The sequence below is a fragment of the Pantoea sp. M_10 genome (assembly GCF_008631515.1).
In the GTDB taxonomy this organism is placed as follows: Bacteria; Pseudomonadota; Gammaproteobacteria; order Enterobacterales; family Enterobacteriaceae; genus Pantoea; species Pantoea anthophila.
The window spans coordinates 1-56681 of the sequence record NZ_VWUL01000007.1 but is presented as its reverse complement, the minus strand read 5'-3'; the positions used below and the strand labels follow the sequence as shown (position 1 = coordinate 56681).

The following is a 56681-nucleotide window of genomic DNA, read 5'->3' as shown; positions in this document are numbered from 1 at the left end:
ACCGCCGGATGGCGAGCCAGTGCCGCATCGAGATCGAACTCCGCATGACGCGAGCGACCGGTCGCACGACGCGGCAACAGGGGTAATCCCGTCAGCAGCTGCGCGGTTTCCGGCCGTTCATGGGTCTCCACCACGCCGATCAGCACATCCAGACCCTGCGCGCGCAGCCGCTGCGCCTCCTGCAGCATGGCGTAGGTTTTGCCCACACCGGCACAGGCACCAAAGTAGATTTTCAGCTGCCCGCGATGGGTTTCGCGGTTAGCCTGCAGCAGCGCGTCGGGATCGGGACGCTGGGGTTCGTGATTCATAGCTTCCTTAATGGCATAACAGAAACACCCTTACAGATCGTTGAGCGCCATATTGAGCTGCAGCACATTGACCGTCGGCGAGCCGAGGAATGGCATCAGCGGACGGTGCGTCTGCTGGTCGATCAGCGCCTCGACCTGCGCCAACGGCAGCTTCCGGCTGGCGGCGATGCGCGGTGCCTGCCACAACGCGGCGTCAGCCGAGATATCCGGGTCCAGCCCGCTGGCTGAGGTGGTGACCAGCTCAACCGGCACCGCGGCGGGTGCCTGCGGATTGGCAGCCCGCAGCGCCGCGACGCGCTCCGCGACGGCTTTGTCCAGCGCCGGGTTACTGGCTGCCAGATTGCTGCCCCCTGAGGCCAGCGGATTGTCGGGTTTGTCGCTGGTGGCTGAAGGGCGGCCCCAAAAATAACCGGGCTGCGTGAAGTTCTGACCAATCAGCGCGGATCCGCGCACCACGCCATCCTCCTCCAGCAGCGATCCATTCGCCTGCGCCGGAAACAGCCACTGCGCCAGGCTGGTCGTGAGGAAAGGATAAACCACGCCGGTGACCAGGGTAAGCAGTAACAACAGTAAAATTGCCGGACGTAACTGACTCATTTTTTGCTCCTCAGGCCATGCCTGATAACACTAACAGCAGATCGATAGCTTTGATGCCGGCAAACGGCACCAGCAGGCCGCCCAGCCCATAAATCAGCAGGTTGCGGCGCAGCAGCGCAGCGGCACTCAGTGGCCGGTAGCTGACGCCTTTCAGGGCCAGCGGGATCAGAAAGACAATCACCAGAGCGTTGAAGATCACCGCTGAGAGGATCGCGCTGGCGGGCGAGTGCAGCTGCATGACGTTGAGCATGTTGAGCTGCGGATAGGTCGCCGCAAACGCCGCCGGGATGATCGCAAAATATTTCGCCACGTCGTTGGCGATACTGAAGGTGGTCAGCGAACCGCGCGTCATCAGCATCTGTTTACCGATGTGCACCACTTCCAGCAGCTTGGTCGGGTTCGAGTCGAGGTCGACCATGTTGCCCGCCTCTTTCGCCGCCTGCGTACCGGAGTTCATCGCCACCGCCACATCGGCCTGTGCCAGCGCAGGCGCATCATTGGTGCCGTCGCCGGTCATCGCGACCAGACGCCCTTCCGCCTGATACTGGCGGATCAGCGCCAGCTTCGCTTCCGGCGTCGCCTCAGAGAGAAAATCATCCACGCCCGCTTCCGCCGCAATCGCTGCCGCCGTCAGCGGGTTATCGCCGGTGATCATCACGGTTTTGATGCCCATCTTGCGCAGCTCGGCAAAGCGCTCTTTGATGCCGCCTTTTACGATATCCTTCAGCGCCACCACGCCCAGCACGTTTGCGCCCTCGGCGACGACCAGCGGGGTGCCCCCGGTGCGCGCCACCTCTTCGACCTGAGCATTCACCTCGGCCGGGAAGCGGCCATGACTGGCTTCGATGTGGCGACGCACCGCATCCACCGCCCCTTTACGGATCAGCCGGTCCTGCACGTTGACGCCGCTCATGCGGGTCTGCGCCGAGAAGGGAATAAAGGTGGCTCCCATGCTGCTGAGATCGCGTTCACGCAGGTTAAACTGCTGTTTAGCCAGCACCACGATGCTGCGGCCCTCCGGCGTCTCATCGGCCAGCGACGCCAGCTGCGCCGCGTCGGCCAGCTGCTCCTCGCTGACGCCCGGCGCGGGCAGGAACTGCGTCGCCTGACGGTTACCCAGGGTGATGGTGCCGGTTTTATCCAGCATCAGCACATCCACATCGCCTGCGGCCTCGACGGCACGGCCGCTGGTGGCGATGACGTTAGCTCCCAGCATCCGGCTCATCCCCGCCACCCCAATCGCTGACAGCAGGCCACCAATCGTGGTCGGGATCAGACAGACCAGCAGCGCCACCAGCACCGTAACGCTGACCGGCGTTCCGCCCCAGGCCGAGAAAGGCCAGAGCGTCACGGTCGCCAGCAGGAAGACGATAGTCAGCGAAACCAGCAGGATGGTCAGGGCAATCTCGTTTGGCGTTTTGCGACGCTTCGCGCCTTCCACCATGGCGATCATCCGGTCGAGGAAGGTTTCACCCGGGTTGGCGCTGCAGGTGATCACCAGCCAGTCAGAGAGAATGCGGGTCCCGCCGGTCACGGAGGCAAAGTCCCCGCCCGACTCGCGGATCACCGGGGCGGACTCGCCGGTAATGGCGCTCTCATCCACCGAGGCCCCGCCCTCCAGCACTTCACCGTCGCAGGGAATGATGTCGCCCGCTTCCACCAGCACCGCGTCGCCTTTGCGCAGCTGATCGGCGGCCACCTGCTGCCACTCTGCGCCATAGCGCGCCGCTGACAGTTTTTTGGCAAAGCTGGTCTTTTTCACCCCTTTCAGGCTGCTCGCCTGGGCCTTACTGCGCCCCTCTGCCAGCGCCTCCGCCAGATTGGCGAACAGCACGGTAAACCAGAGCCAGAGCGCAATCGCTCCGGTAAAACTGGCGCTGCCGTCGATCCGGCCCGCCAGCATCGCCAGCGCCAGCAGCGAGGTCAGGATGCTGCCGAGGTAGACCACAAACATCACCGGGTTACGGAACTGCACCCGGGGATCGAGCTTTTTCACCGCATCCCAGGCTGAGGTGCGCAGCAGCGCTGCGTCAAATAACGCCTGTTGTTGACGACTCATGAGGATTGTCCCTGAACAAGTTGCAGATGCTCAGCCACCGGGCCCAGCGCCAGAGCAGGAATAAAGGTCAGTGCGCCGACCAGCAGCACCGTACCGATCAGCAGTGCGATAAACAGCGGGCCGTGGGTAGGCAGCGTGCCATTGCCCACCGGCTGTACTTTTTTCGCCGCCATCGCACCGGCAATCGCCATCACCGGAATGATGATGCCGAAGCGGCCCAGCAGCATGCAGACGGCCAGTAACAGGTTCCAGAATGGCGTGTTGGCGCTAAGCCCGGCAAAGGCACTGCCGTTGTTGTTGGCCGCGGATGAGACGGCGTAAAGCACTTCGCTGAAGCCGTGAATGCCCGGGTTTGCCATAGCGCTGCGTCCGGCGTCGGTCATCATCGCCAGAGCGGTGCCGATCAGCACCAGCGCCGGGGTGACCAGAATCGCCAGGGCGGTCATTTTCATCTCCCAGACATCGACTTTTTTACCCAGAAACTCCGGCGTGCGGCCAATCATCAGCCCGGCGATAAACACCGCCAGCAGCACAAACAGCAGCATGCCATAGAGGCCGGCTCCGACACCGCCGAACACCACTTCGCCCAGCTGCATCAGCCACATCGGCACCATCCCGCCCAGCGCGGTAAAGGAGTCGTGCATGGCATTGACCGCACCGCACGAGGCTGCCGTCGTGATCACGGCGAACAGGCTGCTGTTAAGAATGCCAAAGCGCGTCTCTTTGCCTTCCATATTGACGGCGCTGTCAGCCCCCAGCTGGAGGAAGTGCGGGTTGCCCTGCAGTTCGGCCCACATCACCACCGCCACCGCCGCCACAAACATCAGCGTCATCGCCCACAGCAGCATGTGGCCCTGGCGACGGTCACGCACGCTTTCGCCAAACGCGAAGCAGAGCGCCGCCGGGATCAGGAAGATGCTCAGCATCTGCACGAAGTTGGTGAGCACATTCGGGTTTTCAAACGGATGGGCGGAGTTGGCGTTAAAGAAGCCGCCACCGTTGGTGCCCAGCATTTTGATCGCCTCCTGCGACGCCACCGGCCCCATCGACAGCGTCTGCTGCGCGCCTTCCAGCGTGGAGAGGCTGTGATAAGGCAGGACGTTCTGAATGCTGCCCTGACTGACAAAGAACAGCGCCATCAGCAGGCTGATGGGCAGTAAGACGTAGAGCGTGATGCGCGTCAGGTCGCGCCAGGCGTTGCCCAGCGTGGCGATGCTGCGATTCGCGAAGCCACGGATCAGGGCAAATGCCACCGCAATGCCGGTCGCGGCAGAGAGGAAGTTCTGCACCGTCAGGCCCACCATCTGACTGAAATAGCTCAGGGTGCTCTCACCGCTGTAGGACTGCCAGTTAGTGTTGGTAACAAAGCTGATGGCGGTGTTGAGCGCCAGATGCCAGCTCAGGCCAGGCAGCTGCTGTGGATTGAGCGGCAGCGCCCCCTGCATCAGCAGAATCGCCAGCAGCACGACAAAACCCAGCGCATTAAACAGCAGAATCGCCAGCAGATAGTGCGGCCAGCGCATGTCAGATTGCTGCGCCCCCAGCAGTCGCCACAGCGGCGCTTCAAGGCGGGCAAACACCGGCTTATCCGCCACTAACGACGCCAGACCCCGGCCGAGCGGCTGCGCCAGCACCATCAGCAGCAGCAGATAAACGGCGATAAGTAAGAAAGCATTGGCCGCCATCAGAAGGCCTCCGCATTTAACAGGGCATAGATCAGATAGCCCAGTAACAACACCACCAGCAGAATGCCGGTTATTACGCCCACGCTCACAGGAACCTCCAGAGGTTTGGATTTAGGGCATAGCTTGCGCGGAGGCGTATAAAGAAGGGGTTAAAATGCAGCGGGCGGGCGTAAAAATAGTGTAAAAATGGCGAAATATCAGGCGACTTCCAGCGCCCAGATACGATTAAGATCGACATTACCCCACAGCGTGCTGTCCTCTGCGCCGACAATGCTGTCAGTGCAGAAACTGTCGCCAAGGTCGAGCTCCTCCGGTTTGACTTCACGCTGGGCGTGCAGCGACCAGAACACATGCACACAGGGACGCATCAGCGATTTCTCACCCGCTCTGACCACCAGTGCCACCCGGCCGGAGGCGAGACGCACCAGCGATCCCACCGGATAGATGCCGATGGTACGCACAAAGGTGTGCAGCAGGCCGGGGTCAAAATGGCCGCGCCAGCTCAGCATCTGATGCATCGCCTCAGCAGGCGTCCAGCCGTTGCGATAGGCACGGGTTGAGGTCACAGCATCATAGACGTCACACACCGCCGCCATGCGGGCATAGAGCGAAATCGCCTCCCCTTTCAGGCCGTGCGGGTAGCCGCTGCCATCATATTTCTCATGATGATGCAGCGCGATATCCAGCAGATCGTCATCGGCGTCAGCTTCTATCAGCATCTGCGTGCCAACCACCGGATGCTCGCGCATCACCCTGAACTCCTCGTCAGTCAGCTTGCCGGCTTTGTTGAGGATCGCCAGTGGCACGGCCGCTTTACCGACATCATGCAGTAAACCGCCCATGCCCACCCGCCGCAGCTGCTGGTCATTCAGCCCGAGTGTTTTACCCAGCGCAATCATCAGCCCGCAGACCGCCATGGAGTGCAGGTAGGTATAGTCATCATGATTCTTCAGCCGCGCCACGCTCAGCATGGCGGAAGGTTCACGCGTGATCGATCCGGCGATTTCATCCACCAGATTCATCATATAGTCGAGCTTCAGGCCGTTACCCAGCCGCGCTTCGTTGAACATCGCCAGGACTTTCGGTTTGCCCTGCTGGAAGATCTGCTGGGCCTGATCGAGTTCCTGAAAAAAGGGGGTACGACCAATGGTTTTTTTCGCGACCACGGTGGCGATCGGGGCCTGCACTGAACGATCGAGATCGATCCAGAGCTGGCGGATCCCTTCACTGCGTAACAGGGCAATTTGTCGTGGATCGGCGATCAGCATCTCATTACGAATGCGCTGGTCTTTGATCCACCAGACTTCCAGCTTGTGGATAAACATCCCCGGGCGCAGTTCATCAATGGTAATCAGCTTTATCACGCTATCACTCCTTAAGCTCAGCGAGGGAGATAAGGTGATATCGGCAGCTGGACAAATTTTCTTCAGGCTGTTTTGTGCGGCGGCGGCGTTCGGGGGAGTGGTCAGAGGAGAGGCGATTGCGCTTACTTACGCAAGCAGCAGGTTTTTTGCCTGGCCCGGCAGAATTATTTATATTTGCTCCGGGACGTTGACTTAACGGTGACATGGAAAGGGTCATAAACATGATGAAAACCGGCATATTACTGGCTGATACAGCGTTATTTTTTGGTGGGCTGGGCTGCTGCCTTCTGGTGCTGTCGCTTGTTCTGTTTTTGATCAAAAGACAGGATTATTATGGTCTTGTTTCCTCTTATCGGGAAAAATATACCTTGCCTGGCCCCTGCGCCTTTTATTACACGACGGGCTTTTTCGGCGTATTTCCGCTTTTACGATTTTTTATAAAATTAAGCCAAAGAAAGAAAATACGATTTATTTCCCTTAACGACCCCGGTTATGCCTTTTTTGATGACAAAAAACATCAGATTCATGCCTGGATGAAACTTTATTCGCTGCTGTGGTTTGCCGCTACGGCATGTTATATCCTGTTCGCTGTTTTTGGCCTGCTTTTGCCTTAAAGCCCGTACTCGCGTCAGCGTGACTCCCTGCGCAGCGCCTGCCGGGGAAGGCACAGCAGACAGAGGCCCCGAAAAGTGGTTAATCATTTTATAATGACAAATAAAATAATAGCGGAAATGGGACTCTTTTTTGCATTATCAGGCAGTGCAATGATATTGCTTTCTTTAATTGTTTATCTCTTAAAAAGAGAAGAATATTATTATCTGATAGCACGGTATAAAGAAAAATATCTTTTTCCTGCTCCGGCCTCGTTTCATCATATGACGGGATTTTTTGGTGCCATTATAGTGATACGCTTTTTTATCAGGCTATCGCATAAAAAAAGAATCTTATTTATGCGCCATGATGATCCTGCCTGCTCTTTCTTCGATGAACCTGATGTATACATCCATGCCTGGATGATCTTTTTCTATTACCTGTGGGTTACCGCGACGGCGTTTTTTGTTGCTGCCGGAATGTTGAGTCTGCTGCTGCCTTAATTCAGACAGGGCGCTGCACAAAAGCGCGAAAACCCTGTCTCTCTGCCGCAGTGCGCGCAGCAATAACGCCACGCTTTTCCGGCAAAGTGTGGCGGCGCCAGCAAGAGTGAAAAGAGGCGGTTGTCAAAGCTGGCTCTCCTTCATAAGCTGCAAATGAGCTTATTTGTCCATTCTCAGAATAAATGAAAAATCCATTCCATCCGGTTAACCTCGGGAGTCCGCAATGAAAAAATGTGCATGGGCAATTCTCTGTCTGCTCGCTCTTTCCACGTCGGCGCTGGCAGAGAAAATTGGCGTGTCGATGGCCTATTTCGACCAGAACTTTCTCACCCTTATCCGCCAGGCAATCGACAAGGAGGCAAAAGCGCAAAAGCTGGATGCGCAGTTTGAAGATGCGCGCGGCGATGTGGGCCGTCAGACCGATCAGGTGCAGAGCTTTATCAGCGCCGGAGTGGATGCGATTATCGTCGATCCGGTCGACTCCGCCAGCACCCCTGCCCTGACCCGCCTGGCGCAGCAGGCTCGCATTCCGCTGGTTTACGTTAACCGCACGCCGGGCGATAAAACCCTGCCTCCGGGCGTGGTGTTTGTCGGCTCGGATGAGCGCGAATCGGGCACGCTGCAGATGGAGGCGCTGGCAAAACAGGCCGGCTATCGCGGCAAAGTCGCCATCATGATCGGTAACCTCAGCGATGCGGGTGCGTTGCAGCGCACCCGGGATGTGGAGCAGGTGGTCGCAAAGTATCCCGGGATGAAAGTGGTGCTGAAACAGACCGCCAACTATGCGCGCAACGAGGGAATGGATTTAATGCTCAGCTGGCTGTCGAACGGCGAAGATATCGATATTGTCGCCGCCAACAACGATGAAATGGCGATTGGTGCCACTATGGCGATCGCGCAGGCGAAGCCGAAGAAAACCATTCTGGTGGGCGGTATTGATGCCACGCCGGATGGCCTGAAAGCGCTGGCGAGCGGCAAACTGGCGGTCACGGTTTTCCAGGATGCCGTGGGTCAGGGCAGAAAATCGGTTGAGGTGGCGCAGCAGATGATTAAAGGCCAGAAGGTAGCGTCCCATCAGTGGATCCCGTTTGAGCTGGTCACGCAGCAGAATATGCAGCAATACAGCACGAAGAACCCGTGACGCAGACTGGCGCGGCCGCGTGACCGCGCCGTTTATTACGCGTCGTTCAGCAGCTTCGCCATCATCACGACATCGCGCAGCTGCCCGTCACGCAGGGCGGCCTGGCGCTTCATCCCTTCCCGTTCAAAGCCCAGCCGCTGGTAGAGCCGCAGCGCCCGTTCGTTGTCGTGAAACACCTCCAGCTCCATCCGGGTGATCCCCAGCCAGTTGCGGGCATAGTTCATCGCGGTGCGGATCAGACGCTCACCGACGCCGCGTCCGGCAAAGTCAGGATGTACCCCCAGCCCAAAGCTGATGCAGTGGCGGGTGCGCGGCTTACTGTCGACGAACAGCGTCAGCTCACCGGCCAGCACGCCGTCGATTTCGGCGACAAACGCAACAAAACCCTCTGCATCCATCCTGGCGAATTTTTTCTCCCAGAGAGCGACGCTGGGAAACGGCAGTTGCAGTGTCCAGGGGTAAACATCGGGGTGGCTGTAAAGCCGCTGATAGGCGGCAGCATCCTGCGGTTCCCGTGCCCGTATGACAATTTCCATATTTTCTCCTGTTAGCCGGATGGGGTTCATGCACTAAGCTGTAGCTCTTTACCGGATGAAAAGAGCCTCGCTATGTTGTATCGCCGTTTTGAGCGTTTTATCAATATTTTTCATGACGCGCCGACCGATTCACCGCCCTCCACGGTCTGGCCCTTTTACCTCTACTATCTGCGCCAGGTCTGGCCCAGTTTTGCGGCGCTGCTGCTGGTAGGCCTGGTCTCCGCGCTGATCGAGGTGTCGCTGTTTGGCTATCTGAGCCGCCTCATTGATATGGTCAATCACGCCACGCCCGCCACGCTGTTCCGGGATAACTGGCCGCTGCTGCTCTGGATGGGGGCGGTGGCGCTGATTCTGCGGCCGATCTTTATCGGCCTGCACGACATGCTGGTGCACCAGAGTATCAGCCCGAGCATGACCAGTATGATCCGCTGGCAGCACCACAACTACGTGCTGCGTCAGAGTCTCAATTTCTTTCAGAATGATTTCGCCGGTCGTATCGCCCAGCGCATCATGCAGACCGGCAATTCACTGCGCGACTCGGCGGTGCAGCTGGTGGATGCCATCTGGCATGTCCTGATCTACGCCGTGACCTCGCTGATCCTGTTTGCCGATGCCGACTGGCGGCTGATGATCCCGCTGATCCTCTGGATGGTGGCCTACAGCGCCTCACTGCGTTTCTTTGTACCGCGCGTCAAGGCGCGTTCGGTGGTCTCCTCAGAAGCACGCTCTAAGCTGATGGGCACCATCGTTGACGGCTATACCAATATCGCCACCATCAAGCTGTTCGCCCACAGCGATCTGGAACGTCAGTATGCGCGCGAGGCCATTCAGGAGCAGACCGATAAAACCCAGCACGCCAGCCGCATGGTCACCAGCATGGATCTGACGCTGTCAGCGCTGAACGGCCTGCTGATTGTCTCCACCTCCGGACTGGCGCTCTGGCTATGGAGCCAGTCGCTGATCAGCGTCGGGGCGATTGCCCTGGCGACCGGACTGGTGATCCGCCTGGTGAACATGTCCGGCTGGATCATGTGGGTCGTCAACGGCATCTTTGAAAATATCGGCATGGTGCAGGATGGCCTGAACACCATCGCCCAGCCGCTGAGCGTGCAGGATGCGCCGCAGGCGAAGCAGCTGAAGGTGACGCGCGGCCAGATTCGCTATGAAGATGTGCGCTTCGACTATGGTGGCGGTCGTCAGGTCATCAACCACCTTAACCTCACCATTCAGCCCGGCGAGAAGATTGGTCTGATTGGTCCCTCGGGTGCCGGCAAGTCGACGCTGGTCAACCTGCTGCTGCGGCTCTATGACCTGAACGGTGGCCGGATTGTGATCGACGATCAGGATATCGCCAGCGTGACGCAGGAGAGCCTGCGCAGCCAGATTGGCATGATCACCCAGGACACCTCGCTGCTGCACCGCTCAATCCGCGAAAACCTGCTTTATGGCCGTCCCGACGCCAGTGAAGAGGCGCTCCAGCTTGCGATCCGCCGCGCCCGCGCCGACGAGTTTATTCCCCTGCTCTCCGACCCGCAGGGCCGCACCGGCCTGGACGCCCACGTGGGCGAACGCGGGGTGAAGCTGTCGGGCGGTCAGCGTCAGCGTGTGGCGATCGCCCGCGTGCTGCTGAAAGATGCCCCGATTCTGATCATGGATGAGGCTACCTCGGCGCTCGACTCAGAAGTGGAAGCCGCGATTCAGGAAAGTCTGGAGTCGCTGATGCAGGGTAAAACCGTCATCGCCATCGCGCACCGCCTGTCGACCATCGCGAAGATGGATCGGCTGGTGGTGCTGGATAAGGGCGGCATCGCCGAGATGGGCAGCCATCAGGAACTGCTGGCGCAAAACGGCCTCTATGCCCGGCTGTGGCAGCATCAGACCGGGGGGTTTGTCGGCGTCGATTAATCGCCACGCCGATAGGGTAAGGCGTCGCGCGCTTCTTCCGCCCAGCCGCGCACGCCTTCCCGCTCCTGCTGCAGAAAATCGGCGACAGCATCGCGCAGGCCGGGATGCAGCAGATAGTGCCAGGAGTGGGTGATCTGCGGCTCAAAGCCGCGCACCAGCTTGTGCTCACCCTGCGCACCCGCATCAAACCGCGCCAGCCCTTCATCCAGAGCCAGATCCATCCCCTGATAGAAACAGGTTTCGAAGTGCAGCCGGTCAAACTCCGCCAGACAGCCCCAGTAGCGGCCATAGAGCGTGTTGCTGTCGCGCAGATAAAAGGCCATCGCCGCCGGTTGCTGCTGTAAGCGGGCGATCACCACCACAATATTCTGCGGCATCCGCTCCGCCAGCAGGCTGAAGAAATCCCGCGTCAGGTAGGGGCGCTGGCCGCGCACCGCATAGGTGTTGGCGTAACAGGTATAGACAAAATCCCACTGATCTTCCCGCAGCTGATGGCCCGGATAGCGGTCAAATTCGAAGCCGCTCTGCGCCACCTGTTCACGCTCTTTGCGCAGCTGTTTGCGCTTGCGCGACATCAGCGTATCGAGGAAATCCTGAAAATCACGGTAGCCCCGGTTGTGCCAGTGATACTGACAGCCGAGCCGCGACAGCCAGTCGGGCTGCTCAGCCAGCAGGGTATTGGCCTGCGCGTCGGTAAAGTTGATGTGCGCGCCGCTTAAGCCCTGCTGCAACAGGTGCTCAGGCAGGGCCGCCAGCAGGTGTGCGGCGGCAGAGGGATCACCCAGCAGACGGGCACCGCTGACGGGGCTGAAGGGAATCGCCCCCAGCCATTTCGGGTAGTAGCGAATCCCGGCGCGCTGGCTGGCATCCGCCCAGGCGTGATCAAAGACATACTCGCCCTGGGAATGGCGTTTGCGGTAGCCCGGCAGCGCGGCGCGGGTCACGCCGTTTTCCTGCCACAGCAGATGATCAGGCTGCCAGCCCGATGCAGGCCGCACGCTGCCGCTCTCTTCTAACGTGAGCAGAAAGGCGTGGCGTAGAAACGGCTGGTCATCCGGCAACAGGGCATCCCACTCAGCGGCGGGAATCGCCGTCAGCGAGTTCAGGTGAATCAGCGACATGAATTACTCCAGACAACGGCGGGCAGAGATGCAGTCAAGCAGGTTTTGCGCGTCAGCGAAAGGGCTAAGGCACGCAAAGTGAAGGCTGCATCCGCTGAGCACAGCCCCTATACTGCGACTTTATCCCACAGGACATCGCCATGGATCGACTCGATTGTGACCGGATGTTTGTCACGGTGCTGGAAACCGGCAGCTTTTCTGCGGCGGCGTTACGTCTCGGCACCAGCAGCAGTCAGGCGTCAAAGCTGGTATCGAAGCTGGAGCAGCAGCTCGGTGTGCAGCTGTTTAAGCGCAGCACCCGCGCCCTGTCGCCGACCGATGTCGGGCGCGCCTATTACGAACGGGTCAAACACCTGCTCGACGCGTTTGAGACGCTGGATGCCAGCGTGCGCGAAAGCGCCATGACGCCGACCGGCCGGCTGAAAATCAGCGCGCCCGGCTCCTTTGGCACGGCGGTGCTCTCTCAGGTGCTGGTCGCCTTTGCCCGCCGCTATCCGCTGATTGAGCTGGACGTCAGCTTTTCAGATCGGGCCGTGAACATCGTCGATGAAGGATTTGATATGGCGATCCGCATCGGCAACCTGAGCGACAGCAGCCTGGTGGCGCGCAGGCTGGGCGAGGTTCACGTGCGCTTCGCCGCCTCACCGGCCTATCTTGAACAGTTCGGCACCCCGCAGCACTGGCAGGAGATCGCTCAGCATCAGTGCATTATCGACACCAATTTTCGCGACCCCCGGCACTGGCCGTTTGCCGGTTCCGACGGTGAGGTCGTGACCGTGCCTGTGCAGGGCCGTCTGCGCTTCGCCAACACCGAAGCCTGTCTGCAGGCGGCTATCGCGGGCCTGGGCATCGCGCGCCTGCCCGGATTTATCGCGGCCCCTGCGCTGCAACGCGGTGATATCGTCCGGCTGCTGGAGAACTTCGAGACGCCGCCACTGGGTCTGTTTGCGGTTTATCCGCCCGCCCGCCATCTGCCCCACCGGGCGCGCCTGCTTATCGACTTCCTGGTCACCCATTTCATTCATTTTCCACCCGTCTGATTTCTTCCAATATGGAAGAAATGATTGTCTTCAGGACCGGATTATCAGCCTTTTAGTCATCAGTTATGCTGCTTCTCATCTCAACAGAGGAGTCGCACAATGTTAGTAGAAGGCAAGTGGAGTAGTGACTGGCATCCGGTGCAGGCTACCGATAAACAGGGCGGTTTCGTCCGCCAGACATCCGGTTTCCGCGACTTCATCAGCAGCGATGGCTCAACGCCATTCCCGGCAGAGCCCGACCGCTACCATCTCTATGTGGCGCTGATCTGCCCATGGGCATCACGTGCGCTGATCGCCCGCAGGCTCAAAGGGCTGGAGTCGCTCGTCGGCGTCACGGTGGTGGAGCCGCAGCTCGGTGCTCAGGGCTGGCGCTTCGGTGATTTTCCTGGCGCGCAGCAGGACCCGCTGAATAACGCGCAGTACCTGCATGAGATCTATACCCGCGTGGCACCCGATTACACGGGCCGGGCCACCGTGCCGGTGCTGTGGGACAAGAAAACCGGCACCATTGTCAGCAACGAGTCGGCAGACATCGTGCGCATGTTCAACAGCGGCTTTGGCGATCTGGCCGATAACCGCATCGACCTCTATCCCGCCGCGCTGCGCGCTGAGATTGATGCGCTCAATGAGAGCCTCTATCCGCGCCTGAATAACGGGGTTTACCGCGCCGGATTTGCCACGACCGCCATCAGCTATCAGCAGGCGTTTAACGACGTCTTCAGCCAGCTGGATGAGCTGGAGGCGCTGCTGAGCGATGGCCGCACGTTTCTGCTGGGGGAACGGCTGACCGAAACCGACATTCGCCTGTTTGTGACCCTGATCCGCTTTGACGTGGCCTATCACGGCCTGTTCAAATGCAACCTGCGCCGCTTACGCGACTATACGCTGCTCAACCGCTATCTTAAGAGCATGCTGTCGGTCTCCGGCGTGCGTGAGACGGTCAACATCGATCACATCAAACAGGGTTACTACTCGATCAAAGCGCTCAACCCGAACGGCATCGTGCCGGCGGGCCCGGATATGAGCGAATACGGTTTTTAAAGGAGCAATGATGGCAAAGGCACTGGTGATTTTTCTGCATGGCGTGGGGAGTAACGGCGATGACCTGGCCCCGCTGGGCCACCACTGGGCGACATTGTTGCCGGATGTGATTTTTGCCGCGCCCAATGCGCCTGAACGTTTTGCCGCAGGGTTTGGCTGGCAGTGGTTCAGCCTGACCGACGTGACGCCAGAAAATCGGCCAGGCCGGGTGCGGGCAGCACGCGCCGCGTTTGACGCAACCCTGAACGCTATCGTTGAGCAGCATGGCTTCGCCGACCGCTGGCAGGATGTGGTGCTGGTCGGCTTTTCACAGGGGTCGATTATGGCGCTGGACGCGCTCGCCTCGGGCCGTTATCCGCTGGCAGGCGTGGTCGCCTTTTCCGGTCGTCTGGCCGTTGAGGGTCAATTAACTCCGCAGGCTCATGTGCCCGCGCTGCTGATCCACGGCCAGTCCGATGAGGTGATCCCGTGGCAGGAGAGCGAATCGGCCGCGACACGACTGAGAGCCGCCGGGGTGCCGGTCGACGCGCGCTTTGAACCGGCCACTGGCCACACCATTTCAGGTCCGGGCGCGATGCACGCCGCCGCCTTTATCGGACAGTGCCTGCAGGATTAACGCCGGTAGCGGTCTAACGCCTGCCAGGCCTGCGCTGCCGCCACCTCAGGCAGCAGGCGTTTCAGTCTGTCGTTGAAGACTTCAATGCCCAGCGGCCCCTGATAGCCTGCGCTTTTGAGCTTATCGACAAAGCGATCCACGTCGATAATGCCGTCGCCAGGCAGCAGACGCTGATGCTTCGCCATCGCCATCAGGCTCTGTTTGTCCTGAGCCGGAACGGCGGCCATATCACACAGCTGCACCTCATAAATGCGGTCGGCCGGAATGCCATCCAGATGGGCGGCGTCGCCCCCGCGCGCGCAGATATGGAACAGGTCAACCACCAGACCGATATTCGGCTGGTCGAGCCGCTGCAACCGCTGCCACGCCAGCGGCAGCGTGTTATCCACACTGCACCAGGCCATCGGCTCATACATAATGCGCATGTTGTAGCGCGCGGCTTCCGAGGCCATCCAGCGCAGGTCATCATCGATCAGTTCGGCACAGCAATCTTCCCGGGTGCTGGCCGGAGCCTGAAGGGTATCGCAGCCCAGCGCCTGGGCGATCTGAATAAACTGACGCAGCTCTTCGCGCTTCTGTGCGCGCAGTGCCATGGGTGCGCCGGTGAAATCGCGCAGCACCTGGAGGTTGGTAAAGCCGGGTCCCTGCCGGGCCGCGATCTCAGCCAGCGCCGCCGCACCGCCCTCGCACGCCTCAACATCCTCGCGCCAGATCTCCACCTGATCGAAACCGGCGTCACGCGCCGCCTGGAGTTTCTGGCCGGGTTCACCGTTTAACAACACCAGGTTAAGGAAGGTGGGGTTGGTTCGCATTGCTCGGCTCCTTAATCGTCCGGAATAATCGGTGATGTTCAGGTCATGCCCCCGGTAAGTGACGGGCGTGACCTGAACCCCTCTGTTTCTCTGGCACACAGGGGCCGGTTAACCGGCTCAGCCCAGCAGCGTCACCAGCGCAAAACCGGCAAACGCCATCAGCAGTGAACCGATCACATGCACCAGCGCGCTGGCCATCGCCCAGAGATACTTACCTGATTGTAGCAACACCATTAATTCTGCCGTGAAGGAGGAGAAGGTGGTCAGCCCGCCGCACAGGCCGGTGACGATCAGCAGTTTCCAGATCGGGTCGATGTCGGGGTGGCGAATAAACCAGGCCATCGCACCGCCAATCACCAGCCCGCCGATCAGATTCACCAGCAGCGTGCCGGGTGGCAGATTGGGAAAGAGCGCATTAAAGCGCATCGCGAACAGCCAGCGCAGCACACAGCCGGCCGAGCCGCCGATCATCACCGCCAGTAACGGTTTCAACATAACTTGCTCCTGATTACAGATTAATGCCGGGCTGAGAGGAGAGGCAGAGATAAACTGCGCCTGACGCCTCAGCTCCCGCGAAAGGATTGAGTGTCAGGCGTCATCAGCCAGTGTTAAGCCCACCGGCGGTTGGGAAAGGTGGCACGCCATCACCTTGAGCCGGTGATAATACGACGCCCGTTTCAGGCTGGCAACCTTGCGCCGGGAAACCGGCCCGGCTGGCGTAAATGCTTGACGCCCACGCCGCGTGCGGGGTAATGCTGAGGGATGAGAGTCGGTGACGGAGAGGCGATGCGAACCCTGATTTTTGATACTGATATCGGCGTGGATGATGCTTTTGCGCTGGCTTATGCGGCGCGCACCCAGCATCTGCTGGGCATTACCACCGTTTTCGGCAACGTGGCGGTGGGTCAGGCGGTGAAAAATGCCCGGCTGTTCTGCCAGAAGATGGCGATCGACGCAGAGGTTTATCGCGGCTGCGCGCGGCCGCTGGCCCAGGCCCCGTCGGCCCCCGCCACCCTGCACGGTCAGGACGGGCTGGGTGATGCGTTTGAAAACAGCTGTAGCGATCAGGCCCCCGGCGCAGTGCAGTTTATTATCGACAGCGTACGGGCACAGCCGCATCAGATTACCCTGGTGGCGATCGGTCCGCTGACCAACATCGCCTCGGCCATTAATCAGGCACCCGACATTATTCCGCTGGTGAAAGAGCTGGTGATCATGGGCGGTACGTTCGGCAGCGGGGGACACAGTGGCAACGTGACGCCCTTCAGCGAATTTAATATCTGGAAAGATCCGCATGCTGCCGATCAGGTGCTCACCTCGGCGCTGAACGTGGTGGTGATCCCGCTGGATGTTACCCACAAGGTCCTGATCACCGGCGAAGAGGTTCAGCGGCTGAATCAGCCGGTGCTGAGCGCCATCTGTAGCCCTTACCTGGTTTACAGTCTGGCGAAAGAGGGATTTAACGGCATGGCGCTGCACGACACCCTGGCGGTGGCATGGCTGAGTCTGCCAGAGGCGTTTACCCTGGCCGAAAGCCCGCTGCGGGTGATCACCGAAGGGATCGCCTGCGGTCAGACGGTGCGCAGGCTGAGCGCACTGGCCTCCCGGCAGGACCCGTTTGCCGGTCTGCCCGCCCAGCGCATCGCGCTCGGCGTGGATGCTGACGCGGTGCGGGCGCACTTCTTTAACACCCTCACCGCGCCCTGACGCGCTGGCTGGCCGCGTTAGCGATCGAAATGAATCACGCCTTTGATCAGTTCGCGATTGTTGATGACCTGCGGTTCAAAGGTTTCATCCAGCGTGGAGAACGCCAGAGAGTGATTCAGCATCATGCTGGCGCGCAGCTGACCGCTGGCCATCAGGGAGCAGACCCGATCAAAATCTTCGCGGGTGGCGTTCCGGCTCCCGAGCAGGGTGGCCTCTTTTTTGTGAAACTCACTGTCCGGGATCACCAGATCGCCTTTGTGCAGGCCGACATAGACGACCGTGCCGCCGTGCCGTATCAGGCTGACCGCGTTGTTCATGGCCGCCGGGTTGCCGGTGGCGTCGATCACTTTCAGCGGCAGCCGCCCGCCCGATTGCTCGCGCAGCGCCGCATCGAATGCCGCGTCTGCCGGGTTCAGCGCCACCAGGCCAAGCTGGTCAGCGACATGCTGACGACGAAATGCGCTGGTGTCCGCCACAATCACCTGCGCACCGCTGGCAGCGGAAATGGCAGCCACACCCAGGCCAATCGGCCCTGCACCCACCACCAGCACCTGCTCATCAGCGGTCACGCCAGCCCGACGCACCGCATGCGCGCTGATGGCAAACGGCTCAATCAGCGCAGCCGCCTCCGGTGTCACTTCATCCACCGCCAGCAGCGTGCTGACCGGCACGCTTAAGTAGTCGCTGAATCCCCCATCCTGATGGACGCCAATCACGGAGATCTGCTCACAGCAGTTGGTTTTACCGCTCTGGCAGGCGTCGCAGTGCAGGCAGGCGATGTAGGGCATAAGCGCCACCCGCTGGCCCGGCTGAACACCTTCAGCGCCACGGCCCAGCGCGACCACCTCCGCACAGATTTCATGGCCCAGCACCCGGGGATAGCTGAAAAAAGGCTGATTGCCGGACCAGGCGTGGATGTCTGTTCCGCAGATCCCGGCGGTGAGAATTTTAATCAGCGCCTCGCCCGCGGCGGGCGCTGGCCTGTCGCGGGTGGCCCAGACCATTCTGCGTGGTTCAGCGATGACCAGTGCTTTCATTGTTGTCATGGTGAGTCTCCGGTTGTCCTGCAGGCAGTTATGCCGAATCCGGCAGCGGACGCGGGTCTCGCTTGCCGTAAGTGTGAAGCACCCCGGTTTTTTTGGGCTCTGAATGGTTTTTAATGCATAAAAAACCGGAGAGTGCGATGAGCCGCAGCCAGAATTTGCGTCAGAACGTGGTTAACCAGATGCTGGAAAGTATTGCTCAGCGCCATATACGCTCACCGCTGCCGCCACAGGCGGCGCTGGCGGAGATGTTCAATATCAGCCGGACCACGGTGCGCCATACCCTGCACTACCTGCATCAGTGCGGCGTACTGGATAAGGTTGAACAGACCTGGGTTATCGTGCGCGAGCCGCGCGAAGAGGACAGTTTCAGCGCCGTCACGCCGCCGATTGAGCAGCAGGCCAGCCACGTAGAGCAGATGTTTTTTAATCTGATTAACCAGCGGCAGCTGGTGCCGGGTGACACGTTCAGCGAACTGCAGCTGGCGCAGCAGGTGAAGGTCAGTCCGGTCGTGGTGCGTGAATTTCTGCTGCGCTTTATGCGCTATGACCTGCTGGAGCCGGTTAAACGCGGCCAGTGGCGGATGAAGAAATTCACCCAGGACTACGCGGAGAAGCTGTTTGAACTGCGCGAGATGCTGGAAACCCACGCCCTGAGCCGCTTCCTGAATCTGCCCGCCAGTGATGAGCGGTGGGTTCAGGCGCGGGATCTACTGGATCGCCATCGATCGATGCGCGACACCATCGCCAGCAACTATCGCCACTTTGCCGCGCTGGATCGGCAGATGCATTCCCTGATCTTATCCGCCGCCAGCAATCCATTCTTCAATCAGTCGCTGGAGATCATCTCGGTGATCTTTCATTCGCACTATCAGTGGGATGAGAGCGATCTTAAGCAGCGCAATATCGTGGCGCTGGAGGAGCATATGGCGATTCTGACCGCGCTGATTGGCCGTCAGGATGTCGACGCGCTCTGCGCCCTGCACAACCATCTGGCCACCGCAAAAACCTCCATGGTGCGATCAATCAGCCAGTACAATTAAAAACCGATTAAAAACCACAAAGCATTAGCTCCCGCACGCTTCAGAAACATCTTTGCAACATCCTTTTCCCTTTGCTCTTAGTCTCGACGGTAACGTCACGGCGGCCTTTTGCCGCTGCGCGCAGACCCTTCTCACCATAACGATAACCAGCCAGTTTCGGGAGAGTGCAATGGAAAAGACCTCAGTATCCGGCCGTGATCGCGCGTCCGGTGAGATGACACCAGACCAGGATTTCGTGCCCATGCGCAGCGACGTGGTGCGTTCACCGCGCATCCGTAAGATTCAGGTCACCGCGATGCTGCTGTTGCTGTTTGCGGCCGTCATCAACTATCTGGATCGCAGCTCGCTGTCGGTGGCCAATATGACTATCCGTGAGGAGATGGGACTGAGCGCCACCGAAATCGGCGTTCTGCTCTCCGCTTTTTCGCTGGCTTATGGTCTGGCGCAGCTGCCGTGTGGTGCGCTGCTGGATCGCAAAGGGCCGCGCATCATGCTCGGCATCGGCATGTTCATCTGGTCACTGTTTCAGGCGGCCTCTGGCCTGGTCCACAACTTCACCCAGTTTGTGCTGGTGCGTATCGGCCTTGGCATTGGCGAAGCGCCGATGAACCCGTGCGGCGTCAAAGTGATCAACGACTGGTTCAATATCAAAGATCGCGGCATGCCGATGGGGATGTTTAACGCCGCCTCGATGATTGGGCTGTCGGTTGCACCGCCGATTCTGGCGGCGATGATGCTGGTGATGGGCTGGCGGGGGATGTTTGTCACCATCGGCATCCTCGGCATCTTCCTCGCCATTGGCTGGTACATGGTCTATCGCGACCGCGATAACCGCACCCTGAGCGCCGAAGAGATCCACTATCTGCAGGCGGGCAGCGTGGCGTCACGCAAAGAGCCGATCAGCTTCAGGGAGTGGCGCGGCCTGTTTAAGCAGCGCACCATGTGGGGCATGATGATTGGCTTCAGCGGCATCAACTACACCGCCTGGCTCTATATCGCCTGGCTGCCGGGCTATCTGCAGTCGACTTATCACCTCGATCTCAAAAGCACGGGCCTGCTGGCGGCGATTCCGTTCCTGTTCGGCGCGGCGGGCATGCTGCTGAATGGCTATGTGGTCGATACGCTGGTGCGCCGCGGGTTTAACGCGGTGAAAACCCGCAAAGTCTGCATCGTCAGCGGCATGCTGCTGTCAGCCGGGTTTACCGCCGTCGTCACCCGCGCGACTGACACCACCAGCGCCGTGACGCTGATCGGCATGGCGCTGTTCTGTATCCACTTTGCCGGTACGTCGTGCTGGGGGCTGATCCACGCCAACGTTACCGCGCGCATGACCGCCTCGGTCGGCAGCATTCAGAACTTCGCCAGCTTTATCTTTGCCTCGTTTGCGCCGGTCATTACCGGCTGGGTGCTCGACACCACCCAATCGTTCAGCCTGGCGCTGATGATTTGCGCCTGTGTCACGCTCATCGGCGCCCTCGCCTATCTGCTGCTGGTGCGTAAGCCGATCACCGACGGCGAATAACCCCCGCTGACGGCGCGGCGGTCAGCTCAGCGTCGTCAGCGTAACCCCATGTTTCGCCCCGTAACGCTGAATACCGGCGATCACCTTCTCCGTGCTGAGCGGCGGTGGCGGTGGCAGCAGCGGTGCTCTTTCACGCAGCGCCGAGTCGAAGCGGGCAAAGGTAGCAAAATCGCGCGGGAACCGCTCTTCATCCACGCCGATGAAGACCCCCTCATCACGGGCATGGTCCAGCAGCGCCCGCCAGCGATCAATCTCCGCCAGTCCGATGCTGTCGGTGCCGTGAGAAAAGAGCATCATGTCGATATTGCGGAACGGCGGCTGTTTTTCCAGGAAGCGTTGCAGGGCCGCCGCTGACGGCTCGGTGCAGAACACCAGCCAGAACGGGATAGCCTGCTGCCGGATGCTGCTCCACGGGTCCATCAGCAGGAAACTGTCCACCGTCAGACGGGTCGGTAAAATACCGGCAGCCAGATACCAGTCACGATAGATCTCTGCCACCACATAACTCATCGCTTCCGGATCTTCATAGCGAATCTCCATCAGCTTCCAGTTCTGGGCTTCCGCCAGCTTTTTCAGCGGCGAGATGAGATAGCCATCCAGCCCCCACTCCGCTTCCGGCACCCGATCGGTGATGGCGGGCGGTGTCCAGCGCTCGCGGTCAACGCCATAACGTGCCAGATACTCCGCAACCCGCGGACCACCCTGTAAATACTCCTGCTCGGTTGCCCCGCCGAGCGCGCCAAACTGAAAGAAGGAGCGATCGCTGGTGCGCGTGACCGGCCACTGGCGGGTACAGTGATTAATGAACAGGGTGGATCCGGCAGGCAGGCTGCCCATCAGGAACTCGTTAAAGGCCAGCGGCAGATCGCGCAGTTTCAGCCGGAAATAGCGCATCTGGTCCAGCATCAGCCGATCCTGATTGGGGTCCTGCATATGGTGAACCGCCAGCCGCGGCCAGGCGGAGAGCAGCGCAGCGGCAATCTCTTTACCCTCCTCAAAACCTGCCTGCGCATCATCGGGATCGCTGCTGGTTGCCCGCACCGGGCAGAGAAAGGTTTGTGGCAGCCAGGGCACGCCCATCGCCGCCGCCAGATGCATCAGCGCACCGTTCGACGAGCCGATAAAGGCGGCGGGATAATCCTGCTGGGGATACTCACTGACCATCCATTCGGCGATGCCCTCCACATCCAGCTCCCCCGCCTGGCGCAGGCTGATGCCCTCTGCCATCCCGCCCAGCGCGTAGCCCCACTCCCGCAGTCCAGTGGGCAGCCGGTTCAGCGACGGCAGCAGCCGATCCAGCGTCGGAGACTGGCTGGGACTGGCAAAGGGTCGATCGTGCAGCGCATTCGCCAGCGCCAGCAGCATCGCTGCGGCGGAGTCAAAACGGGCAATACCTTTCGGGGGTTTACTCATGCTGATTCTCCTGCTGAATGCGCGCCAGGAACGGGCGAATGGCGTGACAGAAACTCCACGGATAGACGTAATGCAGGGTGTGCGTGCCGTCGCGCAGTGTAATCCGTTCGCTGTGCGGCATCAGCGCGGCAAGCTCATCCAGCCAGCGCGCCGGACAGACCGGATCGCGCGAGCCGCGCAGCAGCAGCGTGGGCGCATTGATGTAGGTGAGGCGATGCTCGATGTGGTCGCGCATCATCTCACGCATCGTGCCAAAGGCGCGGCGCAGACCCGCTTTAGCGTAATCGATGCGGGCCAGTGGCCCCGGCGGTCGCCGGGTTTCCAGCCGGCCATTGCGCCAGTCGCGCCACAGCTGACGCGGCAGGCTGCGGGCATGGCGGTCCACCGTCGGCCCCTGCAGCACCAGCCCCGCCACCGCCTGCGGATGCTTCACCGCCAGCGCGGCCAGAATCTGACAGCCAAACGAGTTACCGACCCAGATTGCGCGCTGAAAGCCGTTGTGCTGCAGCCATAACCAGAGCGCCTCCGCCTGCTGGTCGACTGACATCACCGGCGCAGAAGCGGGCAGCGTACTGGCTCCGAAGCCAGGCAGGTCGGGCACCAGCACGTGATAATCGCGGCTCAGCGCCAGCGCCAGCGGCTCCATCGCCCGGCCTGACATCACCAGTCCGTGGATCAGCACCACCGGCAGTCCCTTATCCTCATTGGGCGTGACCCGGGTGAACATCCGCCAGTCGCCCACCTGCTGAAAGTAACCGGCCATGCCGGCATGGTGGCTGCGCGGTGACACCGGCGGTGTCTGTTTCAGCTGCTGCCAGCGTTTCATGCCCCACAGGGTGGCCGCCACACCTAATCCCACGCCTGCCACCATCGCTGCCTGTTTTCGTCGCTGCTTCTGGCTCATCCACTGCTCCTGTTTCGGGGAGAATAATTCAGTGTAGGCCGGGATCGGATGGGAGGCGGTTTATCGGTGTCATGGCAAGGAAAAGTTCAGCGTGTCTCTTGCGGGGAGGCGGGACGCCGGAAAGCGTGTCTTCAGCCCCTGGATTCGCGGAGAGGGGAAAAGGCGCCAGCGCGCCTTTTCCCACTTTTTACTGTGCTTTGCGATAGGGATCTTTGATTAATGCCACGGAGAACGCCCCAATCAGCAGCACGGCAGAGACCGCCAGCAGTGCCCAGGTAAATCCCCCGCTGCTCTGGCGGATATAGCCAATCAGGGAGGGGCCGACAAAGCCACCCAGATTCCCGACAGAGACGATCATGGCTAATCCGCCTGCGGCTGCGCTGCCGGTAAGAAAGCCCGAAGGGAGAGCCCAGAATGAGGCCTGAAAAGCGAGAATGCCGCTAACGGTAAAGCAGAGTGCCAGCATCTTCAGAACGGGCTCATTCACGACGGCGCTGCAGGCCAGCGCAAAGGCGGCGATAACGAGTGCACCACTGATCCAGCGTATGCGATGTCCGGAGGCATTGGCCCGCCGGGCCCAGAACAGCATGCTGAACGCGGCACAAATGTAGGGTAATGCGGTCAGGAAACCGGTGGTGGTGTGGCTGACGCCAAGCTGGCGGATGATCTGCGGCATCCACAGGCCCACCCCGATCGAACCGACAATCCCGCAGAAGTTAATAAACGCCAGCAGATAAAGCAGCGGATTCCGCAGCGCATCGCGCAGGCTGGAGCCGTGTGCTTTTTCAATCTGCTGTTGCTCGTTCTTCAGTCGTCTGCTCAGCAGGGACTTTTCCGTGTCGCTCAGCCAGTTTGCCTTCTCCGGGCGGTCGTTAAGGAAGAAGAGGCACAGCACGCCGAGGATCACCGCCGGGAACCCTTCCAGCAGCAGCAGCCACTGCCAGTTACGGATATGTTCATGCCCGGTGATTTGCATCAGCATCCCCGACAGGGGAGCGCCGATGATATTGGCCACGGGGATCCCGACTAAAAAGGCGGCCGTAATTTTTGCGCGCCAGCTTCCGGGGAACCAGTATGTGAAGAACAGGTAAATACCGGGCGTGAATCCGGCTTCGGCCACCCCCAGACAAAAACGGGCAAAGGCAAAGCTCAGGGGGCCGGATACGAAGGCGGTCGCCATGGAGATGAGTCCCCATGAGATCATGATGCGGGCAATCCAGATACGGGCACCCACTTTTTGCATGATCAGGTTGCTGGGCACTTCAAACAGAAAATAGCCGATAAAAAACATCCCGGCGCCGAATCCGAACTGCTCAGCCGTGATGCCCAGATCGGCATTCATGCCCAGCGCCGCGAAGCTGACGTTGGTGCGATCCAGATAACTGACGACATAACAGATGAAAATAAAAGGCAGGATGCGGCGAAACGCTTTACCGGCTGCCTGTTCACTTTGTTCAAAATCCTTTTGATTCATCTCTTCACGATCGCCGGACACGGTTTCCGGCTCCGCAGGTGAGCCGGTGCTTACAGTATGCAGATTCATGAGTGCCTCCGCTGCGTTCAGAGAACGCAGAGTTGTTCTTAGAGAAATGCAGTGGACATAAAGGACAGTGGATGGCCGGGCGTCTTCATTGAACAGGTAAGAATGCTGCCGCTGACCGATTCGGTAATAAACAGTTGCTGTAAATTTTCGCCACCAAAGCAGAGGTTAGTGGTGGAGCGCCCGGCGGGACTGGTGAGGATTTCGGCAGGCTCAGCCAGATCGTTTAGCAGCCAGACGCGACCCAGCCCCGGATTGGCAATCAGTAGCTCACCCTGCGCGTTGATGGCCAGTCCATCGGGACCGCTGGGCCCGTGCGAGGTAAAATATTGACTCACTTTGCTGACCGACCCATCACGCTGAAGCGGCACGCGCCAGATGGCATTGCCGCGCGTCATCGCGACATAAAGCACTTTTTCATCTGGCGACAGAACCAGCCCGTTTGGGCTTGGACAGTTATCCAGCAGGATATCCAGTCGTCCGTCCTGGCTGAGACGATAAACACGGCCAGTCGGATCGTGAAGTCCCGTCTGACCCTGATCGGTGAAATAGAGGTTGCCCCGGCTGTCGGGCGTTAAATCGTTCACACCGCGAAAGCTCTCACTGTGGCGGCGAGGCAGCCACGGCGTCACGTCCTGCGTTTTAAGCGAGAGCTTCATTAACCCGTGATGATAATCCGTAATCAAAAGGGTATCCGGATCGACGAGTTTCATGCCGTTCGGTTCGCCATCATATTGCACGACGAGATCCCAGTTGCCTGCCATATCGACCCGGAATATCCGGCCATACGGGATATCGGTCAGGTACAGACAACCGGAAGGGTGCCAGACCGGCCCTTCCAGGAAGGAGTCGGTAAGCTGTCCTCCACGATTGGCGGCAGCCCAGGCATTGTTGCGGTCAGGGGAACGAAAGTGGTCGGGCAGCCGGGTAAAAATTGATGTCTCCCTGACATCCGCCTGCGTCAGATAAGTCATAGAATGGTGTCCTTTTCAGTGAATTCCTTAACCCGGCTGATACAATCCGTGCGCATGTGTGCGTCTCTGCGGTGAATCAGCGGTGTCTCATCAGCGAACATAGCCTGCCTCACAGTCTGTTTTACTAAGTAAAACTCAGGTGTACATGATGAAATCACTATATCGACGACACTGGCGCTGATGCCAGTGTTATGAGCTTGTTTATTATGTAAACAAGATATCACTCACAATTCACGCAAACGCGTCCGGGCAGGATCAGTAACCGCAGACCGGGAAGCGGAGGCATCAGTCGGAGAGAGAAAGGCGGGTATGCCTGGAGGGTTTAAAGCCGGGTGAGGATAATTGCCTGCTGGCGGTGCTGGCTGCATATGTGGGTAAGCGCAAAACGGGTTTTTGTGGCCTGACAGATGTGTTGGAACTTAGGGCCGGTTGAGTGCGAAAGGATGATTTGTCCCTTAGTTATATAACTGACGTATACAGATATAAAGTCGCCGATGAGCTGTGCATTTCTGGTCATCATCATTCACAGTAAAGGTATATGGTTAAATAACGCCCTACTAGAATCACCCTCACTGAGGAGGATCGCACATGTTTGAAGGGTTTATGCATACGCAAATCAGCCTTTCAGAAGCAGTGCTTAATGTACGCTATGGGGGGAATGGGCCACCGGTTCTCTTATTGCATGGTCACCCAAGGACCCATGTAACATGGTCAAAAGTGGCTCCGGAGCTAGCCAGATTCTTTACGGTCGTATGTCCTGATTTGCGGGGATTCGGCAAATCATCAAAACCCGCTGATCAGCCCAACCATGCAGGTTCTTCTAAAAGAGCTAAAGCAAAAGATTGTATCGAGTTGATGAGTCAGCTTGGTTTTGAACAATTTGCAATTGTCGGACATGACAGAGGAAGTTATACAGCTTACAGAGCTGCTCTTGACTATCCAGAGCGAATTACACGGCTTGCCGTACTTGATTGCATTCCGATACTTGAAGCGCTCAACCGATGTAATGAAAAGTTTGCCCGACAGTGGTATCACTGGTTTTTCTTTGCTCAGCCTGAAAAACCGGAGCGGGCAATACTGGCCGATCCTGACAAATGGTATGGAGGCCAGCCCGCAACAATGGGTGATGATGAATATCTTGAGTTCAGACAAGCTATTCATGATCCGGAAGTTATACATGGGATGCTCGAAGACTATCGTGCGGGCCTTAGCATTGATAAAGAACATGAGCTTCAGGATCGCCAGAGAGGAAGGCTGATCAAATGTCCGACGCTCTGTTTATGGTCTCAGTATGATGATCTTGAAGATTTGTATGGTGACGTCGTAGGTATATGGAAAACGTGGGCGCAAGACGTTCATGGCAAATCGATAGCCTGTGGTCACCACATGGCAGAGGAAGCACCAGAAGAAGTCACAGCTGAACTGCAGCGTTTTCTGCTACAACCTGAAAACACCTCAGGCGCAGAGAAAGGGAATTAAATCAGCGGAAGCAAAACAGAGAGGTGATAATCACTGGTCGATCCCTGACCGCGATTATCGAGGGTTTCCTGCGGGGTCCTCAGGACATGGCACCCGGCGGTACGTGTTTGAACGTCTCAACGTAAGCACGGAACACGTATTTGAAAATGCGTTTCATGGAGCACCTGATTCAAATTTAGTTGAAGATATACTGGAAAAGTATAACTTCTGTGCGTTTTAACAGCAAATAAATTTGAACCGGATCACAAAACTACGGCTTCCCGCGCCATAGAACCTATGCGGTGTAGCCGAGATGCTGCAGCAGAATGGTGGAACCAACGGCAATTAAGACGAGGCCACCGAGCACTTCCGCCCACTTACCGAGCACCGGACCAATAAAGCGCCCGACCAGAACACCGGTCGTCGCCATCACCGTGGTCGCGGCACCAATCGTCAGCGCGGTGGTGATGATATTCACCTGTAAAAAGGCCAGGCCAACGCCGACCGCCAGCGCATCAAGGCTGGTGGCTACCGCAGTGGTCGCCAGTACTACAAAGCCGTGGCTTTTTGGCGCTTCACAGGGTTCGGCGACCGCGGTCTGACGGAAGCCTTCCATCATCATACGGCCACCCAAGAACGCCAGCAGTGTAAACGCGACCCAGTGGTCCCACGCCATGATGTAACGGCTGGCTGCCAGGCCGAGTGCCCAGCCAATCAGCGGGGTCAGTGCTTCAATAGAGCCGAAAATCAGACCGGTGCGCAGCGCTTCTTTAAAACCAGGACGATGCAGCGTCGCACCTTTGCCCAGCGCAGCAGCAAATGCGTCCATCGACATACCCAGCGCAAGAATTAACGTAGCAATAAAGGTCATGATTTATTCACCTGGGGCGAAAAAGCGGCTAATCACGCTGAATTCACCACACAAAGTGTTCAGTTATGAAAAAGTGCGCGCAGTCTACCATGCAAACCCGCAGATAAAAAGACAGCAAAATCAGGGATTTAAGTATAGCAAAGGCTATAACTCTTATCTTCCGCTATGAATGGACCTAAGTCGATGGTGGCAAAGCGTTTTCTGGCCACTCTGAGTGCCTGAATCCCCGCTCCCTTCGCCTTTGCGCCCGACACCGCCATTGAACCGCGCAGCCAATTACCGGAAAATGCCGGGCTGATAATGATGGGATACCGGTAATGAATAACCCTTTTGAAACGTTGATCGTGCCTGGTGGCATTCTGCTGCTGGGTTTTCTCTCGGCGCTGCTGCTGCCCGCCCCTGCCTTCAGCCTGACCGTGGCGCAGCATCTGCTGCAGCTATTCCATCTGCAGGATCTCAATCAGCTTTACACGGTCGTGTTCTGCATCTGGTTTTTACTGCTGGGCGCGCTGGAGTTTTTTGTTATCCGCTTTGTCTGGCGCCGCTGGTTCAGGGCCTGACGGCACAATGTGCGTCCACCAGCGCTTTTAGTTGTCCGGCGCTGCGGGCATAGCCTTCGCGCGGCAGATGTGCCGCGTCCAGCAACAGGCCTGCGCGGCGCTGATCCGCATCCTGATACCAGACTGACAGCGGCGAGGGTGCCATCCCCCACTCTGCCGCCTGCTGAGCAATAAGCAGGTCCGGGGAACCGGCGGGCAGGCGAACGATCACCGCCAGCCCGGCGCGCTGCAGGTCCGGAAAATGGGGGTGCAGCGCGGCAACCATCTGCTCCAGCCGCTCGTGATACACACGCTTCATCCGCCGCAGATGCCGCATGAAGTGACCTTCCCGCAGAAACTCCGCGACCGCATTGTGCAGCAATCCTGCCGATGCCGGTGCCAGTAACGCACACACCTCACCGAACCGGGCAGCCAGTGCGGGCGGCACCACCATAAAACCGAGCCGCAGCTGTGGCGTCAGCGTCTTGCTGAACGTGCCGATATGCAGGACCCGTCCCTCGCTGTCGAGGGCAGCCAGCGCTGGCGCGGCGCGATGACCAGGCTGGAGCTCACCCAGATAGTCATCTTCAATAATCCAGCGCTGTTCGCGGCTGGCCCACTCAAGCAGGGCATGGCGGCGCGCCAGGCTCATCGTCATGCCAAGCGGTGCCTGCTGGCCCGGCGTCACCAGCGCGAAAGCGGCGTCCGGCGCACGCGTCCCCCCGGCAGCGACCTGCATCCCCTCCTCGTCGACCGGCACCGCAACCGGCCTGACCCGCAACGCTTCCACCGCGCCGCGCGCCAGCCAGAATCCGGGATCTTCCAGCCAGGCGGTTTTGCCCTGAAAATCCATCGCCAGGCCAATCAGACCCATCGCGCCTGCATAGCCACTGGTAATGATGATCTGCTCCGCCTGACAGCGCAGACCGCGCGCCACCGCCAGATAGGCCACCAGCGCCTGACGCAGTGCCAGGCTGCCACGCGGATCGGGATAGCTGGCTGGCCGGCTGACCTGCATTCGCGCCTGCCGCTGCAGGATGCGCAGCCAGACTTTGGCCGGGAACGCATCGCTGGCGGGCGTCCCCATCTGGAAGGTCAGCGGCGGCGCGTCAAACGCCTCGATCCCTGCAGAGTGCGGCGGAAGGCACCCGGCATCGGAGCGGGCCGGTTTTAATGGCGGCAGGGTGCTGACGAAGGTGCCCGCCGCGCCCCGGGTCTCCAGAAACTGACCATCGGCTAGCATGTCATAACTGGCACGGACGGTGCCGCGGGCAACACCGAGCTGCGCGGCCAGATCGCGACAGGAAGGCAGACGCGCCCCCGGCTGTAAACGGCCTTCACCAATCGCCTGCTCAATCAGCTGGCGCAGCTGTTCGCTCAGCCCACGCGGCGTACCGCGCTGCAGCGTCAGCGAGAAAAGGGGGGATGGACCAGTCAGACTCTCATTTTTTGGCACTTTATCTGCTCCATTCAAAGGCCGAAAATCGCCTCATCAATCCCAGGAGGCAATAAGATGAGCGAACGTATCGATTTTCACCAGGCAGCACCGGCAGGCATGAAAGCACTGAGCGGCGTATACGGTTATCTGTCACAAACCGATCTGCCGCTCACTTTACTGGAACTGCTGTTCCTGCGCATATCGCAGATTAACGGCTGCGCTTACTGCATTGATATGCATACAAAAGCGCTGAACAAGGCGGGGATCGGCTGGGATAAAATTGTACTGACGTCGGTCTGGCACGAATCCGGCACTCTGTTCAGTGAAAAAGAGAAAGCGGCCCTGCAGTGGGCGGAGTGCCTGACGCTGATTGCACAGCATGGCGCGCCGGAAACAAGTTATACCGCGCTGAGGGAGCACTTCAGTGACAAAGCGATTGTCGATCTGAACATCGCCATTGGCCTGATGAACACCTACAACCGCATGGCGATAAGTCTGAAAAAGTTGCCTGCCAGTGCGAATGCGTCATAAGTGAAACCGATGCGTGCGCCGCTGCGCGCGCATTTTCAGACTCACAAAAATGTAACATTATTTTTACACAAGAGCCTGTCCGGCTGCTTTATCAACAATTCAAACTATTCCGCATTGCATAATAAATCGCTAAAATTCAGATAATTAAATAATTCCGCACCGTTCATATCGATTCTGCCGTTGCACCATCATGGCGCTTTTCCGCAACATCCTTTCCGGGTTAACCCTCTGACTTAACAATAAAAAATCCCTAATCGCGCAGCCGTGCTGATGATTAATTCTTATGCTGAATCATTTCTGCATTTAAAAAATAAACAAATGTTTAATTCAGGGGTGAGAATGTTATATTCGGATGACAAAGCATAACGTGCAGTTAACCCGTTATCACCGCTTTAACCTATACCTGAGACTTAACCTTTGAGAAATAGCGCAACGCGCTCGCAAGAAGCGTGACTATTTCGCCTGCAAAACTGTTGGGCTTCAGGTCAACAGAAGAGGAGATGTCGCCTCATGTGCAATTCAGCTGTAAACCTTGCGCTCGCGATGAGTGCCATGGCAAAGGACACCACTACCGCGCAGGAGCGCAAAGACGTTGACGTGCTGCTGATTGGCGCAGGTGTGATGAGCGCTACCCTCGGTGCATGGCTGCAGGATTTAGCGCCGGACTGGTCCATCGAAATGGTGGAGCGGCTGGACAGCGTGGCCGAGGAGTCGTCCAACGGCTGGAATAACGCCGGCACCGGTCATGCCGCCCTGGCCGAGCTGAACTATACGCCGCAGCAGGCGGATGGCAGCATCGACATCTCTAAAGCGGTGACGATCAACGAATCGTTCCAAATTTCCCGCCAGTTCTGGGCCTATCAGGTCCAGAAAGGCAACCTGCGTAATCCCAAAAGCTTTATTCACAGCACGCCACACATGAGTTTTGTCTGGGGAGACGACAACGTCGAGTTCCTGCGCAAACGCTATCAGGCGTTGCAGAAAAGCACCCTGTTCCGGGGCATGGCCTACTCCGAAGATCCGCAGCAGATTGCGCGCTGGATCCCGCTGGTCATGAATGGCCGCGATCGCCGTCAGAAAGTGGCCGCGACCTGGACGGAGATGGGCACCGATGTGAACTTCGGTGAAGTAACGCGTCAGCTTATCGCCTCCTTAGAGAAGAAGGCGAACTTCCGCCTGCGTCTGCGTCAGGAAGTGCGTGACCTGAAACAGCTCGCCGACGGGCGCTGGCAGGTGACGCTGCAGTGTCTGAACAGCGGCAACCGCCGCACGCTGACAGCGGGCAAAATCTTTATCGGCGCTGGCGGCGCGGCATTGCCGCTGCTGCAGAAGGCCGGTATCCCGGAAGCGAACGGCTACGCCGGATTCCCGGTAGGGGGGTCGTTCCTGGTGACGGAAAATCCGCAGGTGGTGGCGCAGCATATGGCCAAGGTCTACGGCAAAGCCAGCGTCGGCGCACCGCCGATGTCCGTGCCGCACGTTGACACCCGCGTACTGGATGGCAAGCAGGTGCTGCTGTTTGGCCCGTTCGCCACCTTCTCCACCAAGTTCCTGAAGCAGGGTTCGCTGATGGATATGTTCACCTCTCTGAACAGCAGCAACATGCTGCCGATGGTGAAAGTGGGGCTGAAAAGTTTCGATCTGGTGAAATACCTGATGGATCAGGTGCTGCAAAGCGATCGCGACCGTATGGACGCCCTGCGCGCCTATGTGCCGCAGGCGAAGCAGGAGGACTGGCGGTTAGTGACGGCCGGTCAGCGTGTGCAGATCATCAAGAAGGATGAGAAAGAGGGTGCTGTATTGCGCCTCGGCACCGAAGTGGTCGCCTCACAGGATGGGACGATTTCAGCACTGCTGGGCGCCTCGCCAGGCGCCTCGACAGCGGCACCGATCATGCTGGAACTGCTGCATAAGGTCTGTCCTGAGCAGATGGCCACGCCGGAATGGCAGAATAAAATCCGCGCCGTCATCCCTTCCTGGGGTCGTAAGCTGAACGGTGACGTGGCCCTGACAGAGAAAGTGTTGGCCGAAACCAGCCGTATTCTGCAGCTCGACTACTCGCCGGTGACACCGATGGCGGCAAACGATGAAGGACGTGAAACCGCGTTCGTTGTCGGCAAGTAATTCCGCACCGCTGATAAAAAGGCTCCGCACAGCGGGGCCTTTTTTATTGGCCGGTTGCCTGGTCGTCCTGGGGTTTCTCTATTAGGGTTAAGAGATCTTTTAGCTGAACACTCAGGAGGAAAAGGCATGTCTTACTCCCCTGCTTCACCGGAATTCACGCTGCTTGACCGCTACTGGCGGGCGGCGAACTACCTCTCCGTCGGGCAGATCTACCTGATGGATAACCCGCTGTTGCGCGAGCCACTCAGGCCGGAACATATCAAACCGCGCCTGCTGGGCCACTGGGGCACCACGCCAGGGCTGAATTTTATCTATGCCCACCTCAACCGGATTATCCGGCAGCAAAATCTGAACATGATCTACATCTGCGGACCCGGGCACGGCGGCCCCGGCATGGTGGCTAACACCTGGCTGGAGGGCAGCTACAGCGAAATTTATCCGCACATCAGCCAGGATGCGGCGGGCATGCAGCGCCTGTTTAAACAGTTCTCCTTCCCGGGCGGCATTCCCAGCCACGCGGCCCCGGAGACGCCTGGCTCAATTCATGAAGGAGGGGAGCTGGGTTATTCGCTCTCTCATGCATTTGGCGCGGCTTTCGATAATCCCGACCTGGTGGTGCCCTGCGTCATTGGCGACGGCGAAGCGGAAACCGGACCGCTGGCGTCCAGCTGGCACGGCATCAAATTTCTCAATCCGCAACGTGATGGCGCGGTGTTACCTATTCTGCATCTCAACGGCTACAAGATTGCTAACCCGACGCTGCTGGGTCGCAGCAGCGATGAAGATCTGCGTCAGCTGTTCAGCGGTTACGGCTATGAACCGCTGTTTGTCAGCGGGCATGAGCCGGAGAAAATGCATCCGCTGATGGCGGAAGCGCTGGACAATGCTCTGGCAAAAATCACCGCCTTCCAGCGTGAGGCGCGCCAGGCCAGCGCCACGACCGATGTGCCGCGCTGGCCGATGATTATCCTGCGCAGCCCCAAAGGCTGGACCGGCCCCAAAACGGTCGACGGCAAAAAAGTAGAGGATTTCTGGCGGGCGCATCAGGTGCCGGTCGCCGCCTGTCGTGAAGATGAAGGTCATCGTCAGATTCTGGAAACGTGGATGCGAAGCTACCAGCCGGATGATCTGTTCGATGAACAGGGTCGCCTGAAGCCGGAGCTGCAGGCGCTGGCGCCGGAGGGCGACAAGCGCATGGGGGCTTCGCCTTACGCTAATGGCGGCCTGCTGCGCCGTGAGCTGGAGACGCCGGAGCTCGCCGCGTTTGCCTGCGAGGTCGGCGAACCGGGTTCACAGATGGCGCAGGCCACCGAGCATCTGGGACGCTACCTCAGCGTGCTGTTTCAGCGAAACCGCGACAACTTCCGGCTGTTTGGCCCGGATGAAACCGCCTCAAACCGCCTGACGCCGGTCTTCGACGTGACCAGCCGCACCTGGCTGGAAAGAACAGAGCCCTACGACGAGCAGCTGGCGCGCGATGGCCGCGTCATGGAAATTCTCAGTGAGCATCAGTGTCAGGGCTGGCTGGAGGGCTATCTCCTGACCGGCCGTCACGGGCTGTTCAACTGCTATGAAGCCTTTATCCACATTATCGATTCCATGTTTAACCAGCATGCTAAGTGGCTGAAAGTCACGCGTAAGCTGGGCTGGCGTAAGCCCATCTCCTCACTCAACTATCTGCTCTCTTCGCACGTCTGGCGCCAGGACCACAATGGCTACAGCCATCAGGACCCCGGCTTTATCGATCACGTTGCCAATAAGAAAGCGGACATCGTGCGTATCTATCTGCCGCCCGATGCCAATACGCTGCTCTGGGTGGGCGACCACTGTCTGCGCACCTGGGACCGCATTAATGTCATTGTGGCGGGCAAACAGCCTGCGCCGCAGTGGCTCGACATGGCCAGTGCCATAACCCACTGCGAAGCGGGCATGGGCGAATGGCGCTGGGCAGGCACCACGCCCGATAATGCGCAGCCGGATGTGGTGATGGCCTGTGCCGGTGATGTGCCCACCATGGAAACCCTAGCGGCCGTCGATCTGCTGCGCGAGATGCTGCCTGAACTGCGGATCCGGGTGGTAAACGTGGTCGATTTAATGGCGCTGCAGACGCAGGATCAGCACCCGCATGGCAAATCCGACGCGGAATTTGATGCGCTGTTTACGCAGGATAAACCGGTGATTTTTGCCTTCCACGGCTATCCGACGCTGGTGCATCGCCTGACCTATCAGCGCACCAATCATCGCAACTTCCACGTGCGTGGCTTCAATGAAGAGGGCACCACCACCACGCCATTTGATATGACGGTGCTCAACGAGCTGGACCGCTATCATCTGGCGCAGGAGGCGATTCTGCGCGTGCCCGGGCTGGCGGATGCTCATCTCGCGCTGCTGGAGGATTTGCAGCAGCGTCTGGCCGCGCATCACCAGTATGTCCGCGAACATGGCGAGGATCTGCCGGAGGTGCAGAACTGGAAATGGCCATCCGCCACTGCACCAGGCGCGCCTGACTAAGCGGCCTGCAGCGCGTCGGTCACCATCCAGACGGTGGTCGCCACCAGCGACAGCGCCATCAGGCTGTTAAACAGCTGGCGCTTCCAGGCAATCTGCAGATGGCTGCGCAGGCGGTCGCCCAGCGCAGCCCAGATCAGGATGCAGGGCAGATTAAGCAGCATGAAGCAGATCATCACCGTGACGACGCCGCTGCTGGCGCTGTAGAGCAGTGCCACGTTGCTGGCCATCAGCCAGGCTTTGGGGTTAATCGCCTGGAAACAGGCGCCACCCAGCAGCGTCATCGGCTGCGGCCGGGTGCGCGTTTCGGGAGCGGCAGCACGAAAGATCTTCCAGGAGAGCCACAACAGATAGGTGCAGCCTGCCAGCGTCAGCGGCAGGCGAATCGCCGACATCCAGTGCAGCAGCACCTCCAGCGCCATTCCGGCAATCACCGTTTGCACCGCACAGCCCAGTAAAATGCCGAACATCATCGGCAGGGTGCGACGCATGCCAAAATTGACCCCGGAGGTCGCCAGCAACAGATTGTTCGGGCCTGGCGTAATCGACATGACGGTGACATAACTGAAGAAAGAGGGATCAAGCATAGTGGCGCTCCTGAAAGTGGACAGAGCTCTATGCTACGGCGCGGAAAAGAATGGTAACAGTGACACAAAATCACTATTGTGATGGTTACAGTTTACATTTGCAGCAATTGTACCCATCCAATCCGGAGGCTACTGTGTCCCTTGCTCCCTCTTCCGATCAGCGTCTTTATCAGCAGTTGGCGGACAGCTTCGCTGAGGCTATCCACCAGGGCACGCTGAAACCTGGCAAACGCCTGCCAGCGATCCGGCGTGTCGCTCAGTCCCATCAGGTCAGTGTGAATACGGTGCTGAATGCCTGGCAGCTGCTGGAAGATCGCGGTCTGATTGAGGCTCGGCCGCAGTCGGGCTACTACGTGCGCGGCGTGCTGCCCGCCGTGACCCGTCACGGTGAGCATAAGACCCGGGTACGTGACCCCGGCAGCGGTAAACTCGACCTGATTGATAAGGTGTTTGCCGCACAGAACCATCCCGACTACGTCAATATCTCGCTGGCCTGCCCGCAGGACAGTGAACTTTTCCCTGCGACCCGCGTCGCCCGGATCACGGCTTCACTGCTGCGCCGTCATCCCAATCTGATCGGGCGCTATGCGCTTCCGCCCGGTAGTGAGCGCTTACGGGAGGAGATTGCGCGCCGGGCGCTGCACGCCGGACAGCGGCTGACTGCCGATGAGATCACCCTGACCCACGGCTGCATGGAAGCCCTGCAACTGGCATTACGTGCGGTCACGCAGCCTGGCGACTGTGTCGGGCTGGAGTCGCCGACCTACTTCTTCCTGTTTCCACTGCTGGCGTCGCTGGGCCTTAAAGCGCTGGAAATCCCCACCGATCCGCAGCATGGCCTGTCGCTGGATGCGCTGGAGATGCTGCTGCAGGAGCAGCGCATCAAGGCACTGATTGCCATGCCCGGTGTGCAGAACCCGCTGGGCTGCGGCATGTCACTGGCAAACAAGAAGCGGCTGGCAAAGTTAGTGAATACTTACCACGTTCCGCTGATCGAAGATGGACTGTATGACGAGTTGCAGTTCGACTGGCCCCTCTCGCCCGCCGTGAAAGCGTTTGATCGCGATGGCTGGGTGATCTACTGCACCAGCTTCACCAAAACCGTGGCACCCGACTTCCGGATTGGCTGGACCGCTGCCGGCCGTTTTCACGACGCGATTGCCCGGCTCAAAGCGGTTTCGTCGATGGCTGAATCGGCCCTGCTGTCAGAAACACTGGCGGAGTTTCTTGCGTCCGGCGGTTACGATCACCACCTGCGCACCCTGCGCCGTCGCTACGCAGCCAATCTGGATGAGGCGCGGGGACTGATCGCCCGCTACTTCCCGCAGGGCACCCGCGCCACACTGCCGCGCGGAGGATTCGTCTTCTGGGTCGAGTTACCCGGCAACGTGAAGACCACGGAGATGTTTGACCGGCTGCTGCAGGAGCAGATCTGCGTCACGCCTGGCGCGCTCTATTCCCTGAGCGAGCGTTACAACCATGCGCTGCGTCTCTCCTGCTGTTATCCGTTTGATGCGCGCTATAGCCGGGCGATTCAGCGCGCCGGAGAGATTGCCTGTGAACTGTCAGGACTCCCGGCAGGCGAGGCTCAGGGCGTCCCGTTGCGGCCCCAGACGGTGTAACCACGCCGTTCGGTCAGGCGCTCGTAATAGGTGCGAACCGCCGGATAATCGGGATGCTCAAGCGGCGTCTCAAACCAGCGGTTTACCGCCAGACCAATCGGAATATCGGCCAGGGTGAAATTGCGTCCGGCAACGTAGCGACCGGTTTTTTCCAGCTGCTGATTAAGGATGCTCATGGTGTGCGCCCAGCCTTTGCAGGCCGCTGCCAGCAGGCGCGGATCCTGATGAGCCGGAGAGTTTCTTACCAGCGACATGAAAGCGTAGCGCCAGGAGGTATTCAGTTCTGTGGCCTGCCAGTCCATCCACTGATCGACCGGTGCACGCGCCTGCGGATTAGGCGGATAAAGCCACTCGCCGCCATAGGCATTCGCCAGATAGCGCAGGATAGCGTTAGATTCCCAGATGACCAGGTCATCATCTTTCAGCACCGGCACCATCGCATTCGGATTGAGTGCCATGAATTCCGGCAGATGCGTGGAGCGGAAACCGTCGCCCCACTCTTCGCGCTGGTAATCCAGATCCAGCTCGTCACACAGCCATAATACTTTGCGCACGTTGATTGAGGAGGCGCGTCCCAGGATCGTTAGCATGCAGAGTCTCCGGTAGAATCTTTAACTTATTGATAACGCTGTTAGCTGTTATAAGCAATCATCTGGCAGAGAAAAGGCCACCCTGAACACCCTCAGCAAGGAGTCACCATGCAGGTCGCGTTTAAGCAAGTCGATGTGTTTACCTCATCAGCCTTTAACGGCAATCCGCTGGCGGTCATTATGGATGCGCAGGGGTTAAGCGACAGCCAGCTGGCCGCCATTGCCCGCTGGACTAACCTGTCGGAGACCACCTTTGTGCTGCCGCCTGAGCATGCGGAAGCCGACTATCGGGTGCGCATTTTTACCGTTGAAGGCGAGCTGCCGTTTGCCGGTCATCCCACGCTGGGTACGGCGCACGCCCTGCTGGAGGCCGGCTGGCCAACCCGCACACCCGGCGAGATTGTGCAGGAGTGCGGCGTCGGTAACGTCACGGTGAAGATTAATGAGACGGGTGAATTAGCGTTTGCCGCCCCGGCTGCCACGCTGACACCCTGGCAGGATGCACTGATGGCGAAAGCGTTAAACAGCGAGGCTTTCGATCTGACGCAAAGCCCGACGGTGGTTGATATGGGTATCCGCTGGCTGCTGGTACCGATGACCAGCGCCGACGCGGTGCTGGCGCTGCAGCCCAGCGTCAGCGAACTCGATCGTCTGCTTAAACAGGCGGACGTATCGGGGATAATGGTGTTTGGCCGCCTGCCGCAGGGAGAAGAGGAGCAGTATGAAGTACGCGCCCTGCTGGTCGAGAATGGCAGCCTGACCGAAGATCCGGTGACGGGCAGTGCCAACGCCTGCCTGGCGCGTTACTTTGCCATGGCGGGACAGACCACAGGCTATCGTGTGCGTCAGGGCACGGCGCTGCAGCGTGCCGGTCGGGTAAACGTGACCTTCGATAGTGGTACGATCTGGATTGGCGGCCATACCGTCACCGTCATCGACGGCACAATCGCGCTGTAAGGCTGGCGGCATCGGCGGGCCACGATGCCGCCGGAGGTTAAATGCCCTGCCCGCCTGAGGCTTCGATGCGCTGCGCGGTGATCCAGCCGGTTTCATCACTGAGAATCGCGCTGATGGCATCGCCGATGTCGTCCGGTAATCCCACCCGGCCCAGCGCCGTCAGTGCAGCAATCTGATCGTTAATCTCCCGGGTGTCGCGCACCCGGCCTCCGCCGAAGTCCGTTTCTATCGCCCCGGGTGCCAGAATATTGACGCGAATCCGTCTCGCCCCCAGCTCCTTCGCCTGATAGCGGGTCAGCACCTCCATCGCCCCTTTCATTGATGCATAGGTCGCAGAGCCCGGATAGACCAGCCGGGTCAGACCGCTGGAGATGTTCAGGATGCGGCCTCCGTCGTTGATCAGCGGCAGCAGCTTCTGGGTCAGAAAGTAGGGACCTTTGAAATGGACATTCACCAGGGCGTCAAATTCCGCCTCCGTGGTATCGGTAAACGGCTTATAGTGACCGTGCCCGGCGTTGTTCACTAAATAGTCAAAGCGATCCCGCTGCCACTGCTGCTGCAGGGCCTCTTTCACCTGCCCGACAAAGCGATCGAACTGACCGGTTTCGCCGACATCCAGCGCCAGCGCCACTGCACGCCGTCCCATCGCCTCAATCTCTTTGACAACCGCCTGCGCCTCATCGGCATGAGTGCGGTAGGTCAGGATGATATCGATGCCTCTGGCAGCCAGTTTTAACGCGCCGTTACGGCCTAAACCGCGATTTGCACCGGTAATTAACGCAACTTTCTGATTCATCTCTCACACCTGTTGAAAAGTTGAACACGTGTTAAGGATATTCGCGAATTATTGATCTATAAACAGTGTAAAAAGCGCATCACTGTTTCAATAAAAACAACAATCGGTGAACAACATGGACAAAATTCACGCAATGCAGGTTTTTGTGCGGGTGGCCGAAATGGGCAGTTTTACCCGCGCGGCAGAGAGTTTAGGCGTGCCTAAAGGCAGCGTATCGCGGCAGATACAGGCGCTGGAGAATCAAATGGCAACCCGTTTGCTGCATCGCACCACGCGCCGGGTGCAACTGACTCAGGATGGACTGGTCTATTACGATCGCTGTCTGGACCTGCTGTCGATGATCGACGATATGGACAGTCTGTTCCAGCACGATCCCGCCACGCTCAGCGGCAAGCTGCGGGTCGATATGTCCGTCGCGATGGCGACCGGTTTTATCCTTCCCCGCCTGCCGGAATTTTTGCAGCACTACCCTGGCGTAGAGATTGAACTGAGCAGCAGTGACCGTCAGGTGGATGTGATCCGGGAAGGCTTTGACTGTGTTATCCGGGTCGGCGAGCTGAAGGATTCGGGACTGATCGCGCGAAAAATTGGCACCCACACCTTGATCAACTGCGCCAGCCCTGGCTACCTTTCGCGTTTCGGGATGCCGGTCCGGCTGGAGGAGCTGTCGCAGCATGCGATGGTCCACTACAGCCAGCAGCTGGGCCAGGCCGCACCGGGTTTTGAATATTTTGATGGCAGGCAGTGCCACTATGTTCACACCGGCGGCGCGGTAACCGTGAACAGCACCGAAACCTACCGCGCCGCCTGTCTGGCTGGATTAGGCATTATTCAGGTGCCGGCGGCCGGCATTCAGCCCCTGCTGGAAAACGGCGAGCTGGTCGAGGTGCTGCATCGCTTCCCCGCCAGGCCCATGCCGATCCACCTGCTCTATCCGCACCGGCGCAATGTGGCGCGTCGCGTGCGGGTTTTTATGGAGTGGCTGAGTCAGGTGCTGCAGGAGTACGTCACCTGAGCGACTATACTCTGATTTTAATGACAAACAGGACAGTGAAGGTCTATGACAGACAAGCAGGAACATTCGCAGGATACACAGCCAGAGAAACCGCTTATCGACATTAAAACCGGCAATCAGACCGTGGACCAGTCGATTGTCCGCGTGTCGCGTTTTGCCGCCTGGTTTCAGGCCATTCCGGCGGTGGCGCATTTTATCCGTGCCCTTGAGCGCTTTAACGACCGGCTCGGCAGCCAGTTTGGTGCGGCCATTACCTATTTCTCATTTTTATCGCTGATCCCGATTCTGATGGTGTCGTTTGCCGCTGTGGGTTTTGTACTCGCCTCCAATCCGGATCTGCTGACCGATATCATCAATAAGATCGTCAGCAGCATCAGCGACCCGACGCTGGCGACCACGCTGAAGAATACGGTGAATACCGCCATTCAGCAGCGCGCCACGGTGGGGATCTCCGGTTTACTGCTGGCGCTCTATTCCGGTCTGAACTGGATGGGGAATCTGCGGGAAGCCATTCGCGCCCAGTCGCGCGACGTCTGGGAACGCAATCCTGATGACCAGGAGAAGATCTGGAAACGCTACATCCGTGATTTCCTGTCGCTGACCGGCCTGATGCTGGCCCTGATCATTACGCTTTCGCTGACCTCAGTGGCGGGGTCTGCCCAGGCGACCATCGTGAGCGCCCTGGGGCTGGATGGCATCGACTGGTTGCGGCCTGCGATGACTATTATCGCCACCTCGATTTCTGTGCTGGCTAACTACCTGCTGTTTCTCTGGATTTTCTGGATCCTGCCACGACATAAGCCACGCAAGAAGGCGCTGTTCCGCGGGACGCTGCTGGCGGCCATCGGTTTTGAGGTGATCAAGTTTGTCATGACACTGACCCTGCCAAAGCTGGCAACCTCCCCTTCAGGAGCGGCCTTTGGTTCCGTGCTCGGCCTGATGGCGTTCTTCTACTTCTTCGCCCGTCTGACGCTGTTCTGTGCGGCCTGGATCGCCACAGCTAAATATAAAGACGATCCGCAGATGCCTGAAGCGGGCAGCGCAGCACGACGCAAAACGTCCTGATCTGTTAACAACAGCGGAAAACACCTCCCCTCGGCTATTTTTTATTCAGATAACAGGATGAATAGCTGAGGGGTCACTTTTATTTAGCCCTTTCACAGAGTATCCCGCCAGATATCGTCCGGTTTACCCCGGTATCACCCGGCATTCGCCGCACCACAGAAATTATCCTCTTTTTGCCCGCTGAAGCCAGGCGCGGCGCGGGTTTTCGCCATTGAATGCGGTCAGTCAGGTGCGTAAGATTCTTTGTCTGTATTTACAAATAAGAAACAGTTATGCAAGCCTCCCTCTCAGACACACTCGACAAACAGCAGGACCCCGCACCGGTTAACTCACGCAGTAAAGTGGTGATAGCCTCACTGGTCGGCACGGCCATCGAATTCTTCGACTTTTATATTTATGCCACGGCTGCGGTGATTGTTTTTCCCCATATTTTCTTCCCGCAGGGTGATGCCACCGTCGCCACGCTACAGTCGCTCGCCACCTTCGCTATCGCCTTTATTGCGCGTCCGATTGGCTCTGCCCTGTTTGGTCACTTTGGCGACCGCGTAGGACGTAAGGCCACCCTGGTTGCCTCGCTGCTGACCATGGGGATCTCCACCGTGGTGATTGGCCTGCTGCCGGGCTATGAAACCATTGGTGTGATGGCGCCGCTGCTGCTGGCGCTGGCGCGTTTTGGTCAGGGGCTGGGCCTGGGCGGCGAATGGGGTGGCGCAGCGCTGCTGGCAACAGAAAATGCTCCGGCGAAGAAGCGTGCGCTCTATGGCTCCTTCCCGCAGCTGGGCGCGCCGATCGGCTTTTTCTTTGCTAACGGCACCTTTCTGCTGCTCTCGTGGCTGCTGACTGACGAGCAGTTTATGCAGTGGGGCTGGCGCGTTCCCTTCATTCTCTCTGCCGTACTGGTGCTGATTGGCCTCTATGTGCGCGTTTCGCTGCATGAAAGTCCGGTGTTTGCCAAAGTGCAGAAAGAGCAGAAGCAGGTTCGGGTACCGATTGCGGCGCTGCTGAGCAGGCACCTGACTGCCACCATTCTCGGCACCTTTATCATGCTGGCGACCTATACGCTGTTCTATATCATGACGGTTTATTCAATGAGTTACGGCACCACGCCAGCGCCAGCGGGTCTGGGCATTCCGCGTAACAGTATGCTGTGGATGCTGATGCTGGCGGTCATTGGCTTTGGCGTGATGGTGCCGATTGCGGGCGTGCTGGCGGATCGCTTTGGTCGTCGCAAGACCATGATTACCATCACGCTGATGATTATCGCGTTTTCGTTCCTGTTCCCGGCGATGCTCGGTTCGGGTTCACAGGCGCTGGTGATGGCGTTCCTGCTGCTGGGTCTGAGCATTATGGGGCTGACGTTTGGCCCGATGGGCGCACTGCTGCCGGAGCTGTTTCCGACCGAAGTGCGTTATACCGGTGCCTCGTTCTCCTACAATCTCTCCTCGATTCTGGGTGCCTCGGTTGCGCCTTATATCGCGACCTGGCTGAATGCCAGTTATGGCTTACAGGCGGTAGGGTTCTATCTGGCGTCGATGGCGGTGCTGACACTGATTGCGTTGCTCGCCTGTAAAGAGACGCGTCACCAGACGCTGTATGACGTATAGTCCGGTGGGATGAAGGTCAGTAAAACCCGGCAGATGCCGGGTTTTTTTATGGGTTGGGTTTAGTCAATCTAAGGCAGCTTAGGGAGCATACTTTGACCCTAAGGAGTTTAAAAACATCGCCTTATGGTCAGGCTACAGGCTCAGGGAGCATACGCCCTCCGCAAAGACGCAAAAGACGCCATCCGTGGCGGGCTCAGCGCGGGCCATCCCTGGCCCGCTATGCTTTGGCTACAGGCGTATGCTCCCATCGCTTTAAGTTGGCTGTCTGTTTGAAGATCCTTCATCGTGCTAATGGGCAGGGTTATTCTGGCAGCAATGCAGAAGCTTAAGGGCACAGGGAACACGGGCAGAAGAGGAAAGCGTCCCGCCGCCCGGATAAAAACGCCGGGAGCGTTTTTGAACAACGCAACGCGTTGGCCCGTTTACGGGCGCACCTCAGGGATGAGGTGCGTAATCGCGCGGGCCGAGCGGCCAGGGATTGGCTTAAGCGCTTTCCGATCTGACCGTGTTGCCTGTGCAGGCTCGGTCTCACAGCGAAGCAGGCAGTGCAGGCACCGTTCCACCAGCGAACTTCTCAGGCAGTGTTCACAAACAAAAAACCCCGGCAAGCCGGGGTTTGTTTTGATGAAAACGGGGGTGCCGCTTATCAGCCTGCGACAGCGATACGCTTCATGTCGGTCATGTAGCCACGCAGTTTGCGGCCCACGATTTCAATCGGATGCTGGCGAACCGCTTCGTTGACGTCACGCAGCTGCGCGTTGTCTACCTGCGTTCCCTCAGTGGCTTTACCCAGGTCGCCTGGCTGCAGCGTGGTCATGAACTCTTTCAGCAGCGGTACAGCGGCGAAGGAGAACAGGTAGTTACCATATTCGGCGGTATCAGAGATAACCACGTTCATTTCGTACAGACGCTTACGGGCAATGGTGTTAGCAATCAGCGGCAGCTCGTGCAGGGATTCATAGTAAGCAGACTCTTCGATGATGCCCGCATCAACCATGGTTTCAAACGCCAGCTCCACGCCCGCTTTGACCATGGCGACCATGACGACACCTTTGTCGTAGTACTCCTGCTCGTCGATCTTACCTTCAAACTGCGGCGCATTTTCGAACGCAGTTTTACCGGTCTCTTCACGCCAGGTGAGCAGGTTTTTGTCGTCGTTCGCCCAGTCGGCCATCATACCGGAAGAGAATTCACCCGAGATGATGTCATCCATGTGCTTCTGGAACAGCGGAGCCATGATGGTTTTCAGCTGCTCAGACAGCGCGTATGCACGGATTTTTGCCGGATTAGAGAGGCGATCCATCATCAGGGTGATGCCGCCGAACTTCAGCGATTCGGTGATGGTTTCCCAGCCGAACTGAATCAGTTTTTCGGTGTAAGCCGCGTCATGACCTTCCGCCACCAGCTTGTCGAAGCAGAGCAGTGAACCCGCCTGCAGCATGCCACACAGAATGGTCTGCTCACCCATCAGGTCAGATTTGACTTCTGCCACGAAAGAGGATTCCAGCACGCCAGCACGATCGCCACCGGTTGCGGCTGCCCAGGCTTTAGCAATCGCCATGCCTTCGCCTTTTGGATCATTTTCCGGGTGAACGGCGATCAGGGTCGGAACACCGAAGCCACGCTTATACTCTTCACGCACTTCTGTACCCGGACACTTCGGTGCCACCATGACGACGGTGATATCTTTACGAATGCTCTCGCCCACTTCAACGATGTTGAAGCCGTGTGAGTAGCCCAGCGCAGCGCCATCTTTCATCAGCGGCTGAACAGCCTGAACCACCGCAGAGTGCTGTTTGTCTGGCGTCAGGTTTACCACCAGGTCCGCCTGCGGGATCAGCTCTTCGTAGGTTCCCACTTTGAAACCGTTATCGGTCGCTTTGCGCCATGAAGGGCGTTTCTCAGCAATCGCTTCAGCACGCAGTGCATAGGCGACATCCAGACCGGAATCACGCATGTTCAGACCCTGGTTCAGGCCCTGTGCGCCACAGCCAACGATAACGACTTTTTTGCCCTTCAGGAAACTCGCACCATCTGCGAACTCATTGCGCGCCATGAAACGACATTTGCCTAATTGCGCCAGCTGATTGCGCAGATTCAGTGTGTTGAAATAGTTAGCCATGGGTACTCCGGTAAGTTGTGTTTGCTTTTTTTGTTCAGGAACGGCGTGTCATGCAGCGCCGCGAATGACCCCATCATATGACAGGAATTCTGTTGCTTAAATTGATATATTAACAACGTCACATTGCAATAAATGCAACACCACCCAGAGGCGACGCGCACATGGATTTACGGGATCTGAAACTGTTTCTTCATCTGGCAGAAAGCTGCCACTTCGGGCGCAGCGCGCGTGCTATGCACGTCAGCCCTTCCACGCTGTCACGCCAGATCCAGCGGCTTGAAGAGGATGTCGGCCATGCGCTGTTTCTGCGTGATAACCGTACCGTCACGCTGACGGAGGCGGGCGAACGCCTGCGTCAGTTTGCCCAGCAGACGCTGCTGCAGTATCAGCAACTGCGTCATGTCATGGATCTCAATGGTCCGTCACTCAGCGGCGAGCTGCGGCTGTTCTGCTCGGTAACGGCGGCCTACAGCCATCTGCCGCCCATCCTCGACCGCTTTCGCGCCGAACATCCACAGGTGGAAATTAAACTGAATACCGGCGATGCCGCAGATGCGCTGGAAAAAGTTCACTCCGGTGATGCCGATCTGGCGATTGCCGGACGCCCTGAAACGCTGCCAGCCAGCATTGATTTTATGCCACTGGGGCTGATCCCGCTGGTCCTGATTGCGCCCGCCTTACCCTGTGCCGTTCGCACTCAGGCTACACAGCCACAGCCAGACTGGGCACAGATTCCGTTTATTCTGCCGGACCAGGGCCCGGCACGGCGGCGTATCGATCTCTGGTTCCGCCGCCATCGCATTCCTAACCCGCTGATTTACGCCACGGTGTCGGGGCATGAAGCGATTGTCTCGATGGTGGCGCTGGGATGTGGCATTGCGTTGCTGCCGCATGTGGTGCTGGAAAACAGCCCGGAACCGGTGCGTAACCGCGTGATGATGCTGGAAAATGTTGAATCGGTCGCGCCGTTTGAACTCGGCATCTGCGTACAAAAAAAGCGGCTCGGTGAGCCGCTGATCAGTGCCTTCTGGAGCCAGCTGTAATCAGTTGCCTGACAGGAAGAAGCGGAACGCCGGGTTCTGGCTTTCATCATGAAAGTCATAGCCCAGATCGGTGAGATGCTCTTCGAAACGCGGCTCATCGCTGCCCAGTTCAAAGGCCGCCAGCACGCGGCCATAATCAGTGCCGTGGCTGCGGTAGTGAAACAGCGAGATATTCCAGTGCGTGCCAAGCGTCTGCAGAAACTTCAGCAACGCGCCGGGTGCCTCCGGAAATTCAAAGCTGAAAAGCCGTTCACGCAGCGGTTTGGAAGGTCGTCCGCCCACCATGTAACGCACGTGCAGCTTTGCCATCTCATCATCAGAGAGATCGACCACCTGATAGCCGCCGTGGGTCAGTTCGCTGATAATCTCGCTGCGCTCCTCGACGCCACGGGTCAGCCTGACACCAACAAAGATGCAGGCTTTATCCGCGTCAGCGTAGCGGTAATTGAACTCCGTGATGGCACGCCCGCCCAGCGTCTGGCAGAAGCGTAAAAAGCTCCCCTGCTGTTCCGGGATGGTCACAGCCAGCAGCGCCTCACGCTGTTCGCCCAGCTCGCAGCGCTCAGAGACGTATCGCAGGCCGTGAAAATTGACGTTGGCCCCGGATAAGACATGCGCCAGCCGTTCGCCTTTGATCTCATGCTGCTGGATATACTTCTTCATGCCCGCCAGCGCCAGCGCCCCGGAAGGCTCCGCCACGGCACGGACATCTTCGAACAGGTCCTTCATTGCTGCGCAGATGGCATCGCTGTCGACGGTGATGATGTCATCGATGTAGGCCTGACAGAGCCGGAAGGTTTCGCTGCCGATACGCTTCACAGCCACGCCTTCGGCAAACAGCCCGACGCGGGGCAGATCGACCGGCTGACCCGCCTCCAGCGCCGCCTTCAGACAGGCTGAATCTTCTGACTCCACCGCAATCACTTTGATTTGCGGCATCAGCTGTTTAATCAGCACCGCCACACCGGCTGCCAGACCGCCCCCGCCAACCGGGACAAAGACCCGATCCAGATGCGCATCCTGTTGCAGCAACTCCATCGCCAGCGTGCCCTGTCCGGCAATCACTGCCGGATGGTCAAACGGTGGCACGAAGGTGTAGCCGCGCTGTTCCGACAGTTCGATCGCTTTAGCTTTCGCCTCATCAAAGTTGGCACCAAACAGGTAAGCCTCACCGCCAAACGCGCGCACCGCATCTACCTTGATATCGGCTGTCGCCAGCGGCATCACGATCAGTGACTTAATGCCCAGCTTGCTGGCGGAGAGTGCCACGCCCTGTGCATGGTTACCGGCGGAGGCCGTTACCACGCCGCGCGCTTTCTGCTCTTCGTTCAGGCCGGCAATCATCGCGTAAGCACCGCGCAGCTTGAAGCTGTGCACCGGCTGGCGATCCTCCCGCTTCACCAGAATGGTGTTGCCAAGACGCGATGAGATTTTTTCCATCTTCTGCAGCGGCGTTACCTGTGCGACTTCGTACACCGGTGAACGCAACACCGCGCGCAAATACTCGGCGCCGCAGGGTGCGTCGGGTAGCGGTTGAGACTCGGCCATGGTCAGCCTCCCAGCTTGCTCTTGTCGCGGACAGCGCCTTTATCAGCACTGGTCGCAAGTGAGGCGTAAGCACGCAGCGCGAACGAGACTTCACGCTGACGATTGATCGGCGTATAGGCCGCATCGCCACGTGCCTGCTGCTCTTCGCGGCGGGCGTGCAGTTCGTTATCCGGCACGGCAAGTCTGATGCCGCGGTTCGGGATGTCGATCTCAATGGTGTCGCCATCTTTCACCAGCGCAATGGTGCCGCCGTTTGCCGCTTCAGGTGAGGCGTGACCGATAGAGAGACCGGAGGTGCCGCCAGAGAAACGACCGTCGGTGATCAGGGCGCAGCTTTTGCCCAGTCCCATCGATTTCAGATAGGTGGTCGGATAGAGCATCTCCTGCATACCCGGCCCGCCTTTTGGCCCTTCGTAGCGGATAACGACCACGTCGCCCGCCACCACTTTGCCGCCCAGGATCGCTTCAACAGCATCATCCTGACTTTCGTAGACTTTAGCCGGGCCGGTGAAGGTCAGGATCTCTTTGTCTACGCCTGCGGTTTTAACGATACAGCCATCTTCTGCGATGTTGCCGTAAAGTACGGCCAGACCACCATCCTGCGAATAGGCGTTTTCGCGGGTACGGATACAGCCTTCAGCACGGTCATCATCCAGCGTGTCCCAGCGGCAGCTCTGCGAGAATGCCTGGGTGGTACGGATGCCCGCCGGACCGGCACGGAACATCTCTTTTACCGCCTGATCGCTGGTCAGCATGATGTCGTACTGATCCAGCGTTTCACGCATCGTCTGCTGCAGGATATTTCGGGCGCTGCTGTCGAACAGACCTGCGCGATCCAGCTCGCCGAGAATCGCGTAGACACCACCCGCGCGATGCACATCTTCCATGTGGTATTTCGGGGTACTTGGCGCGACTTTACAGAGCTGAGGGACTTTGCGTGACAGGCGATCGATGTCAGAGATATTGAAGTCGATATCGCCTTCCTGCGCGGCTGCCAGCAGGTGCAGTACGGTATTAGTGGAACCGCCCATGGCGATATCCAGCGTCATGGCGTTTTCGAAAGCGGCCTTGTTGGCGATGCTCCGCGGCAGCACGTTGACGTCATCCTGTTCATAGTAACGTTTGGTCAGGCTGACGATGCGCTTACCGGCGTTGATGAACAGCTCTTTACGATCGGCGTGGGTGGCCAGCAGGGAGCCGTTGCCTGGCTGCGACAGGCCGAGTGCTTCGGTCAGGCAGTTCATTGAGTTCGCGGTAAACATGCCTGAGCAGGAGCCGCAGGTCGGACAGGCAGAGCGTTCGATCTGCTCACTGTCGGCGTCGCTGACGTTCGGGTTGGCACCCTGAATCATCGCATCCACCAGATCCAGCTTGATGATCTGGTCAGAAAGCTTGGTTTTACCGGCTTCCATCGGTCCGCCTGAAACGAAGATCACCGGGATATTGAGGCGCAGTGACGCCATCAGCATCCCCGGCGTGATTTTGTCGCAGTTGGAGATACAGACCATGGCGTCGGCGCAGTGTGCGTTCACCATGTACTCGACCGAGTCAGCAATCAGTTCGCGCGAAGGCAGTGAATACAGCATGCCGCCATGACCCATGGCAATACCGTCATCCACCGCGATCGTGTTGAACTCTTTAGCCACACCGCCTGATGCTTCGATCTGCTCGGCGACCAGTTTACCAAGGTCACGCAGGTGAACGTGGCCCGGGACAAATTGGGTGAATGAGTTAACCACAGCGATAATCGGCTTACCGAAATCGTCATCGGTCATTCCTGTCGCGCGCCATAAGGCACGGGCACCCGCCATATTACGGCCGTGGGTGGTGGTGGCGGAACGGTACTTAGGCATGCTCTATTTACTCCAGTAAGAAAAAGCTCGCGGACGTCAGATGACGTCCGCGCTGTATCTGATTATGGATTAACCGGATCTAACCAGCCCCATTTGTCTTCGGTTTCGCCGGTGAACAGACCAAAGAAGGCCTGCTGGATGCGTTTGGTCACCGGACCACATTTGCCTTCGCCCACCTGAATGCGGTCAACGCTGCGCACCGGGGTAATTTCTGCAGCGGTACCAGACATAAACACTTCATCAGCCAGATAGAGGGATTCACGCGACAGGGTCTGCTCGCGCACTTCAATGCCCATATCACGCGCCAGGGTGATGATGGCATCGCGGGTAATGCCCGGCAGAGCTGAAGAGGTGAATGGCGGGGTAAAGAGCACGCCATCTTTCACTTCAAACAGGTTTTCGCCCGCACCTTCTGAGATCAGGCCATTGGTATCCAGCGCGATACCTTCCTGATAGCCGTGACGACGGGCTTCGCTGCCCACCAGCAGTGAGGAGAGATAGTTACCGCCCGCTTTTGCGGCAGTTGGCAGGGTATTCGGCGCCACACGGCTCCAGGAGGAGACCATAGCATCAATGCCGTTTTCCAGAGCTTCCGCACCCAGGTACGCGCCCCACGGGAAGGCTGCAATGATCACGTCGGTGGTAAAGCCATCTGGCGGGTTCACGCCCAGGCCCACATCGCCCACGAAGGCCAGCGGACGGATATAAGCACTTTTCAGTTTGTTCACGCGGATGACTTCGCGGCACGCTTCCATCAGCTCATCAACGCTGCTTTTAATCGGGAAACGGTAGATTTTGGCGGAGTCGTGCAGACGTTGCATGTGTTCACGGTGGCGGAACACAACCGGTCCTTTGTGAGAGTCGTAGCAGCGGACGCCTTCAAACACCGACGTGCCATAGTGCAACGCGTGGGACATGACGCTGACCTTCGCCTCTTCCCACTTAACCATCTCGCCATTGAACCAAATAAAGTCTGCTTTCTTCGTGCTCATTGTTATTCCCTCTCGCGGCTAGGCGCGGATTTGTTGTGTTGTCTGTTGTTGAATCTGAACGCATGCAACGTCAATCAATTTACTTAACTGCGAAGACAGTAAATCGACGGAGCGCTGGCTGGCAACGGTCATTTCAATATTAATGTTTTCCGCGTTGGCGACTGAGGCCATGTTCATAGAACAGACCTGAAAACCGCGGTGGCGCACGACGCGTAAAATGCGCTCCAATATTTCAGGGCGGAAGCGGGCTTCGATAGACAATTGATGCTGGTTCATACGGTTTTCTCCATCATGTTTGCATTGCTGGCACCCGGCGGTACCAGTGGCCAGACGTTTTCATGCTCATCAATTGCAACATGCAGGAAGTAAGGACCTTCGCTGTTCAGCAGAGCATCAAGTGCGGCGTCGACCTGATCTTTACGGGTAATGCGCTGGCCGGGAATATTGAAAGCGCTGGCCAGCGTGAGGAAGTCGGGATTGTCAGAGAGATTGGTTTCGCTGTAGCGACCATCGAAGAAGAGCTGCTGCCACTGACGCACCATGCCCAGACGCTGGTTATCCAGCAGCACGATTTTGACCGGCAGCTTTCCGCGCTTAATGGTGCCCAGCTCCTGAATATTCATCATGATTGAGCCGTCGCCCGAGACGCAGATCACCGTATCTTCCGGGCGGGCGACCTGTGCACCGATGGCGGCAGGCAAACCAAAGCCCATCGTGCCTAAGCCACTGGAGGTGATGAAGTTCTCCGGCGCGCTGAAGGCCATATGCTGGGCCGTCCACATCTGGTGCTGTCCGACATCGGTGGTGACCACCGCACTGTCCGGTTTGCGCTCGGAGAGCTGCTTCAGCAGCAGCGGTGCATAGATTGCCTCGCCTGGATGATCGTAGCGCCAGGCATGACTGGCCTTGAGTGCCTTCACCTCGTCGCGCCAGGCGTCGATGTGCAAAGGCTGACTCAGCGCGGGCAGCAGCGCGTTGAGATCGCCCTGCAGTGAGACGTGCGCGCGACGTAACTTATTTAACTCTGCGGGGTCGATGTCGAGATGAATCACGCTGGCGTGCGGCGCGAAGGTATCCAGCTTGCCGGTCACCCGATCGTCAAAACGGGCACCGACCGCAATCAGCAGGTCACACGCCTGAACAGCATAGTTAGCGGCTTTGGTGCCGTGCATCCCCAGCATGCCCAGATAAACCTCGCTCTGCGCATCGACGCTGCCCAGACCTTTCAGGGTCGCAACGGCAGGGATGCCGGTTTCTGCTGCGAATGCACGCAGTGCCGGAACCGCCTGCGCCATGCCCACGCCTCCGCCAACATAGAGCATCGGTTTTCTGGCCTGGGTCATTATTGCCCGCGCCTCGCGGATAGCATGATGCGGCAGCGACTCTTCCTCCTCAACCGAAACCAGATGCGGTGCGGGTTCACCCTGCGCAATCTGAATATCTTTGGGAATATCAACCAGTACCGGACCCGGACGCCCTGACTGCGCCATGGCAAAAGCCTCAGCCATGATAGCGGGCAGCTCATCCAGCGACTCAACCAGGAAGCTATGTTTGGTGCAGGCCAGGGACAGCCCCAGCACGTCGATCTCCTGGAAAGCGTCAGTACCGATAAACGCAGACGAGACCTGACCGGTTACCGCAACGATCGGCACGGAGTCCATCATGGCATCAGCCAGACCGGTGATCAGGTTGGTAGCGCCAGGGCCGGAGGTGGCAATACAGACACCGGTTTTGCCGGTGGAGCGCGCATAGCCAATCGCGGCCATAACCGCACCCTGCTCATGACGGCACAGTAGGTGTTCCACGCCGCCATCGTATAGCGCGTCGTAAACCGGCATGATGGCGCCGCCAGGGTAACCAAATACGGTATCAACACCCTGCGCACGTAAAGCCTGAACTACCCACTGAGCACCTGTCATCGCTATTCTCCTGTGTCCTGACGGGAACAACAGAATTTTATGCTACTGTTCATTGTTTGTTCCTTGCAGATTTACTGATATTTCCCCGGGTCGAAAAAAAACCCCCGGACCTTTCGGTGCGGGGGTTTTTTCGGATTCGAGGCTTGATTTTTAAGCCTTTCTTTCTCCAAGCGTTGCCCCGCACGGTAGGTTAATAACCACCACCACGCTAATCACGACCAGGCTAATCACTTGTAGAAGGGCTTTCATGTGTTGTTCAATTCTTTTACGTGTTCGAAGTAATGCCTACAGAGTTATCATAGTCAGGGGCCATAACACAACTTTTTTTGCAGGTTTTTTTTAGCGCGGGAGATTAAATCCCGTCCTATCGATTTGTAATACAAGTAATAATTACAAGATGATAAATATTCATCACTTTACTGACGTAATGATGTTCTGCTGAATTTACGTGCAGTTTCGCAGCACGATGAGAGTCAGTGAAAGTGACTTCAATTTCTTGTGCAGTGCGTCGGAATCATCAGAAGGCGTACTCGCTTTCCTTTTGGGTGCTGATCAGACTGATGGCAACAAGGAGTGAGTATGTCATTGTCTAAAGTTCTGACCCGCGCAGCATTAGGCGTGGAAGCGCCGCTGGTGACCATTGAGGCTCACATCAGTAATGGCCTGCCTGCACTGACGCTGGTGGGTCTGCCTGAAACCACGGTCAAAGAGGCGCGTGAACGGGTTCGCAGCGCCATTATCAACAGCGGTTTTACCTTCCCGGCCAGACGGGTCACCATCAATCTGGCACCAGCGGATTTACCCAAAGAGGGCGGGCGCTATGACCTGCCCATGGCAATTGCCATTCTGGTCGCCTCAGAGCAGCTTCCTGCGGATAAGCTGTTGCACTTTGAGTTTCTGGGTGAACTGGCGCTGGATGGCGCGCTATGTGCCGTTCAGGGGGCAATTCCTGCGGCCATGATGGCCCTTCAGGCTGGACGACAGCTGGTTCTCTCTGCGGAAAATCAGCGTGACGCCGGGCTGATTCGTGAGGGAGCGTCACTGGTCGCCGCTCACCTCAGTGAGGTCTGCGCTTTTCTCCGTGATACGCTGACATTATCACCGGCTCCCTACCCTGAGCATCAGCATGCCACGCCTGGGGACGATCTCGCGGATATCATCGGTCAGCAGCAGGGGCGCAGAGCACTGGAGATCACCGCGGCGGGCGGGCATAACCTGTTACTGATTGGGCCGCCTGGCACCGGCAAAACGATGCTCGCAACCCGTCTGCCTGGCATCATGCCCGCCTTAAGCGACCAGGAAGCGCTGGAGTGTGCGGCGATAGCCAGCCTGATAAACAGCACTGCCCTGCACCGACAGTGGCGTAGCCGGCCTTTCAGGTCGCCTCATCACAGCGCGTCTCTCTATGCTCTGGTTGGCGGAGGGTCACTGCCGCGGCCCGGAGAGATCTCCCTGGCGCATAATGGCGTGCTGTTTCTGGATGAATTACCGGAATTTGACCGCAGGGTGCTGGATTCACTGCGTGAGCCACTGGAGTCAGGCCTCATCGCCATTTCGCGAGCCCGGGCAAAGGTCACGTTCCCGGCACGGTTTCAGCTGATTGCTGCCATGAATCCCGGGCCAACCGGGCATTATCAGGGACAGCACAATCGCTGCTCGCCTCAGCAGATCCTGCGTTATCTCAGTAAGTTATCAGGTCCGTTTCTGGATCGCTTTGATCTTTCGCTGGAGGTGCCGCTGTTGCCCGGTGGCATGCTCAGTGGCCAGCGACCGGCCGCTGAAAGTTCTGAGCAGGTTCGTCAGCGGGTCGTTGCGGCGCGAGCGATCCAGCTCGCCCGCGCAGGTAAAATTAACGCGCATCTGAATAATGCGGAAATCCTGCGCTGGTGCCAGCCTGAAAAAGAGGATGCCGAATGGCTGGAGTCTGTGCTGGAAAAACTGGGGTTATCTGTGCGAGCCTGGCAGCGAATTTTAAAAGTGGCGCGCACCGTGGCCGATCTGGCCGGAGAGAAAGAGATTACCCGCCTCCATCTGCAGGAGGCGGTCAGCTATCGCGCGATTGATCGATTAATGATCCATCTGCATAACAGCCTGCAATAAAAAAGGGGCTCTCGCCCCTTTCTGTTAATCGTCGCTGTCGCTGTAGTCTTCAACGGTGTCCATCTGCGGCTTACCGCCAGACAGCGTGTGAAAACGCTTAGGACGCTTGATGCGGGTCATATACTTTGACCATACACGCTCAGCTTCCGTCTGCGGCTCACGCACGCCACGACACACTTCGATAAACAAACGTTCTTCTTCTGTTGCAGGCTCACGCTTCGATAAATCCAGCTCATTAAAGGCGAAACCGTGGCGTTCCAGAAGCTGGGCTTCTTTAATAGTAAAGTCACCGTGGCGTGAGAAACCACGCGGGTAATGTTTGTTATCAAAGAAACGATTCTCTGTTAAGAAGCTTTCCGCCATGTTACACGCTCCTGATTCTCTAATGCCGTGCTGTTAATGGCGCGGAGTATTAGATAGGCTTGACAGAGTGTAAAACAAAACATTTAAATCTATACGACAAACAATTTTTGGGAGCGCGTTGTGGATACGGAATTACTGAAAACTTTCCTTGAAGTGAGCAGAACACGTCATTTCGGGCGTGCTGCTGAAGCCCTTTACCTTACGCAATCTGCTGTCAGTTTTCGCATCCGTCAGCTGGAGAATCAGCTCGGCGTTAACCTTTTTACCCGGCATCGCAACAACATACGTCTGACTGCCGCCGGGGAGCGACTGCTTCCTTATGCGGAAAGCCTGATGAGCACCTGGATAATGGCGAAGAAGGAGGTTTCTCATACTGAGCAGCATCATGAGCTCTCGATAGGTGCCAGCGCATCGCTCTGGGAGGCCTATCTGACGCCCTGGCTTCAGACGCTGTATGAGAATCGTGAGAGCCTGCATTTAGAAGCACGCGTGGCGCAGCGGCATCTGCTGGTTAAGCAGCTTCATGAGCGTCAGCTGGATCTGTTGATTACCACTGAAGCGCCTAAGATGGATGAATTAACCAGCCAGCAGATTGGCCATATTTCGCTGGCACTGTTCTGTGCCCGCCAGAGCGAAAAGCGCGAAAAGTATGACTACATCAAGCTGGAGTGGGGAGCCGATTTCCATCAGCATCAGAGCTACCTCTCTGGCGCTGATGATGTGCCGGTGCTGACCACGACATCGGCACATGTTACCCGTGAACTGCTCTACACTACGGGTGCATGCGCGTTTCTGCCAGACTTCTGGCAAAGCGTATACAGTGAACTGATGGTGATGCCGGACGCACCGGTCGCCGTTCGTCCGCTTTATGCGGTCTGGTTGCAGAACAGCGATCAGCAGGCGCATATCCGTCAGCTGCTTAAATTCCCGATTCTGGTCAGGCAAAACAGCTGAATTAGCAGGCAGGCGTGCAGAAAGAAGAGAGATCAGAGACCAGTTAGATTTAGCTGGTTTTTCTTTTTTGCTTTTTTATAAGCAAAAAAAATCCTTTGCCGAAGCAAAGGATCGTTTTCTGGCAGGGGCGGAGGGACTCGAACCCCCAACACCCGGTTTTGGAGACCGGTGCTCTACCAATTGAACTACGCCCCTAAATAGGGTGGCGGAACGGACGGGGCTCGAACCCGCGACCCCCTGCGTGACAGGCAGGTATTCTAACCAACTGAACTACCGCTCCACCGATTCTGTACTGAGGTCCGCTTGCGCTGACTTCAGGTATTTCGCCCGCTCCGCGTCACCGGAGTGGTCACGACCAGCGTACTGGTCTTAAATTGATGCCTGGCAGTTCCCTACTCTCGCATGGGGAGGCCCCACACTACCATCGGCGCTACGGCGTTTCACTTCTGAGTTCGGCATGGGGTCAGGTGGGACCACCGCGCTAAAGCCACCAGGCAAATTCTTTGTGCTCTGTCCTGTGTCTTCTGTGCTGATGCTGCGTTGGCCGCCCTCCCGCTGCTCAGTCACATACGTCAGTATGCTCCTTCACATCGCTCGGTTGCCGCCTTGCCTCAGCG

The 56681-nt window shown here is 58.3% G+C and carries 52 protein-coding genes, 2 tRNA genes, 1 rRNA gene and 1 riboswitch (1 of these 56 running past the window's edge); of the genes, 23 read left to right on the top strand and 32 right to left on the bottom strand.

What is annotated here, in order from left to right; translation table 11 throughout:
• The 6 genes from kdpD to F3I47_RS17640 all read right to left on the bottom strand — a co-directional run.
• A protein-coding gene (gene kdpD, locus F3I47_RS17665; RefSeq protein WP_111207838.1) for a two-component system sensor histidine kinase KdpD crosses the window boundary here: on the bottom strand, positions 1-308 show its start. Its footprint begins 2368 nt before the window's first position; the window shows 308 of its 2676 coding nt (coding positions 1-308); it begins with the start codon at positions 306-308; the stop codon falls past the left edge of the window.
• A gap of 30 nt (positions 309-338) precedes the next feature.
• Positions 339-905 carry a potassium-transporting ATPase subunit KdpC gene (gene kdpC / locus F3I47_RS17660; RefSeq protein WP_150030133.1) on the bottom strand — a complete coding sequence of 189 codons (567 nt, stop codon included), beginning with the start codon at positions 903-905 and terminating at the stop codon, positions 339-341.
• Between the two features lie 10 nt (positions 906-915).
• Positions 916-2964, bottom strand: a complete 2049-nt coding sequence (gene kdpB / locus F3I47_RS17655; protein ID WP_009087915.1) for a potassium-transporting ATPase subunit KdpB — start codon at positions 2962-2964, stop codon at positions 916-918.
• Entirely contained in the window at positions 2961-4649 is a 1689-nt protein-coding gene (gene kdpA, locus F3I47_RS17650) for a potassium-transporting ATPase subunit KdpA (RefSeq protein WP_046100787.1), read from the bottom strand. Before kdpA ends, kdpB begins: the two co-directional genes overlap by 4 nt.
• Entirely contained in the window at positions 4649-4738 is a 90-nt protein-coding gene (kdpF, locus tag F3I47_RS17645; protein WP_009087918.1) for a K(+)-transporting ATPase subunit F, read from the bottom strand. The genes kdpA and kdpF overlap by 1 nt, the downstream gene beginning before the upstream one ends.
• A gap of 108 nt (positions 4739-4846) precedes the next feature.
• A complete protein-coding gene (locus F3I47_RS17640) occupies positions 4847-6013 on the bottom strand; it encodes an HD-GYP domain-containing protein (protein WP_009087920.1) in 1167 nt (388 codons plus the stop codon).
• A gap of 221 nt (positions 6014-6234) precedes the next feature.
• Here F3I47_RS17640 and F3I47_RS17635 point away from each other — a divergent pair, with 221 nt between their 5' ends.
• From F3I47_RS17635 to F3I47_RS17625, 3 genes are all read left to right on the top strand, one after another.
• On the top strand, positions 6235-6627 hold the full coding sequence (locus tag F3I47_RS17635) for a hypothetical protein (RefSeq protein WP_223812772.1): 393 nt from the start codon (positions 6235-6237) through the stop codon (positions 6625-6627).
• A gap of 93 nt (positions 6628-6720) precedes the next feature.
• On the top strand, positions 6721-7107 hold the full coding sequence (locus F3I47_RS17630) for a hypothetical protein (protein WP_223812773.1): 387 nt from the start codon (positions 6721-6723) through the stop codon (positions 7105-7107).
• A gap of 223 nt (positions 7108-7330) precedes the next feature.
• On the top strand, positions 7331-8248 hold the full coding sequence (locus F3I47_RS17625; RefSeq protein ID WP_150030134.1) for a sugar ABC transporter substrate-binding protein: 918 nt from the start codon (positions 7331-7333) through the stop codon (positions 8246-8248).
• Positions 8249-8283: 35 nt separating this feature from the next.
• Here F3I47_RS17625 and F3I47_RS17620 read toward each other — a convergent pair whose 3' ends face one another.
• On the bottom strand, positions 8284-8784 hold the full coding sequence (locus F3I47_RS17620; RefSeq protein ID WP_009087926.1) for a GNAT family N-acetyltransferase: 501 nt from the start codon (positions 8782-8784) through the stop codon (positions 8284-8286).
• Positions 8785-8856: 72 nt separating this feature from the next.
• Here F3I47_RS17620 and F3I47_RS17615 point away from each other — a divergent pair, with 72 nt between their 5' ends.
• The gene (locus F3I47_RS17615; RefSeq protein WP_009087928.1) at positions 8857-10689 is read left to right on the top strand and encodes an ABC transporter ATP-binding protein; all 1833 of its coding nucleotides are present in this window, start codon (positions 8857-8859) and stop codon (positions 10687-10689) included.
• Here F3I47_RS17615 and F3I47_RS17610 read toward each other — a convergent pair.
• Entirely contained in the window at positions 10686-11810 is a 1125-nt protein-coding gene (locus tag F3I47_RS17610) for a GNAT family N-acetyltransferase (RefSeq protein ID WP_046100792.1), read from the bottom strand. The two genes, F3I47_RS17615 and F3I47_RS17610, sit on opposite strands and share 4 nt — an antisense overlap.
• A 140-nt stretch (positions 11811-11950) precedes the next feature.
• On the opposite strand from F3I47_RS17610, the gene F3I47_RS17605 reads away from it, so the two are divergent.
• The 3 genes from F3I47_RS17605 to F3I47_RS17595 all read left to right on the top strand — a co-directional run bounded on the left by F3I47_RS17605 (position 11951) and on the right by F3I47_RS17595 (position 14507).
• Entirely contained in the window at positions 11951-12850 is a 900-nt protein-coding gene (locus F3I47_RS17605) for a LysR family transcriptional regulator (protein WP_009087932.1), read from the top strand.
• Between the two features lie 99 nt (positions 12851-12949).
• Entirely contained in the window at positions 12950-13891 is a 942-nt protein-coding gene (locus F3I47_RS17600) for a glutathione S-transferase family protein (RefSeq protein WP_046100793.1), read from the top strand.
• A 10-nt stretch (positions 13892-13901) separates the two neighbouring features.
• Positions 13902-14507: an alpha/beta hydrolase gene (locus tag F3I47_RS17595; RefSeq protein ID WP_244319813.1), complete on the top strand. Its 606-nt coding sequence runs from the start codon at positions 13902-13904 to the stop codon at positions 14505-14507.
• Here the strand turns inward: F3I47_RS17595 and F3I47_RS17590 are convergent.
• Together F3I47_RS17590 and crcB are read right to left on the bottom strand one after the other, a co-directional pair.
• On the bottom strand, positions 14504-15319 hold the full coding sequence (locus tag F3I47_RS17590; protein ID WP_150030136.1) for a sugar phosphate isomerase/epimerase: 816 nt from the start codon (positions 15317-15319) through the stop codon (positions 14504-14506). The genes F3I47_RS17595 and F3I47_RS17590 overlap by 4 nt on opposite strands.
• 117 nt (positions 15320-15436) lie before the next feature.
• Positions 15437-15814 carry a fluoride efflux transporter CrcB gene (gene crcB / locus F3I47_RS17585; RefSeq protein ID WP_150030137.1) on the bottom strand — a complete coding sequence of 126 codons (378 nt, stop codon included), beginning with the start codon at positions 15812-15814 and terminating at the stop codon, positions 15437-15439.
• An 87-nt stretch (positions 15815-15901) separates the two neighbouring features.
• A riboswitch (Fluoride riboswitch) is annotated at positions 15902-15977 on the bottom strand.
• Positions 15978-16105: 128 nt separating this feature from the next.
• On the opposite strand from crcB, the gene F3I47_RS17580 reads away from it, so the two are divergent.
• Complete coding sequence (locus F3I47_RS17580) at positions 16106-17026, top strand: nucleoside hydrolase (RefSeq protein WP_150030138.1); 921 nt, start codon at positions 16106-16108, stop codon at positions 17024-17026.
• Between the two features lie 17 nt (positions 17027-17043).
• On the opposite strand, the gene F3I47_RS17575 is transcribed toward F3I47_RS17580, so the two are convergent.
• On the bottom strand, positions 17044-18072 hold the full coding sequence (locus F3I47_RS17575) for a zinc-binding alcohol dehydrogenase family protein (RefSeq protein ID WP_009087943.1): 1029 nt from the start codon (positions 18070-18072) through the stop codon (positions 17044-17046).
• A gap of 137 nt (positions 18073-18209) precedes the next feature.
• Here F3I47_RS17575 and F3I47_RS17570 point away from each other — a divergent pair, with 137 nt between their 5' ends.
• Together F3I47_RS17570 and F3I47_RS17565 are read left to right on the top strand one after the other, a co-directional pair.
• The gene (locus tag F3I47_RS17570) at positions 18210-19112 is read left to right on the top strand and encodes a GntR family transcriptional regulator (protein ID WP_009087945.1); all 903 of its coding nucleotides are present in this window, start codon (positions 18210-18212) and stop codon (positions 19110-19112) included.
• Positions 19113-19281: 169 nt separating this feature from the next.
• Entirely contained in the window at positions 19282-20634 is a 1353-nt protein-coding gene (locus F3I47_RS17565; protein WP_009087947.1) for an MFS transporter, read from the top strand.
• 21 nt (positions 20635-20655) lie between these two features.
• Here the strand turns inward: F3I47_RS17565 and F3I47_RS17560 are convergent, their stop codons facing one another.
• The 4 genes from F3I47_RS17560 to F3I47_RS17545 all read right to left on the bottom strand — a co-directional run bounded on the left by F3I47_RS17560 (position 20656) and on the right by F3I47_RS17545 (position 25465).
• A complete protein-coding gene (locus F3I47_RS17560) occupies positions 20656-22047 on the bottom strand; it encodes a hypothetical protein (protein ID WP_058956915.1) in 1392 nt (463 codons plus the stop codon).
• A complete protein-coding gene (locus F3I47_RS17555; protein WP_150030139.1) occupies positions 22040-22951 on the bottom strand; it encodes an alpha/beta fold hydrolase in 912 nt (303 codons plus the stop codon). The genes F3I47_RS17560 and F3I47_RS17555 overlap by 8 nt, the downstream gene beginning before the upstream one ends.
• Positions 22952-23138: 187 nt before the next feature.
• Positions 23139-24494, bottom strand: a complete 1356-nt coding sequence (locus tag F3I47_RS17550; RefSeq protein ID WP_058956913.1) for an MFS transporter — start codon at positions 24492-24494, stop codon at positions 23139-23141.
• A 38-nt stretch (positions 24495-24532) separates the two neighbouring features.
• Positions 24533-25465 (bottom strand): SMP-30/gluconolactonase/LRE family protein, encoded by a 933-nt coding sequence (locus tag F3I47_RS17545; RefSeq protein WP_140925598.1) that lies wholly within the window; start codon positions 25463-25465, stop codon positions 24533-24535.
• Between the two features lie 588 nt (positions 25466-26053).
• Here F3I47_RS17545 and F3I47_RS17540 point away from each other — a divergent pair.
• Positions 26054-26944 (top strand): alpha/beta fold hydrolase, encoded by an 891-nt coding sequence (locus F3I47_RS17540; RefSeq protein ID WP_150030140.1) that lies wholly within the window; start codon positions 26054-26056, stop codon positions 26942-26944.
• A 79-nt stretch (positions 26945-27023) separates the two neighbouring features.
• Here the strand turns inward: F3I47_RS17540 and azuC are convergent, their stop codons facing one another.
• Complete coding sequence (gene azuC, locus F3I47_RS22765) at positions 27024-27101, bottom strand: stress response protein AzuC (RefSeq protein ID WP_150030152.1); 78 nt, start codon at positions 27099-27101, stop codon at positions 27024-27026.
• Between the two features lie 117 nt (positions 27102-27218).
• Positions 27219-27794: a manganese efflux pump MntP gene (gene mntP, locus F3I47_RS17530; protein ID WP_009087956.1), complete on the bottom strand. Its 576-nt coding sequence runs from the start codon at positions 27792-27794 to the stop codon at positions 27219-27221.
• A 317-nt stretch (positions 27795-28111) separates the two neighbouring features.
• Between mntP and F3I47_RS17525 the strand changes: the two genes are divergently transcribed.
• Entirely contained in the window at positions 28112-28354 is a 243-nt protein-coding gene (locus F3I47_RS17525; RefSeq protein WP_009087958.1) for a DUF1158 domain-containing protein, read from the top strand.
• Here F3I47_RS17525 and F3I47_RS17520 read toward each other — a convergent pair.
• Positions 28344-29789 carry a PLP-dependent aminotransferase family protein gene (locus F3I47_RS17520; RefSeq protein ID WP_150030141.1) on the bottom strand — a complete coding sequence of 482 codons (1446 nt, stop codon included), beginning with the start codon at positions 29787-29789 and terminating at the stop codon, positions 28344-28346. The two genes, F3I47_RS17525 and F3I47_RS17520, sit on opposite strands and share 11 nt — an antisense overlap.
• A gap of 57 nt (positions 29790-29846) precedes the next feature.
• Between F3I47_RS17520 and F3I47_RS17515 the strand changes: the two genes are divergently transcribed.
• The 3 genes from F3I47_RS17515 to F3I47_RS17505 all read left to right on the top strand — a co-directional run bounded on the left by F3I47_RS17515 (position 29847) and on the right by F3I47_RS17505 (position 34937).
• The gene (locus tag F3I47_RS17515) at positions 29847-30302 is read left to right on the top strand and encodes a carboxymuconolactone decarboxylase family protein (RefSeq protein ID WP_150030142.1); all 456 of its coding nucleotides are present in this window, start codon (positions 29847-29849) and stop codon (positions 30300-30302) included.
• A 510-nt stretch (positions 30303-30812) separates the two neighbouring features.
• Positions 30813-32426 (top strand): malate dehydrogenase (quinone), encoded by a 1614-nt coding sequence (gene mqo, locus F3I47_RS17510; protein ID WP_009087963.1) that lies wholly within the window; start codon positions 30813-30815, stop codon positions 32424-32426.
• Between the two features lie 126 nt (positions 32427-32552).
• Positions 32553-34937 carry a phosphoketolase gene (locus F3I47_RS17505; protein WP_150030143.1) on the top strand — a complete coding sequence of 795 codons (2385 nt, stop codon included), beginning with the start codon at positions 32553-32555 and terminating at the stop codon, positions 34935-34937.
• Here F3I47_RS17505 and F3I47_RS17500 read toward each other — a convergent pair.
• A complete protein-coding gene (locus F3I47_RS17500; protein WP_058956905.1) occupies positions 34934-35521 on the bottom strand; it encodes a LysE family translocator in 588 nt (195 codons plus the stop codon). The genes F3I47_RS17505 and F3I47_RS17500 overlap by 4 nt on opposite strands.
• Positions 35522-35655: 134 nt before the next feature.
• Between F3I47_RS17500 and F3I47_RS17495 the strand changes: the two genes are divergently transcribed.
• On the top strand, positions 35656-37143 hold the full coding sequence (locus F3I47_RS17495) for a PLP-dependent aminotransferase family protein (protein ID WP_150030144.1): 1488 nt from the start codon (positions 35656-35658) through the stop codon (positions 37141-37143).
• Here the strand turns inward: F3I47_RS17495 and F3I47_RS17490 are convergent.
• Complete coding sequence (locus F3I47_RS17490) at positions 37110-37733, bottom strand: glutathione S-transferase family protein (RefSeq protein WP_009087970.1); 624 nt, start codon at positions 37731-37733, stop codon at positions 37110-37112. The two genes, F3I47_RS17495 and F3I47_RS17490, sit on opposite strands and share 34 nt — an antisense overlap.
• A 108-nt stretch (positions 37734-37841) precedes the next feature.
• Between F3I47_RS17490 and F3I47_RS17485 the strand changes: the two genes are divergently transcribed.
• Positions 37842-38690: a PhzF family phenazine biosynthesis protein gene (locus F3I47_RS17485; RefSeq protein ID WP_046100810.1), complete on the top strand. Its 849-nt coding sequence runs from the start codon at positions 37842-37844 to the stop codon at positions 38688-38690.
• A 37-nt stretch (positions 38691-38727) separates the two neighbouring features.
• On the opposite strand, the gene F3I47_RS17480 is transcribed toward F3I47_RS17485, so the two are convergent.
• The gene (locus tag F3I47_RS17480; protein WP_150030145.1) at positions 38728-39486 is read right to left on the bottom strand and encodes an SDR family NAD(P)-dependent oxidoreductase; all 759 of its coding nucleotides are present in this window, start codon (positions 39484-39486) and stop codon (positions 38728-38730) included.
• Positions 39487-39601: 115 nt separating this feature from the next.
• Between F3I47_RS17480 and F3I47_RS17475 the strand changes: the two genes are divergently transcribed.
• The 3 genes from F3I47_RS17475 (at position 39602) to F3I47_RS17465 (ending at position 43170) form a co-directional block, all read left to right on the top strand.
• A complete protein-coding gene (locus F3I47_RS17475; protein ID WP_009087975.1) occupies positions 39602-40501 on the top strand; it encodes a LysR family transcriptional regulator in 900 nt (299 codons plus the stop codon).
• A gap of 45 nt (positions 40502-40546) precedes the next feature.
• Positions 40547-41566 (top strand): inner membrane protein YhjD, encoded by a 1020-nt coding sequence (yhjD, locus tag F3I47_RS17470; protein ID WP_009087977.1) that lies wholly within the window; start codon positions 40547-40549, stop codon positions 41564-41566.
• A gap of 272 nt (positions 41567-41838) precedes the next feature.
• A complete protein-coding gene (locus F3I47_RS17465; RefSeq protein ID WP_009087978.1) occupies positions 41839-43170 on the top strand; it encodes an MFS transporter in 1332 nt (443 codons plus the stop codon).
• Positions 43171-43816: 646 nt separating this feature from the next.
• On the opposite strand, the gene ilvC is transcribed toward F3I47_RS17465, so the two are convergent.
• Entirely contained in the window at positions 43817-45292 is a 1476-nt protein-coding gene (gene ilvC, locus F3I47_RS17460) for a ketol-acid reductoisomerase (RefSeq protein WP_150030146.1), read from the bottom strand.
• Between the two features lie 161 nt (positions 45293-45453).
• Between ilvC and ilvY the strand changes: the two genes are divergently transcribed.
• Positions 45454-46335 (top strand): HTH-type transcriptional activator IlvY, encoded by an 882-nt coding sequence (gene ilvY / locus F3I47_RS17455; protein ID WP_009087982.1) that lies wholly within the window; start codon positions 45454-45456, stop codon positions 46333-46335.
• Here the strand turns inward: ilvY and ilvA are convergent, their stop codons facing one another.
• From ilvA to ilvL, 6 genes are all read right to left on the bottom strand, one after another.
• Complete coding sequence (gene ilvA, locus F3I47_RS17450; RefSeq protein WP_150030147.1) at positions 46336-47883, bottom strand: threonine ammonia-lyase, biosynthetic; 1548 nt, start codon at positions 47881-47883, stop codon at positions 46336-46338. It abuts the gene before it with no gap.
• Between the two features lie 2 nt (positions 47884-47885).
• Positions 47886-49736, bottom strand: coding sequence for a dihydroxy-acid dehydratase (gene ilvD / locus F3I47_RS17445; RefSeq protein WP_009087985.1), 1851 nt, complete (start codon positions 49734-49736; stop codon positions 47886-47888).
• Between the two features lie 62 nt (positions 49737-49798).
• Positions 49799-50728: a branched-chain amino acid transaminase gene (locus F3I47_RS17440; protein WP_009087986.1), complete on the bottom strand. Its 930-nt coding sequence runs from the start codon at positions 50726-50728 to the stop codon at positions 49799-49801.
• Between the two features lie 18 nt (positions 50729-50746).
• The gene (ilvM, locus tag F3I47_RS17435; protein ID WP_008926359.1) at positions 50747-51004 is read right to left on the bottom strand and encodes an acetolactate synthase 2 small subunit; all 258 of its coding nucleotides are present in this window, start codon (positions 51002-51004) and stop codon (positions 50747-50749) included.
• Entirely contained in the window at positions 51001-52647 is a 1647-nt protein-coding gene (gene ilvG / locus F3I47_RS17430; RefSeq protein WP_009087987.1) for an acetolactate synthase 2 catalytic subunit, read from the bottom strand. Before ilvG ends, ilvM begins: the two co-directional genes overlap by 4 nt.
• 150 nt (positions 52648-52797) lie before the next feature.
• Positions 52798-52896 carry an ilv operon leader peptide gene (gene ilvL / locus F3I47_RS17425; RefSeq protein WP_072101316.1) on the bottom strand — a complete coding sequence of 33 codons (99 nt, stop codon included), beginning with the start codon at positions 52894-52896 and terminating at the stop codon, positions 52798-52800.
• Positions 52897-53226: 330 nt separating this feature from the next.
• On the opposite strand from ilvL, the gene F3I47_RS17420 reads away from it, so the two are divergent.
• Positions 53227-54747, top strand: coding sequence for a YifB family Mg chelatase-like AAA ATPase (locus F3I47_RS17420; protein ID WP_150030148.1), 1521 nt, complete (start codon positions 53227-53229; stop codon positions 54745-54747).
• 24 nt (positions 54748-54771) lie between these two features.
• Here F3I47_RS17420 and F3I47_RS17415 read toward each other — a convergent pair whose 3' ends face one another.
• The gene (locus F3I47_RS17415) at positions 54772-55110 is read right to left on the bottom strand and encodes a DUF413 domain-containing protein (RefSeq protein ID WP_009087989.1); all 339 of its coding nucleotides are present in this window, start codon (positions 55108-55110) and stop codon (positions 54772-54774) included.
• Positions 55111-55230: 120 nt separating this feature from the next.
• Between F3I47_RS17415 and hdfR the strand changes: the two genes are divergently transcribed.
• Positions 55231-56064, top strand: a complete 834-nt coding sequence (hdfR, locus tag F3I47_RS17410) for an HTH-type transcriptional regulator HdfR (protein WP_140925589.1) — start codon at positions 55231-55233, stop codon at positions 56062-56064.
• Positions 56065-56183: 119 nt separating this feature from the next.
• On the opposite strand, the gene F3I47_RS17405 is transcribed toward hdfR, so the two are convergent.
• The 3 genes from F3I47_RS17405 to rrf form a co-directional block, all read right to left on the bottom strand.
• Positions 56184-56259: transfer RNA gene (locus F3I47_RS17405), tRNA-Trp, on the bottom strand.
• An 8-nt stretch (positions 56260-56267) separates the two neighbouring features.
• Positions 56268-56344, bottom strand: a tRNA-Asp gene (locus F3I47_RS17400).
• Between the two features lie 99 nt (positions 56345-56443).
• Positions 56444-56559: ribosomal RNA gene (gene rrf, locus F3I47_RS17395) — 5S ribosomal RNA — on the bottom strand.
• Positions 56560-56681: the final 122 nt, after the last annotated feature.

Excerpts from the sequence above, each read along its gene's own strand:
- F3I47_RS17515 (WP_150030142.1), top strand. The coding sequence starts at position 29,847 with ATGAGCGAACGTATCGATTTTCACCAGGCAGCACCGGCAGGCATGAAA.
- F3I47_RS17595 (WP_244319813.1), top strand. The coding sequence starts at position 13,902 with ATGGCAAAGGCACTGGTGATTTTTCTGCATGGCGTGGGGAGTAACGGC.
- F3I47_RS17625 (WP_150030134.1), top strand. The coding sequence starts at position 7,331 with ATGAAAAAATGTGCATGGGCAATTCTCTGTCTGCTCGCTCTTTCCACG.
- kdpA (WP_046100787.1), bottom strand. The coding sequence starts at position 4,649 with ATGGCGGCCAATGCTTTCTTACTTATCGCCGTTTATCTGCTGCTGCTG.
- F3I47_RS17620 (WP_009087926.1), bottom strand. The coding sequence starts at position 8,784 with ATGGAAATTGTCATACGGGCACGGGAACCGCAGGATGCTGCCGCCTAT.
- F3I47_RS17490 (WP_009087970.1), bottom strand. The coding sequence starts at position 37,733 with ATGCTAACGATCCTGGGACGCGCCTCCTCAATCAACGTGCGCAAAGTA.
- yhjD (WP_009087977.1), top strand. The coding sequence starts at position 40,547 with ATGACAGACAAGCAGGAACATTCGCAGGATACACAGCCAGAGAAACCG.
- mntP (WP_009087956.1), bottom strand. The coding sequence starts at position 27,794 with ATGACCTTTATTGCTACGTTAATTCTTGCGCTGGGTATGTCGATGGAC.
- kdpB (WP_009087915.1), bottom strand. The coding sequence starts at position 2,964 with ATGAGTCGTCAACAACAGGCGTTATTTGACGCAGCGCTGCTGCGCACC.
- ilvM (WP_008926359.1), bottom strand. The coding sequence starts at position 51,004 with ATGAACCAGCATCAATTGTCTATCGAAGCCCGCTTCCGCCCTGAAATA.
- F3I47_RS17415 (WP_009087989.1), bottom strand. The coding sequence starts at position 55,110 with ATGGCGGAAAGCTTCTTAACAGAGAATCGTTTCTTTGATAACAAACAT.
- F3I47_RS17560 (WP_058956915.1), bottom strand. The coding sequence starts at position 22,047 with ATGAGTAAACCCCCGAAAGGTATTGCCCGTTTTGACTCCGCCGCAGCG.
- F3I47_RS17565 (WP_009087947.1), top strand. The coding sequence starts at position 19,282 with ATGGAAAAGACCTCAGTATCCGGCCGTGATCGCGCGTCCGGTGAGATG.
- F3I47_RS17440 (WP_009087986.1), bottom strand. The coding sequence starts at position 50,728 with ATGAGCACGAAGAAAGCAGACTTTATTTGGTTCAATGGCGAGATGGTT.
- F3I47_RS17590 (WP_150030136.1), bottom strand. The coding sequence starts at position 15,319 with ATGCGAACCAACCCCACCTTCCTTAACCTGGTGTTGTTAAACGGTGAA.
- F3I47_RS17550 (WP_058956913.1), bottom strand. The coding sequence starts at position 24,494 with ATGAATCTGCATACTGTAAGCACCGGCTCACCTGCGGAGCCGGAAACC.
- F3I47_RS17580 (WP_150030138.1), top strand. The coding sequence starts at position 16,106 with ATGCGAACCCTGATTTTTGATACTGATATCGGCGTGGATGATGCTTTT.
- F3I47_RS17615 (WP_009087928.1), top strand. The coding sequence starts at position 8,857 with ATGTTGTATCGCCGTTTTGAGCGTTTTATCAATATTTTTCATGACGCG.
- F3I47_RS17605 (WP_009087932.1), top strand. The coding sequence starts at position 11,951 with ATGGATCGACTCGATTGTGACCGGATGTTTGTCACGGTGCTGGAAACC.
- F3I47_RS17635 (WP_223812772.1), top strand. The coding sequence starts at position 6,235 with ATGATGAAAACCGGCATATTACTGGCTGATACAGCGTTATTTTTTGGT.
- mqo (WP_009087963.1), top strand. The coding sequence starts at position 30,813 with ATGTGCAATTCAGCTGTAAACCTTGCGCTCGCGATGAGTGCCATGGCA.
- azuC (WP_150030152.1), bottom strand. The coding sequence starts at position 27,101 with ATGAAACGCATTTTCAAATACGTGTTCCGTGCTTACGTTGAGACGTTC.
- F3I47_RS17420 (WP_150030148.1), top strand. The coding sequence starts at position 53,227 with ATGTCATTGTCTAAAGTTCTGACCCGCGCAGCATTAGGCGTGGAAGCG.
- F3I47_RS17500 (WP_058956905.1), bottom strand. The coding sequence starts at position 35,521 with ATGCTTGATCCCTCTTTCTTCAGTTATGTCACCGTCATGTCGATTACG.
- F3I47_RS17570 (WP_009087945.1), top strand. The coding sequence starts at position 18,210 with ATGAGCCGCAGCCAGAATTTGCGTCAGAACGTGGTTAACCAGATGCTG.
- ilvC (WP_150030146.1), bottom strand. The coding sequence starts at position 45,292 with ATGGCTAACTATTTCAACACACTGAATCTGCGCAATCAGCTGGCGCAA.
- crcB (WP_150030137.1), bottom strand. The coding sequence starts at position 15,814 with ATGTTGAAACCGTTACTGGCGGTGATGATCGGCGGCTCGGCCGGCTGT.
- F3I47_RS17555 (WP_150030139.1), bottom strand. The coding sequence starts at position 22,951 with ATGAGCCAGAAGCAGCGACGAAAACAGGCAGCGATGGTGGCAGGCGTG.
- F3I47_RS17525 (WP_009087958.1), top strand. The coding sequence starts at position 28,112 with ATGAATAACCCTTTTGAAACGTTGATCGTGCCTGGTGGCATTCTGCTG.
- F3I47_RS17505 (WP_150030143.1), top strand. The coding sequence starts at position 32,553 with ATGTCTTACTCCCCTGCTTCACCGGAATTCACGCTGCTTGACCGCTAC.
- ilvD (WP_009087985.1), bottom strand. The coding sequence starts at position 49,736 with ATGCCTAAGTACCGTTCCGCCACCACCACCCACGGCCGTAATATGGCG.
- F3I47_RS17475 (WP_009087975.1), top strand. The coding sequence starts at position 39,602 with ATGGACAAAATTCACGCAATGCAGGTTTTTGTGCGGGTGGCCGAAATG.
- ilvL (WP_072101316.1), bottom strand. The coding sequence starts at position 52,896 with ATGAAAGCCCTTCTACAAGTGATTAGCCTGGTCGTGATTAGCGTGGTG.
- F3I47_RS17465 (WP_009087978.1), top strand. The coding sequence starts at position 41,839 with ATGCAAGCCTCCCTCTCAGACACACTCGACAAACAGCAGGACCCCGCA.
- F3I47_RS17540 (WP_150030140.1), top strand. The coding sequence starts at position 26,054 with ATGTTTGAAGGGTTTATGCATACGCAAATCAGCCTTTCAGAAGCAGTG.
- F3I47_RS17600 (WP_046100793.1), top strand. The coding sequence starts at position 12,950 with ATGTTAGTAGAAGGCAAGTGGAGTAGTGACTGGCATCCGGTGCAGGCT.
- ilvG (WP_009087987.1), bottom strand. The coding sequence starts at position 52,647 with ATGACAGGTGCTCAGTGGGTAGTTCAGGCTTTACGTGCGCAGGGTGTT.
- F3I47_RS17610 (WP_046100792.1), bottom strand. The coding sequence starts at position 11,810 with ATGTCGCTGATTCACCTGAACTCGCTGACGGCGATTCCCGCCGCTGAG.
- kdpC (WP_150030133.1), bottom strand. The coding sequence starts at position 905 with ATGAGTCAGTTACGTCCGGCAATTTTACTGTTGTTACTGCTTACCCTG.
- F3I47_RS17545 (WP_140925598.1), bottom strand. The coding sequence starts at position 25,465 with ATGACTTATCTGACGCAGGCGGATGTCAGGGAGACATCAATTTTTACC.
- F3I47_RS17480 (WP_150030145.1), bottom strand. The coding sequence starts at position 39,486 with ATGAATCAGAAAGTTGCGTTAATTACCGGTGCAAATCGCGGTTTAGGC.
- ilvY (WP_009087982.1), top strand. The coding sequence starts at position 45,454 with ATGGATTTACGGGATCTGAAACTGTTTCTTCATCTGGCAGAAAGCTGC.
- ilvA (WP_150030147.1), bottom strand. The coding sequence starts at position 47,883 with ATGGCCGAGTCTCAACCGCTACCCGACGCACCCTGCGGCGCCGAGTAT.
- F3I47_RS17485 (WP_046100810.1), top strand. The coding sequence starts at position 37,842 with ATGCAGGTCGCGTTTAAGCAAGTCGATGTGTTTACCTCATCAGCCTTT.
- F3I47_RS17630 (WP_223812773.1), top strand. The coding sequence starts at position 6,721 with ATGACAAATAAAATAATAGCGGAAATGGGACTCTTTTTTGCATTATCA.
- F3I47_RS17575 (WP_009087943.1), bottom strand. The coding sequence starts at position 18,072 with ATGACAACAATGAAAGCACTGGTCATCGCTGAACCACGCAGAATGGTC.